At 62.9% G+C, this 57,671-nt stretch carries 46 protein-coding genes (1 of these 46 running past the window's edge); 18 read left to right on the top strand and 28 right to left on the bottom strand.

All coding sequences use genetic code 11. The features are described from left to right. Positions 1-731 carry the 3' portion of a NupC/NupG family nucleoside CNT transporter gene (locus J2T07_RS18815; RefSeq protein WP_306852308.1) on the top strand. Its footprint begins 574 nt before the window's first position, so only the last 731 of its 1,305 coding nucleotides appear in the window; the start codon falls outside the window, past its left edge; its stop codon occupies positions 729-731. Between the two features lie 235 nt (positions 732-966). Here J2T07_RS18815 and J2T07_RS18810 read toward each other — a convergent pair whose 3' ends face one another. Continuing rightward, the gene (locus tag J2T07_RS18810; RefSeq protein ID WP_306852305.1) at positions 967-3,600 is read right to left on the bottom strand and encodes a M1 family metallopeptidase; all 2,634 of its coding nucleotides are present in this window, start codon (positions 3,598-3,600) and stop codon (positions 967-969) included. 101 nt (positions 3,601-3,701) lie between these two features. Further along, positions 3,702-4,961 (bottom strand): tetratricopeptide repeat protein, encoded by a 1,260-nt coding sequence (locus J2T07_RS18805; RefSeq protein WP_306852302.1) that lies wholly within the window; start codon positions 4,959-4,961, stop codon positions 3,702-3,704. A gap of 222 nt (positions 4,962-5,183) precedes the next feature. Between J2T07_RS18805 and J2T07_RS18800 the strand changes: the two genes are divergently transcribed. After that, the gene (locus tag J2T07_RS18800) at positions 5,184-6,191 is read left to right on the top strand and encodes a zinc-binding alcohol dehydrogenase family protein (RefSeq protein WP_306852298.1); all 1,008 of its coding nucleotides are present in this window, start codon (positions 5,184-5,186) and stop codon (positions 6,189-6,191) included. 96 nt (positions 6,192-6,287) lie between these two features. After that, a complete protein-coding gene (locus tag J2T07_RS18795; protein WP_306852295.1) occupies positions 6,288-6,641 on the top strand; it encodes a response regulator in 354 nt (117 codons plus the stop codon). Positions 6,642-6,648: 7 nt separating this feature from the next. On the opposite strand, the gene J2T07_RS18790 is transcribed toward J2T07_RS18795, so the two are convergent. After that, positions 6,649-7,041 (bottom strand): nuclear transport factor 2 family protein, encoded by a 393-nt coding sequence (locus J2T07_RS18790; protein WP_306852293.1) that lies wholly within the window; start codon positions 7,039-7,041, stop codon positions 6,649-6,651. A 142-nt stretch (positions 7,042-7,183) separates the two neighbouring features. Between J2T07_RS18790 and cycA the strand changes: the two genes are divergently transcribed. Further along, a complete protein-coding gene (gene cycA, locus J2T07_RS18785) occupies positions 7,184-8,563 on the top strand; it encodes a D-serine/D-alanine/glycine transporter (protein ID WP_430539380.1) in 1,380 nt (459 codons plus the stop codon). Between the two features lie 191 nt (positions 8,564-8,754). Here cycA and J2T07_RS18780 read toward each other — a convergent pair whose 3' ends face one another. Next, a complete protein-coding gene (locus tag J2T07_RS18780; RefSeq protein WP_306852289.1) occupies positions 8,755-10,092 on the bottom strand; it encodes a lysozyme inhibitor LprI family protein in 1,338 nt (445 codons plus the stop codon). Between the two features lie 247 nt (positions 10,093-10,339). Here J2T07_RS18780 and J2T07_RS18775 point away from each other — a divergent pair, with 247 nt between their 5' ends. Beyond that, positions 10,340-11,161 carry a restriction endonuclease gene (locus tag J2T07_RS18775; RefSeq protein ID WP_306852286.1) on the top strand — a complete coding sequence of 274 codons (822 nt, stop codon included), beginning with the start codon at positions 10,340-10,342 and terminating at the stop codon, positions 11,159-11,161. 13 nt (positions 11,162-11,174) lie between these two features. On the opposite strand, the gene J2T07_RS18770 is transcribed toward J2T07_RS18775, so the two are convergent. The 3 genes from J2T07_RS18770 to J2T07_RS18760 all read right to left on the bottom strand — a co-directional run bounded on the left by J2T07_RS18770 (position 11,175) and on the right by J2T07_RS18760 (position 13,923). Further along, a complete protein-coding gene (locus J2T07_RS18770) occupies positions 11,175-11,921 on the bottom strand; it encodes an SDR family oxidoreductase (protein ID WP_306852284.1) in 747 nt (248 codons plus the stop codon). Between the two features lie 125 nt (positions 11,922-12,046). After that, positions 12,047-12,970: a helix-turn-helix domain-containing protein gene (locus tag J2T07_RS18765; protein WP_306852282.1), complete on the bottom strand. Its 924-nt coding sequence runs from the start codon at positions 12,968-12,970 to the stop codon at positions 12,047-12,049. Further along, a complete protein-coding gene (locus tag J2T07_RS18760) occupies positions 12,967-13,923 on the bottom strand; it encodes an AraC family transcriptional regulator (protein ID WP_306852280.1) in 957 nt (318 codons plus the stop codon). The genes J2T07_RS18765 and J2T07_RS18760 overlap by 4 nt, the downstream gene beginning before the upstream one ends. 169 nt (positions 13,924-14,092) lie before the next feature. On the opposite strand from J2T07_RS18760, the gene J2T07_RS18755 reads away from it, so the two are divergent. Both J2T07_RS18755 and J2T07_RS18750 read left to right on the top strand, forming a co-directional pair. Then, positions 14,093-14,827, top strand: a complete 735-nt coding sequence (locus J2T07_RS18755; protein ID WP_306852278.1) for an SDR family oxidoreductase — start codon at positions 14,093-14,095, stop codon at positions 14,825-14,827. A gap of 87 nt (positions 14,828-14,914) precedes the next feature. Beyond that, the gene (locus tag J2T07_RS18750; RefSeq protein WP_306852276.1) at positions 14,915-16,006 is read left to right on the top strand and encodes a hypothetical protein; all 1,092 of its coding nucleotides are present in this window, start codon (positions 14,915-14,917) and stop codon (positions 16,004-16,006) included. 118 nt (positions 16,007-16,124) lie between these two features. Here the strand turns inward: J2T07_RS18750 and J2T07_RS19195 are convergent, their stop codons facing one another. Further along, entirely contained in the window at positions 16,125-16,493 is a 369-nt protein-coding gene (locus tag J2T07_RS19195; RefSeq protein WP_430539383.1) for a DUF4879 domain-containing protein, read from the bottom strand. A 292-nt stretch (positions 16,494-16,785) separates the two neighbouring features. On the opposite strand from J2T07_RS19195, the gene J2T07_RS18745 reads away from it, so the two are divergent. Then, the gene (locus tag J2T07_RS18745; protein ID WP_306852274.1) at positions 16,786-17,214 is read left to right on the top strand and encodes a hypothetical protein; all 429 of its coding nucleotides are present in this window, start codon (positions 16,786-16,788) and stop codon (positions 17,212-17,214) included. A gap of 49 nt (positions 17,215-17,263) precedes the next feature. On the opposite strand, the gene J2T07_RS18740 is transcribed toward J2T07_RS18745, so the two are convergent. From J2T07_RS18740 to J2T07_RS18730, 3 genes are all read right to left on the bottom strand, one after another. Beyond that, complete coding sequence (locus tag J2T07_RS18740; RefSeq protein WP_306852271.1) at positions 17,264-22,813, bottom strand: autotransporter domain-containing protein; 5,550 nt, start codon at positions 22,811-22,813, stop codon at positions 17,264-17,266. Positions 22,814-22,917: 104 nt separating this feature from the next. After that, on the bottom strand, positions 22,918-24,309 hold the full coding sequence (gene yjjJ, locus J2T07_RS18735; RefSeq protein ID WP_306852269.1) for a type II toxin-antitoxin system HipA family toxin YjjJ: 1,392 nt from the start codon (positions 24,307-24,309) through the stop codon (positions 22,918-22,920). Positions 24,310-24,404: 95 nt separating this feature from the next. After that, positions 24,405-25,301: an AraC family transcriptional regulator gene (locus J2T07_RS18730; RefSeq protein ID WP_306852266.1), complete on the bottom strand. Its 897-nt coding sequence runs from the start codon at positions 25,299-25,301 to the stop codon at positions 24,405-24,407. A 99-nt stretch (positions 25,302-25,400) separates the two neighbouring features. On the opposite strand from J2T07_RS18730, the gene J2T07_RS18725 reads away from it, so the two are divergent. Beyond that, positions 25,401-26,144, top strand: a complete 744-nt coding sequence (locus J2T07_RS18725; protein WP_306852264.1) for an SDR family oxidoreductase — start codon at positions 25,401-25,403, stop codon at positions 26,142-26,144. Here J2T07_RS18725 and J2T07_RS18720 read toward each other — a convergent pair. Beyond that, positions 26,131-26,526: a winged helix-turn-helix transcriptional regulator gene (locus J2T07_RS18720; protein ID WP_306852261.1), complete on the bottom strand. Its 396-nt coding sequence runs from the start codon at positions 26,524-26,526 to the stop codon at positions 26,131-26,133. The genes J2T07_RS18725 and J2T07_RS18720 overlap by 14 nt on opposite strands. A 50-nt stretch (positions 26,527-26,576) precedes the next feature. On the opposite strand from J2T07_RS18720, the gene J2T07_RS18715 reads away from it, so the two are divergent. Together J2T07_RS18715 and J2T07_RS18710 are read left to right on the top strand one after the other, a co-directional pair. Beyond that, positions 26,577-27,176: a hypothetical protein gene (locus J2T07_RS18715; RefSeq protein WP_306852259.1), complete on the top strand. Its 600-nt coding sequence runs from the start codon at positions 26,577-26,579 to the stop codon at positions 27,174-27,176. A 39-nt stretch (positions 27,177-27,215) separates the two neighbouring features. Beyond that, positions 27,216-28,271 (top strand): ArsO family NAD(P)H-dependent flavin-containing monooxygenase, encoded by a 1,056-nt coding sequence (locus tag J2T07_RS18710; protein WP_306852257.1) that lies wholly within the window; start codon positions 27,216-27,218, stop codon positions 28,269-28,271. A 461-nt stretch (positions 28,272-28,732) separates the two neighbouring features. On the opposite strand, the gene J2T07_RS18705 is transcribed toward J2T07_RS18710, so the two are convergent. The 8 genes from J2T07_RS18705 to J2T07_RS18670 form a co-directional block, all read right to left on the bottom strand. Beyond that, a complete protein-coding gene (locus J2T07_RS18705) occupies positions 28,733-31,387 on the bottom strand; it encodes a T6SS phospholipase effector Tle1-like catalytic domain-containing protein (RefSeq protein ID WP_306852255.1) in 2,655 nt (884 codons plus the stop codon). Between the two features lie 16 nt (positions 31,388-31,403). After that, on the bottom strand, positions 31,404-31,976 hold the full coding sequence (locus tag J2T07_RS18700; protein ID WP_306852253.1) for a hypothetical protein: 573 nt from the start codon (positions 31,974-31,976) through the stop codon (positions 31,404-31,406). A 100-nt stretch (positions 31,977-32,076) separates the two neighbouring features. Then, positions 32,077-32,715, bottom strand: coding sequence for a hypothetical protein (locus J2T07_RS18695; protein WP_306852251.1), 639 nt, complete (start codon positions 32,713-32,715; stop codon positions 32,077-32,079). Positions 32,716-32,737: 22 nt separating this feature from the next. Next, positions 32,738-33,907 carry a hypothetical protein gene (locus J2T07_RS18690; protein WP_306852250.1) on the bottom strand — a complete coding sequence of 390 codons (1,170 nt, stop codon included), beginning with the start codon at positions 33,905-33,907 and terminating at the stop codon, positions 32,738-32,740. A gap of 17 nt (positions 33,908-33,924) precedes the next feature. Next, entirely contained in the window at positions 33,925-35,574 is a 1,650-nt protein-coding gene (locus J2T07_RS18685) for a type IV secretory system conjugative DNA transfer family protein (RefSeq protein ID WP_306852433.1), read from the bottom strand. Positions 35,575-35,711: 137 nt separating this feature from the next. Further along, on the bottom strand, positions 35,712-36,029 hold the full coding sequence (locus tag J2T07_RS18680; RefSeq protein ID WP_306852248.1) for a hypothetical protein: 318 nt from the start codon (positions 36,027-36,029) through the stop codon (positions 35,712-35,714). Between the two features lie 679 nt (positions 36,030-36,708). After that, positions 36,709-38,217 carry an ATP-binding protein gene (locus J2T07_RS18675; protein ID WP_306852246.1) on the bottom strand — a complete coding sequence of 503 codons (1,509 nt, stop codon included), beginning with the start codon at positions 38,215-38,217 and terminating at the stop codon, positions 36,709-36,711. Next, entirely contained in the window at positions 38,214-38,969 is a 756-nt protein-coding gene (locus tag J2T07_RS18670; protein ID WP_306852244.1) for a response regulator, read from the bottom strand. The genes J2T07_RS18675 and J2T07_RS18670 overlap by 4 nt, the downstream gene beginning before the upstream one ends. 135 nt (positions 38,970-39,104) lie before the next feature. Between J2T07_RS18670 and J2T07_RS18665 the strand changes: the two genes are divergently transcribed. The 3 genes from J2T07_RS18665 (at position 39,105) to J2T07_RS18655 (ending at position 43,106) form a co-directional block, all read left to right on the top strand. After that, positions 39,105-39,956 (top strand): MipA/OmpV family protein, encoded by an 852-nt coding sequence (locus tag J2T07_RS18665; RefSeq protein WP_306852242.1) that lies wholly within the window; start codon positions 39,105-39,107, stop codon positions 39,954-39,956. Between the two features lie 460 nt (positions 39,957-40,416). Then, entirely contained in the window at positions 40,417-41,106 is a 690-nt protein-coding gene (locus J2T07_RS18660) for a hypothetical protein (RefSeq protein WP_306852239.1), read from the top strand. 968 nt (positions 41,107-42,074) lie between these two features. Further along, positions 42,075-43,106 carry an MrcB family domain-containing protein gene (locus J2T07_RS18655; RefSeq protein WP_306852237.1) on the top strand — a complete coding sequence of 344 codons (1,032 nt, stop codon included), beginning with the start codon at positions 42,075-42,077 and terminating at the stop codon, positions 43,104-43,106. Between the two features lie 72 nt (positions 43,107-43,178). On the opposite strand, the gene J2T07_RS19190 is transcribed toward J2T07_RS18655, so the two are convergent. The 8 genes from J2T07_RS19190 to J2T07_RS18620 all read right to left on the bottom strand — a co-directional run bounded on the left by J2T07_RS19190 (position 43,179) and on the right by J2T07_RS18620 (position 51,853). Next, positions 43,179-43,679: an HNH endonuclease gene (locus tag J2T07_RS19190; RefSeq protein WP_430539382.1), complete on the bottom strand. Its 501-nt coding sequence runs from the start codon at positions 43,677-43,679 to the stop codon at positions 43,179-43,181. 73 nt (positions 43,680-43,752) lie between these two features. Then, the gene (locus J2T07_RS18650) at positions 43,753-45,111 is read right to left on the bottom strand and encodes an AAA family ATPase (RefSeq protein WP_306852235.1); all 1,359 of its coding nucleotides are present in this window, start codon (positions 45,109-45,111) and stop codon (positions 43,753-43,755) included. Positions 45,112-45,281: 170 nt separating this feature from the next. Continuing rightward, positions 45,282-46,055 (bottom strand): hypothetical protein, encoded by a 774-nt coding sequence (locus J2T07_RS18645; RefSeq protein ID WP_306852233.1) that lies wholly within the window; start codon positions 46,053-46,055, stop codon positions 45,282-45,284. 49 nt (positions 46,056-46,104) lie between these two features. Beyond that, positions 46,105-47,046, bottom strand: coding sequence for a ParB/RepB/Spo0J family partition protein (locus J2T07_RS18640; protein ID WP_306852231.1), 942 nt, complete (start codon positions 47,044-47,046; stop codon positions 46,105-46,107). A gap of 4 nt (positions 47,047-47,050) precedes the next feature. Continuing rightward, positions 47,051-47,881 carry a DNA adenine methylase gene (locus tag J2T07_RS18635; protein WP_306852227.1) on the bottom strand — a complete coding sequence of 277 codons (831 nt, stop codon included), beginning with the start codon at positions 47,879-47,881 and terminating at the stop codon, positions 47,051-47,053. A gap of 27 nt (positions 47,882-47,908) precedes the next feature. Beyond that, positions 47,909-48,676, bottom strand: coding sequence for an NrdJb (locus tag J2T07_RS18630; protein ID WP_306852224.1), 768 nt, complete (start codon positions 48,674-48,676; stop codon positions 47,909-47,911). Positions 48,677-48,733: 57 nt separating this feature from the next. Then, positions 48,734-49,684: a hypothetical protein gene (locus J2T07_RS18625; protein WP_306852220.1), complete on the bottom strand. Its 951-nt coding sequence runs from the start codon at positions 49,682-49,684 to the stop codon at positions 48,734-48,736. A 21-nt stretch (positions 49,685-49,705) separates the two neighbouring features. Further along, entirely contained in the window at positions 49,706-51,853 is a 2,148-nt protein-coding gene (locus tag J2T07_RS18620; RefSeq protein ID WP_306852216.1) for an adenosylcobalamin-dependent ribonucleoside-diphosphate reductase, read from the bottom strand. Positions 51,854-52,216: 363 nt separating this feature from the next. On the opposite strand from J2T07_RS18620, the gene J2T07_RS18615 reads away from it, so the two are divergent. The 4 genes from J2T07_RS18615 (at position 52,217) to J2T07_RS18600 (ending at position 57,509) form a co-directional block, all read left to right on the top strand. After that, a complete protein-coding gene (locus J2T07_RS18615; RefSeq protein ID WP_306852214.1) occupies positions 52,217-53,614 on the top strand; it encodes a Do family serine endopeptidase in 1,398 nt (465 codons plus the stop codon). Between the two features lie 250 nt (positions 53,615-53,864). Then, complete coding sequence (locus tag J2T07_RS18610; protein ID WP_306852211.1) at positions 53,865-55,361, top strand: LysM peptidoglycan-binding domain-containing protein; 1,497 nt, start codon at positions 53,865-53,867, stop codon at positions 55,359-55,361. 3 nt (positions 55,362-55,364) lie between these two features. Continuing rightward, positions 55,365-56,063 carry an HAD family hydrolase gene (locus J2T07_RS18605; protein ID WP_306852209.1) on the top strand — a complete coding sequence of 233 codons (699 nt, stop codon included), beginning with the start codon at positions 55,365-55,367 and terminating at the stop codon, positions 56,061-56,063. A gap of 69 nt (positions 56,064-56,132) precedes the next feature. After that, complete coding sequence (locus J2T07_RS18600) at positions 56,133-57,509, top strand: leucyl aminopeptidase family protein (RefSeq protein WP_306852205.1); 1,377 nt, start codon at positions 56,133-56,135, stop codon at positions 57,507-57,509. Positions 57,510-57,671: the final 162 nt, after the last annotated feature.

The raw sequence follows: 57,671 nt of genomic DNA, 5'->3' as shown, positions 1-57,671 counted from the left end.
TGGCCATGCTCGGCGGCGACGACCCGGCGCAGCGCATGTTCTACGCGAAGCATCTGCTCACCGCGAGCGTCATGGCCGCCCCGGCCACCATGGTGCTGGCGAAGATCCTGGTCCCCGAGACGCAGGAGCCGCTCACCCGCGGCACGGTGAAGATCGACGTCGAGAAGACCACGGCAAACGTCATCGATGCCGCGGCCACGGGTGCGGGCGACGGCCTGAAGCTGGCCATGAACGTCGGCGCCATGCTGCTCGCGTTCATCGCGCTGATCGCCTTGATCAACGGCCCGGTGCAGTGGGTCGGCACCATCGGCGGTGAGCACAGCCTCAACGCATGGCTCTCCGCCAGCACCGGCCATCCGGTGGTGCTGAGCCTCGAGACCATCTTCGGCTGGGTCCTTTCGCCGGTGGCGTGGCTGATCGGCGTGCCCTGGAAGGACGCGACCCTCGTCGGCAGCTTCATCGGCCAGAAAGTGGTGATCAACGAGTTCGTGGCGTACGCGGACCTCGCCCGGCATCTGCCCGACCTGCTGCCGGAAAGCCGCCTGATCGCGACCTATGCGTTGTGCGGCTTCGCCAATTTCTCCTCGATCGCGATCCAGATCGGTGGCATCGGCGGCCTTGCGCCCAACCGTCGCGGCGATCTCGCCCGCCTCGGCCTGCGCGCCGTGCTGGGCGGCTCCATCGCCACCTTCATGACGGCGACCATCGCCGGCGTGCTCGAGCGCTTCTGAGCCAGCCGGGAGTCCTGCTGGAGATGACTCCCTGGTGGGGGAACCAGGCCAGGCAGGACCAGACTGAGTAGGACCAGACCGGGCAGGACCAGACCCTGTGGGAGCCGACCTTGTCGGCGATCCCGCGGCAGCGGGCCAGGTTGAGGCAAGCACCCATCGCCGCTGAAGCGGCTCCCACCAAAAAAAAAGCCCGCCGGTCTCGCGACCGGCGGGCCCATCACTCAAGCTGTGTCGATCAACCGTTCTTCTTCAGCCACGCGTCGATCGCCGGCAGGCGTTCCTTGCGGACCATGGCACGGTAGCGGATGTTCGCGATGCTGGTTTCCGCGTCGCGGCGCGAGGTCGGCGCGATGTACTTGTCGGCGAAGGCCTTGATCTTGTCGATCGTGGCCAGGTCGAGCGAGCCACCGGCGAGCATCGGGTAGTAACGCGCCGAGGACGTCGAGTCGACGAAATGATCGACCGTCTCCTTGTGCGCCACGGCGAAATCGAAGGCCAACTCCGGATGCGCGCGCGAGACCGCCGAGATCATGCCGGCGCTGTTGGTGGCACCGGGCTCGTCGGTGAGCGCGAGCTCGAGTGCGCGCTTGGCGAGTGCCTCGTCCTCCGTCGTGCCGAGCAAGGCGTACAGGCGATCCTTCACCAGCGGCGTCTTCTCCGCCTTGGCTTCCGCGTGCAGCTTGTCCCACGTGGCGGCGTCCGCATGCGCGGCGACCACGGCGAGGATCGACTTGCGCAACTCGGCCGGCATCGTGTTCGTCTCGTAGCGGCGGCGTGCCTCGGCGATGACCTTCGCGTCGCCCAGATGGGCCAGCGTACCGATGAGGTGCGCACGCAGCACCGCCACCGGCGCTTCCTCGCCCGGCTTCGCCTCCCAGCCCACCTGCTCGAACTTCGGCGCGAGGCGGGAGATCGCGTACTTGCGCAGCGCGGCCTGGCGCTTCACGTCACCCTGGTAGTAATCATCGAGCGTGGAGAAGTCGCTGGCGATGCCATCCCACAGCAGCGGCGTGGCATCCAGCGGCGCGGCCTTGATCAGGTCGAGCACGTCGGAAGCAGGCTGCAGGCCACCCATGCCGAGCGCCCAGACGTCGGCGGTGAGGCCGAGCTGGTCGATCGGATCGAGCTTGGCGAACGCGCCCTGCAACGACTTGATCTGCGCCGGCGCGTAGAGGGTGCGGTAGTAGCCGGTCTGGCCCGCGTTGACCAGGACCGGCGTGCAGCCGGCCACGGTGAGCGTGCCCGTACCGTCCGAAAGCAGCGTGGACGAGGGGGTGCCACCGACCGTCTTCGCGATCACCGGCACGTGCCACGCAAGCGCCTTCTTCTCCGGGCGGTCGCGGGTGAACTCGCCCTGCGTCAGCTTCAGCGTGGTGGAGCCGTTCGCGCACGACACCGATTCCACGCGTACCAACGGGATGCCCGGCTGCAACGTGAAGTCGTGGGCGATGGTGCTCACCGGCTTGCCCGCCGCCGCGTCGATTTCCTTCCAGAGATCGTCGGACACCGTGTTCGAGTACGCGTGCGCCTTGATGTACGCCTGCACGCCCTTCTGCCATGTATCCGCGCCCACATAGGCCTCGAGCATACGGATCACCGATTCGCCCTTGGAATAGGTGATCGAATCGAAGGCCTGGCTGGCCTGCTCCACCGTCGCCACGTGCTGCACCACCGGGTGGGTGGTGGCCACCGCGTCGCGCGACATCGCGGCTTCGCGGATGAACACTGCTTCGAGGTTGGTATGCCATTCCGGGTGCAGGCGCTCGGTGGTGCGCGAGGCCAGCCACGAGGCGAAGCCTTCGTTTAGCCAGAGATCGTCCCACCAGCGCATGGTCACCAGGTCGCCGAACCACTGGTGCGCCATTTCGTGGGCGGCGGTGTTGAACACTTCCTGCTTGTCGGACTGCGTGGAGATGGACGGATCGAGCAGCAGCGCGTACTCGAAGGTATAGATGGCGCCCCAGTTTTCCATCGCCGAGAAGAACTGGCTCGAACCCGGCGAGGCGATATTGTCGAGCTTGGGCAGCGGATACGGCACGCCGAAATACGCGTTGTATTCCTGCAGCACGGCCTTGCCCGAGTCGAGCGTGAATTGCGCCTGCGAGGTGAGCCCCTTCTGCGTGATGACGCCGATCTCGACGCCGTCGCTCTTCGTGGTGGCGCGATCGAATTCACCCAGGCCGAAGAACAACAGGTAGGTGGACATCTTCGGCGAAGGCTGGAACGAGACCTTGGTCAGGCCGTTACCCAGGTCCTTCTTCGACGCGGCGGGCATGTTGCTCACCGCCATCTGGTTGCTCGGCACCGTCGCCGAAAGCGTGAAGGTCGCCTTGTAGGCCGGCTCGTCCCACGAGGGAACGAAGCGGCGCGCATCGGAATTTTCGAACTGCGTGTACAGCGCGCGCTTCTTGCCGTCGGCCTTGGTGTCGTAGTCGATCGCGAACAGGCCATTGGCCTGCGTGCCGATCTTGCCGGTGTAGTCCATCGACAGCGTATAGCTGCCCGCGGGAACGGCATGGTCGAAGGTGAAGGTGACGGTCTGCGCATCCGCGTCGATCGCGACCTTGGGCGCCGTGAACTTCGCCTTGCCCTTCGCCGGGACGAGGGTCACGTGGGCGAAGGTCATGTCCACCGCGTTGAGCGTGATGGACGCGGTGGGCTCCAGCACGTCGATGCCGATGGCGACCTTGCCGTCGAAGGCGAGCTTGTCCGCATGCGGTACGACGGAAACGTCGTAATGCGTCGGGCGCACGCTCCGGGGCAGCTGGGTGGTGGCGAGCTGGCTGCTGTCGTCGACCGGGGCGGCGACGGCTACGGCGGATAGACCGGCGAGCGCGAAAGCGATCGCGCTGACGAGAGGAGTACGCATTCGGAGGCCCTTGGGTTCGATCGATCCCGCGATGGTCGTCCCGGCCCGGCGAGAAAGGAAGCGCCGGAAGTCACGCCCGCAGGATGTTGCGGCGCGGGAACCTACCAGACCCGCCACCAGGATCGCCGTTCCAGCTTGCGCAGCGCCTTCAGGTGCCCGCGAGCGGCCGCCTTGCGGAACCAGGCCCGGGCGATCGCCTGGTTGCGCGGTACCCCGTCGCCGCGCCCGTGCAGCACGCCCAGTTCGAACTGGGCATCGGCATGGCCGGCCCCGGCCGCGCAACGCAGCAGGCGCAGCACTTCCTCGATGTTTCGGGGAACGCCGCGGCCGGCATCGATCATCCGCGACAGCGCGTACTGGGCGGCCACATGCCCGCGCTCCGCCGCCAGTGCGAGCCAGCGGACGGCTTCGCGATCGTTGCGCGCCACGCCGTCGCCGGAAGCCAACCGCTGGCCGAGCAGGAATTGTCCCGCCGCGTCCTGGGGGCCGAGCTGGGCCAGCCGTTCCGGCGAAGGCGCCGCCACGGCATCCCCGTCGGCCGGAGCAGGTTCGGCATCCAGCGTGGCGAGGTGGCGGCGGGCTTCGCCGTCGCCTTGTTCGGCGGCGCGGCCGAGCCAATAGCGCGCCTGCTCGCGGTCCTCGGGTTGCGCGCTGGCGTCGAGGTACAGCTTGCCCAGGGTGAACTGCGCGATACCGCTGCCCAGTTCCGCCGCGCGCCGGTAGTGGTGCGCACCCATGGCCGGGTCGCGAGCCACGCCGATACCGTCGCAATACATGTGCGCGAGGCTGCACAGCGCGTCGCTATAGCCACGCGCACCTGGGGCGCCACGTTCCACGGCCCGGCTGTAGAAGGCGAAGGCGAGTTCGGCGTCCCGGGGGACGCCACGGCCGAAATAATGAGAGACGCCCAGGTTCACGCATGCCTGCACATGGCTCTGGTCCGCCGCGCGGCCCCACCAGCGCAGCGCCTCCCGGCGATCCAGGGCGACGCCGTGGCCGCGCGCGTAAAGCGTGCCCAGGGCACTCTGCGCATCGGCCGAGCCGGCTTCCGCCGCGCGCCGGTACCAGCCGGCCGCTTCGAACGGATCGCGCGGAACACCGAGGCCTTCCGCATAATGCGCGGCGAGGCGGCATTGGCTTTCGAGATGGCCTTGCTCCGCGGCGCGACGAAACCAGTGCGCCGCGCGCAGGCGGTCCTGGGCGACGTGGTCGCCCTCGGCAAACATCCGCGCCACCACGAACTGCGCCTGCGCATCGCCCAGCTGCGCTTCCCGCTCCATGCGGCCGAACTTCTGCAGGGCATCCATCTCGGCGACGAAACGACGGTCGCCGAGCACGCTGCCCGTTTTCCCCTCCGACATACCGTTCCCCCTGAAACGCTGTCGATCGTGGGGCGCATCATAGGGGCAGAAGTGGAACCTGGGTATCGGTCATTTTGGCGGGGTCCGCCAAGGGTGTCCGTGCCGCCGCAGGCCCTGAAGCAACCGATCTTCAACGCAACGATGAAACTGATGGCGCGGTTCATGGGTTTTTCACCCGGGCTGGAAGGAGGACGATGGCGCATTCCCAACGGAGAGCCCCCTGTGAAAGCGATCGTCTACACCCAGCACGGCCTGCCCATCGACGACCCGAATGCCCTGGTCGAGATGGAGTTGCCCCAACCCGTGCCTGGCCCGCGCGACCTCCTGGTCGCCGTCCGCGCGGTGTCCGTGAACCCGGTCGACACCAAGGTCAGGAACAATATGCCGACGGCGGCGCCACGCATCCTCGGTTTCGACGCCGTGGGCACCGTGGCCGCGATGGGCGCCGAGGTCACCCTGTTCAAGGAAGGCGACGAAGTGTTCTACGCCGGCTCCTTGCTTCGCCCGGGCAGCAACGCACCCTTCCAGGTCGTCGACGAACGCATCGTCGGCCGCAAGCCACGCAGCCTCGGCGACGCCGATGCGGCCGCCCTGCCGCTGACCGCGATCACCGCATGGGAGATGCTGTTCGATCGCCTGAAGATCGTCGAAGGTGGCAACCACGGCGAGTCGATCCTCATCATCGGCGCCGGTGGCGGCGTGGGTTCCATCCTCGTGCAACTGGCCCGCCGCCTGACCGGGCTCACGGTCATCGGCACCGCCTCGCGCGAGGAAACGGCGAACTGGGTGCGAGAACTCGGCGCGCATCACGTGATCGATCACGGCAAGCCGTTCGCCCCGCAACTGGAGGCGCTCGGCATCGGACAGGTCGACCACCTGGTGAGCCTCACCCACACCGACGCGTACTACGAGCAGATCGTCGACATCGTGAAGCCGCAAGGCCAGTTCGGACTCATCGACGATCCCGCGTCGCTCGATGCGACCAAGCTCAAGCGCAAGTCCATTTCGCTGCACTGGGAGTCGATGTTCACCCGTTCGACCTACCAGACGCCGGACATGGGCGAGCAACACGACCTGCTCGACCGCGTGGCGGAACTGGTCGATAGCGGCGTGTTGCGCACGACGCTCGGCGAGCACTTCGGCGCGATCACGGCGGAGAACCTTCGCCGCGCGCACAAGCTCATCGAAAGCCACAAGGCGAAAGGCAAGATCGTGCTCGAAGGCTTCTGAGCGAGCCAGACCTGGCGTCGCCGATCCTTGACACCGCATTCACGCCACGCGGAGCTATCTGCATCGCAGACAATCCTCCCCCGCAAGCGGAACGCCATGGCCACTGCACGTCCCCTCGTCGTCCTTCTCGTGGAGGACGACGATCTCATCCGCGAACTCACTGCGATGATCCTCGAAGGAGAGGGTCATCGCGTGCATACGGTACCCGATGGCGACACCGCCGAACGATGGTTGCAGACGGAAAAAGCCGATGTCCTGTTCACCGACCTGCGCATGCCGGGCTCGCTGTCCGGCCAGGACCTGGCCATGCGCCATGCGGACATGCCTGTCGTGGTGACCTCGGGGGAGATGAAGGAGCAGCACCCATGGCTTGGCCAGACCATGGCCTACCTGGCCAAGCCCTACGATCGCAAGGCCTTGCTGGCGGCGGTCGAACGCGTGGTGGCTTGAGTCCCGATCAGGCGTTGTCGATAACCTGGGCGATCTTCCCGCCTGCGAAGCGGAATGCCGACGTACCACGCATTTCGATGACGGTGCCCGCGCCGGGACCGTCGGGAATATCGTCGGCGATCTCGCCATGGAACTGGATGTCCGCGACCACCGTGTCGCCGGCTTCGCCAACCTCGCGCAGCTCGGTCACGAACTGCTGGCGCGAAGCGAACATGGTCGCACCCACCCGTGCCAGCTTCTCGAAATCCGCCTTGCCATCGGTCGCCACGCTCAACTCACCGCCGCTGTAGTGCTCGAAGCGCACGTCGTCGGACAGCGTGGCAAGCATGCCCTCGATATCGAAGCGGTTGTACGCGTCGAGGTAAGCCTCGATCAGCGCGATATGGGCAGGGTCGATCATGCAGGGCGGCTCCGGGGCGGGATAAGTGTCGCGTTCTGGCTGGATAGTACAGGGCGCAGCGAGCCCCAAAGCATCGAACCCCGCCTTGCCGTCACCCCACCCCTGCCCGTATGGTGCCCGCTTCCGTCCCAAGCCGAGCCGAATGCCGATGAGCCATGCGCCTGAGCAGTCACCCGAGCACCTCAGGCGTAGCCTGTCGAACCGCCACCTGCAGCTGATCGCCATCGGCGGTGCCATCGGCACCGGGTTGTTCATGGGATCGGGCAAGACGATCAGCCTCGCCGGCCCGTCCATCCTTTTCGTCTACCTCATCATCGGCGTGATGCTGTTCTTCGTCATGCGCGCGATGGGCGAACTGCTGCTCTCCAACCTCGGCTACAAGTCCTTCATCGACTTCTCCACCGACCTGCTCGGCCCGTGGGCCGGATTCTTCTGCGGCTGGACCTACTGGTTCTGCTGGATCATCACGGCGATCGCCGATGTCATCGCCATCGCCTCGTACGCGCAATTCTGGTTCCCCGGCCTCGCGCCATGGATACCCGCGGTGCTCTGCGTACTCCTTCTGCTGGCGTTGAACCTCACCACGGTAAGGCTCTTCGGCGAACTGGAGTTCTGGTTCGCGTTGATCAAGATCATCGCCATCTGCGCGCTCATCGTCACCGGCTTCGGCATGGTCGCCTGGAGCTTCCGCTCGCCCGATGGCCACGTGGCCTCGCTGACCAACCTGTGGAGCGACGGCGGCATGTTCCCGATGGGCATCGGTGGATTCTTCGCCGGGTTCCAGATCGCCGTGTTCGCCTTCGTCGGCATCGAGCTGGTGGGCACCACCGCGGCCGAGACGGCCGACCCGGAACGCAACCTGCCCAAGGCGATCAACTCGATCCCCGTGCGCATCATCCTGTTCTACGTGCTCGCCCTGGTGGTGATCATGGCGGTGACGCCATGGCGGCAGGTGCTGCCGGGCAAGAGCCCCTTCGTGGAACTGTTCGTGCTGGCGGGCATCCCCGCCGCCGCCAGCCTGATCAACTTCGTCGTGCTCACCTCGGCCACCTCGTCGGCCAACAGTGGCATCTTCTCCACCAGCCGCATGCTCTACGGCCTGGCCGAGGAAGACCATGCGCCGTCGACCTTCAAGCACCTGTCGAAGGCGGCCGTGCCTTCGCGCGGCCTGCTCTTCTCGTGCATCTGCCTGCTCGGCGGTGCCATGCTGGTATACGTGATCCCGAACCTGGTCACGGCGTTCACCCTGGTGACGACGCTCGCCGCGATCCTCTTCATGTTCGTCTGGTCGCTGATCCTCATCGCCTACATCGCCTACCGGAAGAACCGGCCGGAACTGCACGCGGTGTCCAGCTACAAGATGCCCGGCGGCGTGGTCATGTGCTGGGTATGCCTGGCCTTCTTCGCCTTCGTGCTGGTCTTGCTGGCGCTCGAAAGCGATACGCGGCAAGCCTTGATCGCCAGCCCGGTGTGGTTCGCCATCCTGGGCATCGGCTACGCGCTGCGCCGTCGCAAGGCCTGACCGACAGAAGCATCGGTTTCCAGCGGGGTCCGCTCTGCTGCCCTATGAGGCGGTTCTTGTGGGAGCCGCTCTTGTGGGAGCCGCTTCAGCGGCGATGGGTGCTTGCCGTAACCTGGCCCGCTGCCGCGGGGTGCCGACAAGGTCGGCTCCCACCGAGAACCGTTTCCACCGGGGCGGCGGTCGATATGCGATCAATGCTGCTCCGGAGGCGGAGGCGGCACGATAGACGACAGCAACAACGGCCCGCGTTTCACCGTGATGTAGGCCGAGGCCACCGGTTCCAGCTTGCCGTTTTTCAGGCGCCACGCGGACACCAGCCAGTCGTCGTTGATGCGCCAACCGATATGACCGTGGCCGATGAAGCCCAGCAAGGACTCGCCGCGGAAGGTGATCGGGAAGAACGTCGCCTCGGGACCGTAGCCGGTCATCTGGCCGGATGCGATGTCGGTGCCGAAGGCCGGCAAGTCGGGATAGCTCGATGTATCTCCCTTGGGGGCGATGCCGGAAGGCGCCCGCGCGGCGGCGACCGCCGCGTCGTACGCCGGCTTCTCCGCACCTTTGAGCGGCCGGTCGAGCGTGCCCTGCATCGGGCTGCGCTCGTAGCGGGTGACGGCGACCATGGCCGCCGTGGTGAAGTCGTCGCAAGGCGATTGTTTGGGCGCGCAGGCACTACCGGCGGGCGCCAGCGCATGATCGAAACGCAGGGTGAGCTGGGCATCCGGCCCGAACGCACGGCCTTCCCAGCGGCCGACCTCGATGTTCATTTCATCCGGCGACGGATTGGACAGCACGGTCGCGATGACATCGCCGCCGACGCGGGCCATCCCATGCAGCGACATGCAGTCCGATGCCCATGCCCCAGGCGCCTCGACCGTGATGGCTTTCTTGCCCTCGATCCGGAATGGTGCCTCCGTCCAGCAGTGGGCCGTCCCACCGACGGAGAACAAGGAACTGACCGGCGAGCCCGGCAGCTTCCGATAACCGGACGACGCGTCGAGCCCGGCCAGGGCTTCATGCAAGCCCGCGTCCGGTTCGTAAGGAAAGGCCTTGGCGTCTTCTACCGGCACGTCGGTGGCGATGGCGATATCCACGCCCGCCTTCGCCAGGTCGCCGAGCACGTCGTGTGAGCCGGAAGGCAGGCGCGACAACGAAGCCTGAACCATGTCCAGCGGCTTCGGCGCCTTGCTGTCGAGGCCACGCAAGAAGGCGATGCGCGAAGGATACGACGCCACGTCGGCGGACAAGGGCTTGCCCGGATGATCGCCGAGGAAGCCGGCAATCGCCTCGTCACGCTGGGCCAGCCAATGGCGCTGGTCGAGTTTCAGCGCATCCGCCTTCCCGGGGTGGTTCGCCAGGGCGACGCGGAAGGCGTCGGCGAGTTGTCCATCGAGGGCGGAGACCTTCGGCGAGGCGCAGATGGCCTTCTCGACCGCCGTGGACGCCTTGGCGCAATCGAAACCGGCCGCGTGGGACCCCAGTGGAAGCGCCAGGAGCAGCGCCGCGGAAACCGTTCGAATCGTCATCGTCATGGGCAGACCTTCCATTGCGCCGGGTGCCGGCTAGCGGAAAGCATTCTACGAGCTGCCCATGATTCGTATGGATTTAGATCGAGATGTAGTCTTTCGCCTACAGGAATCCGTCCGAGGTTTCGATATATTCGGCCGGTTCCGACCAGCCAGCCGGGGGGCCGCGCCGCGTCGGGAAAGGGAGAACCATGGCAGTGCCGACATGCATCCAGCGAGACCGGCGACCGCTTCACGTGCCGGGGGCCGTCCGATGAGCGGCTTCAAACCGGTCAGCCATCGCCACGACGATGCCTTGAGCCGTGTCTCATGGGAGACCTTCGAGCGGTTGGTCGCCGACCACTACCGCGGCGCCGGTTTCCGGGTGGAGCACGTGGGCACGGGCGGCGGGACGAACCGCACCGACGGCGGCATCGACCTCAAGCTGTTCCGCGACCAGGAAATCGTCCTGGTGCAATGCAAGCACTGGAACTGCTGGAAGGTGCCGCACAACGATGTGCACCAGCTCATCGGCGTGATGCACACGGCGGGCGCCACGGGCGCCATCGTCGTCACGTCCGGCGAATTCACCGCGGCCGCGATCGAGGCCGCGGCGAAGTTCCGGCACATCCGCCTGATCGACGGCAAGACGATACGGGTCATGCTCGGCCCGGTGGAGGAGCCGGCCATGCCACATGCGTCGCTGGAGGACATGCCGGCCTGGATTCGCGAGACACGGCGAGCCCGCACATCCCGCACGAACCGCTCGCCGGTCATCGCCGCTGTCGGCGCCGTCGTCACGATGGCGGTGGCGATGGCGGTGCTGTACAGCTATTACATCCGCGAGATCCACGTGGCCCAGGTCGAGGCACTGCGGGCGACGGTGGCGCGAACCGCCAATGAGATGGCACAGGCGCGCCGTGCCCCGGCCACGCTCCCCGCGCTCACCTCGCAACGGCCCATGAGCACGATCAACGAACGGCCGGCGATCGTCCACGACACCCCGATGAACAAGGCCGATATCGCGGCATGGGAAGCGAAGAACGCCGAGTCGATGCGCATCATCGAGAAGACGACGCCTTCGCTTCCGCCGTGATCCCGGCCCGGCCTCACCAAGGCTGATCGGTGGGCAGCACGAACAGCTCGGCGACATTCATATAGTCCGGCGCCTGCAGGGCGAACAGCACCGTGTCGGCGATGTCGGACGCCTTCAGGAACGCCATCTGCTCGCGCAGGCCTTCCATCTGTCCACGCTGCTCCTGGTCGGAGATGTGTTCGAACAGTTCCGTGTCCACGGCCCCCGGCTGGATGCTGGTGACGCGGATGTTGTGCTTCTTGCCGATCTCCATCCGCAGCCCCTCCGAGAACGCGCTGACCGCGTGTTTCGTGGCGCAGTACACGGCCAGCCCCGGATACACCTTGCGGCCGGCGATGGACGACGTGTTGACGATGTGTCCCGAGCGCTGGGCACGCATGTAAGGCAGCACGGCGGCCGTGCTGTTGAGCAGGCCTTTCACATTCACGTCCACCATGCGATGCCACTCGCCGGTCTTCAGCGCGTCGACTTCCGAGATCGGCATGAGGCCCGCGTTGTTGAAAACGATGTCGATCGTGCCGAACGTATCGGCCAGCCGCTTGACGCCATCCTGGACGGATGATTCATCCACCACGTCCATCTCGAGCGCGATGGCTTCGCCGCCAGCGTCACGGATCTGCTGGACGATGGCGTGCAAGCGGTCGGTACGTCGGGCGGCAAGGCCCACCTTCACGCCATGCGAAGCCAGCTTGATGGCGGTGGCGGCGCCGATGCCGCTCGAAGCGCCGGTAACGAGGGCGATCTTGCCTTTGAGTGTCATGAGAGGTCTCCTTCGATTCACGTGCCACCGATGCGGACGGCAACGGTTCGAGCACGGGACAAAGCGTGCGCCTTGCCCGGAAGCGGCTCTCTCGTGGGATTGCCCGGCCTGTCGGGATCTTGCGCTCAGGTGCCTTCGCGGTAATCGCTGGGCGACACGCCCACCTCGCGGCGGAACACCTGCGCGAAGTGGCTTGCGCTGGTGTAGCCCACATCCAGGGCGATCTCGATCACCGGCCGCGATGTCTCGCGCAACAGCCGGCGAGCGCGTTCCATGCGCAGGCGGATGAAGTAGCGCGACGGAGGAAAGCCGGTGCTTCGCTTGAATGCCCGGCAGAAATGGAACTCACTCAAGCCCACCGCGTGCGCAAGGGGCGCCAGCTCGAACTCGCGGTCGAGCCGCGCTTCCAGGTGTTCGGTGGCCTGGCGCAGCTTGAAGGCGGGCAAGCCGCCGCGTGGCCGCGCCGGAGGGTGCGAAGGGGCTCCGTAATGCCGCAGCAGGTGCACGCACAGTGCCTGCGCGAGGCCTTGCACGAATATCGCACTGGCCTCGCGCGCCGACATCAATTCCCGCCACAACGGTTCCAGCAAACTGGAAAGCAAGGTGTCGCGGCCGCCCGACACCTCCCGCAACACGACGTCGCCCGCGCCATCGAAGACCTCGCCCGCCACACGTGCGAGCAATGACTGACCAAGGTAGAGATGCATGACCTCGAAGGGCTCTTCACCTTCCGACGTCCAGCGTAGTTCGTAAGGCGCCGGCGCGTGCGCGAGGAAGAAGTCGCCGCGCGTCACCCGGCTCGAACGCCATGGACCGCCCAGTTCGCGTTCCTCGACCGTCGCCGCGCCCGACAGCACCCAGACGATCAGCGGCTCGGGTACCGCCGGTATGAGCAGGCGATCCTGGTGAGGATCGCGGCGGAAGACCTGCACGAGTAAATCGTTCCAGGCACGGCCTCGACTGGTCACGACACGCGTGCCGGGGACGCGGTCTTCGAGCGCCTCCGCCGTGCTGCGCGTGCCGTCGCCCAGCGACATGCCAGGGCTCACGACACCAGCGCGTGCCGGGCGGGCGACACGTGGCGAACAGAAGGCGCGAGGTCGAGCAGGTCCTTCAGTTGCCGTGTCTCGTCCACCGGGCTTCGCCCGAACAGGCGCTTGAACTCGCGACTGAACTGCGAAGCGCTCTCGTAACCGACACGCTCCGACGCCGTGGCCGCGCTGAGGCCACGGCGAACCATCAGCAGGCGCGCATGATGCAGCCGCATCGCCTTGATGTACTGGATGGGCGAGGTGGTGGTCACCGCCTTGAAGTGCGTGTGGAAGGTCGGCACGCTCATGTTCGCCTCGCTGGCGAGGGTGGCGACATCGAGCGGGCGCGCGTACTCCGCGTGGATGCGGCGCAAGGCCTTGGCGATCCGCCCGAAGTGACCGCCCTGCGTCAGCGCCGCTCGTAACCCGCCACCCTGCTCGCCGGTCAATACGCGATAGGTGATCTCGCGCACGATGCCAGGTGCCAGCAGACGCGCTTCCACGGGATCGGAAAGCACTTCGAGCAGCCGCAACGCGGCATCGCCGAGACGGTCGTCCAGGGGCGTGGCGAACAGGGTGGCCGGCCGCACCTCCGCTTGCGGGCGGAGATCGTCCACGGCCAGCGCCAATTCGGCGGTCGTAGCAAGATCGATGCGAATGGTGACGCCCAGCATCGGTTCCTCCGCGCTGGCCTCCGTCTCGATCTCGAAGGGCAGCGGCACCGCCAGCGCGAGGTAGTGCTGCGCATCGTAGACGTAGGTCTGCCCGCCATGGAAACCACGCTTGCGGCCTTGCGCCACGATGACGATGCTCGGCTCGTACAAGGCCGGCGTACGCACCAGGGGCCGGCTGGAACGCATGAAGGCGACGCCGTCCACGGCGGATAGCGTATAGCCCTCCGAGGGCGCCAACCGGGTGATCAGGTCGACCATGCGGGCGCGACGGACTTCGATGGAACCGGGCTGGGACATGACGAGGCGGCAAGGTCGGTGGCAATAGGAATGGGATATACGCTCGCGCCATAAGCCAGTCAATCTTTTGGAATCCATAGGAATAGGCAAGAACGGGCAAGTATCCGGTCTTAGCGCCGGGTGCCCTCCTGCCTAGCATGGCTCCATCGCAAACCACGGAGCCACCGCCATGAACACGCAAGCATCCAAGGTCATCCTCATCACCGGCGCCAGCAGCGGTATCGGCGAAGCGACCGCCCGCCACCTGGCCCGCCAGGGTCACCGCATCTTGCTGGGCGCGCGCCGGATCGAGCGCCTGCAAGCGCTCGCGGAAGAACTCGCCAGGGAACCTGGCCGCATCGCCTACCGTGCCCTGGACGTTACCCGCTTCGACCAGATGCAAGCCTTCGCCGATTTCGCCGAATCGACCTTCGGCCCCGTCGACGTCATCGTCAACAACGCCGGCGTCATGCCGCTCTCGCCGCTCAACGCCCTGAAGCTGGGCGAGTGGAACCGCATGATCGACGTGAACGTGCGTGGCGTGCTGCACGGCATCGCCGCTGTGCTGCCGGGCATGGAAGCGCGTCGCCGCGGGCACGTGATCAACGTCTCGTCCATCGGCGGCCATGCCGTCTCGCCGACGGCTGCCGTGTATTGCGCCACGAAATACGCCGTCCGCGCCATCTCCGATGGCCTGCGCCAGGAAACCGACTGCATCCGCGTCACGGTGGTGTCACCCGGCGTCGTCGAGTCCGAACTCGCCGATACGATCTCCGATGAAGCCGCCCGCGACGCGATGAAAGCCTATCGCCGCATCGCCATCCAGCCCGACGCCATCGCACGCGCGATCGGCTATGCGATCGAACAGCCGGACGAGGTGGACGTGAACGAGCTCATCGTGCGGCCGACGGCGAGCCCTCATTGAGGGCTCGTTCTCCTGTCGGGCTAAAGGTTCGGCGCCTGTCGCCGTTATACGGTCGACGGTGCCCGTTCGAACTCTCATGGAGAAGCCATGTACAAGGCCGTACTGATCGATTGCTCGTCTTGTCCAGCCAGCCGCGTGGATAAGCCCTTCCCGGGCAAGTTCCTCGTCAACGCACTTGCCGAGACCATTCGCACGTCCAGGACTTCCGCCTGGACAAACGCGGATGATCTGAGTGGTCACGAAATGCTCCGCTTCTTCGTCGACTCCCCCTACGAACAGGCGGTCGCCGTTGTCTGGGTGGATCCCGAAGCGGATTACGACGAGGCCAACAAGCAGGCCAAGGCTTACGCGAAGGATCACCCCGGCTTTCCGCAAATCATCGAGTCCAACGACGTACGCCATTTCCTCTGGGCTTCCGAGAAGGACGACGATCTCGAGGTGGCGCGATATTTGCGAGGCAACACGAAGATCCGTGCAAGCTGGTTCACCGAGGTAAATGGGCTTCGTTGTCTTGCGGATGCCCAGGGCTTCGCCGTGATGGCCGACGGAAACGGCGCCTCCCGGGCAGCGAGGGCCGCACAAGCGCATGCCCTCGCCATCGCCTACCAGAACGCACTCTACGATATCGCCAACTCGATCAGCATGGCGGCCAAAACGCCCGGACCACGTGCGGAGGCCACGTTAAGCAACGTGTCCTGTTTCATGGCTGCGCATTATTTCGGCCATCCCGTCCTACCTAACACAAGGGAACTGCGTGATTTCTACGGCCTCCTGAGGGACAAGCAGAGCATTGCCGAGCAGTTTCAGGAAGCAGTGTCACAGGTGGAGCGCCTTGCCCAGGTAGTCCGCGAAAGCAGGCGGGATTCGGAACGACAGGAGCGGATCGCCGCACAGGACAGGAAGGAATTACAAAAAGAACTACAGGAAACTCGGGACAGGAAGCTGGCGGGTCGACTGAACCGGCTGAACGTCTGGGTCGCACTTGCCGGTCTCGCCGTGACGGCTGCCGGAGTGACGCAGATCACTCCGGAGGGACTCGGTAAATGGTGGGACGCATGGACTGGCACCAAGGCAGTCGAAACGACAACAGCGACTCCAGCACCTTTGCCCGAGCGGGGCGGTCACACAACGAAGATCGACGCGAGTAAAGAGAAGCCACACGAAAGAGGAGGTTCGTAATCTTCGCGTCGGCGTTGGCGCAGTGCCGTCTGGTCGAATCTGAAACGGGCAGACGTGAGGATGAACCCCATTGAGGGCTCCTCTTCATGGCTGCTACAAAGTCAGCACATGCACGGGCTCAGCGAATGCTGAACGATGTCGTGGAAGTGCTTTTCGGCCACGCCCACTCCGTGACACGGATGGCGAACGTACCATTTCCCTTACCGGTGGCATCCCATACGCGCTCTTCGCCCTGCGCCGACTGGCCGTTTCTACAAGTGGCCCAGCCACTACCGTTTCGGCAGACGAGACGTGACGAGACCTCTCGAAGCTGGGCCCCGTTCATGGTCGCGTATGCCTGACCGCGCCCTGCCTCGCGCGTGGTCACAAGAACGGGATTTCCTCCATGGTGTCTCGAAACAGAATTCCCTCCGGCGATAAATTCGTTACCACCCAGGGCAGATTTCACCTGGATGACCTGCACACTAGCCGCACAGGGCAGAGCCATCGCACCGGACAACGCAACACAGAACATTCGCTTCACGTGTTTCTTCCAAAAACCACAGCCGATTGCTGCGCGTGCACTCTATTAGTCCAAGCCGCTAAACAAATTCAGAGATCGTCCTGTTCAAGCAGGAAGCGTCGCCATATTTTTGGTAAGCCCGCCCCCACAGGATCACAACACGACGCCTTGGCTTGCCGTCATGTAGGCCAAGGCCGCGTCGTTCTCTACATACCCCTCGAAGGCATCGCCTTTGCTTCCCTTGGAGGCCGCATCAGCGGCGTCAAGGAGACAACGCGTGTACACGATGATGCCTGCGTCCGTTCCACCCAGCCCGTCACTCGAACCATCCGCGAACCGGACGGAGAAAAATAATGCAGTTACGAAAGCAGAGGCCACGACACCGGATGGGATCGAGCGTATCGACTTCGCGCACATGACGCTGAAGACAGTGGAAGCGACCGTGAATGATCTATATTTCAGCGGCCGCATTACATTTGATGAGCTGTCCGCGATCATGCAAGTCGTGATCCTACCTGTCGATGGGATAGCCGGCTCAGACGAATGGAACGCAACGCCAGCGCATATCAACCGTGACGATATCGATGCGTGGATCGATGCCGCGACCAAGCGGGGTTCACACCAGGAGGCTGCGACGTATCGACGAGCGAGGGCGCTTATCGATGCGCTCGATGGACAACCGCTGCGGTTGTCGGTGACGGCTTGATCGTTCACGGCAAGAAGGCGGCGCCACGCAGGCGCCGCCTTCCCTCACCTCAGAACGCCCAGCTGAGGCTCAACCGCGCCGACTGGTCCTTCGCATCGCTCGCGAACTGCCCGCTATACGTCGCATCGATAGTGACGCTCGGCGCGGGGCGGAAACGCAGGCCCGCCGTGACCACTCCCGCATCGTCGGCGATGGGAACGCCCTGGATGTCGAAGCTCGTGCCGTTACCGGCGAAGCGCATGCGTGCGGTGGAGTCGACGTCGCCCCAGGCATGGCGCCAGCCCAGACTGGCGAAGACCGCCGTGCCGGTGTCGCCCAGCTTCGCCTCGCCGCGCAGGCCGAGCGTGCCGAAGGTCTGGTGTGAGCGGTCGGCGTCGACATCGAGGGCGCCGATCGAACCGCGCTCGTGGATGGTCGGCGTGCGCAGCTGTTGATAAGCCACATTGACGAACGGTGCCCACGAGCCGCGCGTACCGTCGATGACGTAGGCGCCTTCGACATAGCCTTGCGCGGTGTGCGCATCGTCATCGCTGCCGATACGGGCGGAGAGATCGTCGAGGGTGGCGGTGCGATGCGTGCGGATCTTCTGCTGACCGTACAAGGCGCCCGCCTGCCACTGGAACGCATCCTCACGCCCACCGGCGTACAACCCGGCGGTGCGCGTGCGTATATCGGCGGAAGCGTCGCGCGCGGGCGTCGAGGCCGATATCTGCCCCGTGCCGAGCGCGAAGCCGACGCGGGTGGCCGAACCCACGACGGTGTCCGCACCCACCAGCAAGCCGCCGCCGCTCGCGCTCATGCGCGCGGCATTGCCATCGCCGTCGTGATGGCCCCAATGCCCCCAGGCGGATGCCCAGGCTGAGACACCCTCGCCTTCGCGGGCGGCGTCGGCATCGAGCAGATGGTTGTTGATGGCTTCGCGCTGATAGCGCTGGTCGTCCGCGATGGCCGTGCGCGTGCTGGCGTGGATCTCGCCGGAAAGGCTGTCGAACGCGGCACGTGCGCTGGCGGCGTCGAGCCGGAGGATCGCGTCGTAGAGGGACGCACCGGCACCGAGCGCTTCCGTCGCGCCCGCCGTGGCGCGCTGGTTGCGCGTCATCGCCACATCCGGGAAAGCCACGGCATTCCGGCGGAGCGTGAGGTTCACGGCGTTCGCCGTATACGACAGCGATGGCGTCAGGAAGGCGAGGTCCGTGGAGACGGCACCGAACGTACCGCTCACGCCATCGGCGGCGGAGAGGATCGTATACGTGGTCGACGTGCCCCAGTTGCCACCCGTGCCCAGGCTCACCACCGACCCGCCCGCGAGGCTGGCGTGACCGGCGACATCAATGCGATCGCCCTGCCCCGCATCCGTGACGTCCACGGTGTAGCGCGTGCCGGCGGCCATGGTGAAGTCACCCGTGAACGAGAGCGTCGCAGGTACGCCTTCGCCGCCGGGCGACACTTCGGCACCCGACTGCAATACGACACTGCCGCCGGTGCCCGTACCGGCAAGGACGGTACCGCTGGCCATCGACAGGTTACCGCCGAGCTTGCCGTCCAACCGCAGCGTACCGCCGGTGACGTCGGTGTTGCCGGTGAATGCGCCGCTGTCGCCGGTAAGGTGCAACGCACCCGCGCCGAGCTTGCGGAACGCACCCTCGCCGGACAATGCCCCTGCATACGTCACATCGTCCGAGCGATCCAACAGCAAGGTGCCATGGTCGACGATGTCGCCGACGACCGAACCGTGCGTGCCGCCGTCGCCGACGTGCAACGTACCGGCGTCGATCGTCGTGATGCCGGTATAGGTGTTGTCGCCGGTCAGCAGGAGTTCGCCCGCGCCGGTCTTGGTGAAGCCGCCCGCCGTGGTTCCGTCGGCGATGACACCGCCCAGGGTGGCCGTATCCGTTCCGCCGACGTCGATCGACGCGGTGCCCGCCACGGTCACGGCATTCGCCACGGCGAGGCCGTTCGCCGCGAATGCCAACGTGCTGCCGGATGCCAGCGACAAGGTACCGGAACCGATGGCGCCGCTATCGCCGAGACGCAGGGTTCCCGCACTGACGAGCGTGCCACCCGTATAGGCATTGGCATGGTCGAGTGCGAGCGTGCCCGCACCCTGTTTCTCCAGCACACCCGCACCCGTGATGTCGCCGTTCCACGTGAACGTGTTCGAGGCATCGGCGATGTCGACAGCACCACCGCCGGTCAACGCGAGATCGCGACCGGTCGCTGCATAGGTCGTGCCCGTGACGCGCAGGGCACCGCCGTTCAAGGCGATGCCGTTCGCGGCATCACCCAGGTTGCGGTCGTCACCGACCGACAGCGTGCCGCCGTTGACGATCGTATCGCCGCTATACGTGTTGATGCCGCCGAGCACGAGCGTACCCGCGTCGTTCTTCGCCAAACCCTGCGTGCCCTCCAGTACGGAGTCGATGGTGGCGACGTAGCCGGCACTCGTGGCACTGCCGTCACCCACGCGGATGACGGGCGTGCCACTGGACGACGTGAGCAGGATCGGATCTCCGCTCAGGCGATAGCCGTCGCTGAGGAACTGCATGCCCGTCGCACTCACCTGTCCCGATCCACCGTCGACGGCGACCGCGCCCGCGGCACCGCCGAACACGGCGAATCCCGGCTGCGGCGACATGGCACCCGTGATGCTGCCGTCCTGGTCGGTCCACGTCGGCGACGTGGTGGACCAGGTGCCATCACCACCGCCCATCTGCGTGGGACTGGCCAGCCCGTTGGCGTTCCAGAACTGCAAGGTGGTGTTGGTGACATCGAGGATATTGATCTGCTTAGCGCCGGTCAGCGTCTGCAATTGCAGCGCGTGACCCGCAGGCGTCGTGCCGAACGACAAGCCGCCATTGGTCGTCGTCAACGCGCCGGAGTACGCGAAGATGTTGTAGACGCCAGGGCCCATGCCACCGGCATCGGTCACGTCCAGCGTGACGCCGTTCAAGGCGAGGTCGCCGTTCACCACCACCTTGTCACCGTTACCGGCCGCGCCGAGTTCGACATCCATCTGGGTGCCCAGGGCCATCGTCAGGTCGCCGTTGACGGTGAGCGTGCCAATGGAATTGCCCGGTGAAAGCACCGAGCCGGTGTTCATGGTCACGTCGCCATTGATACGTCCATGTCCGCCGAGGGTGGCGCCATTGGCCACGCTCACGTTGCCCACCAGCACGGCGTTGCTGCCCGCCACGCTGCCGACCACCAGCTTGCCGGCCTGTACCTGGGTGCTGCCGAGGAAGGGCGTCGCGTCGCCGTCGAACAAGAGCGTTCCGCTGCCCTGCTGGATCAGCTGGCCGCTTCCACCCAGCGCACCGGTGAAGCTGACGGTACCCGTACGGTTGTAGGTCAGCACGCCATTGTTGGCCACGTCGCCACTGAGCGTACCGTTGGCGCCCCCGTTGCCTATGGTGAGGGAGCCTCCGGCATCGATGTCCGTCACCAGGCCGGCGTCGATCGAGCCGGTCACCACGACGCCCGATGGCACGGCGAACGTCACGCGCTGGGCGACGAGGGCCCCCGCCACCGTGAGCGGGCTCGAGCTGGCAAGGCTGAAGTCACCGGCTGCCACGTCGCCGAGCACGCTGATCGCATTGCCGGCGGACGACAGGTCGATGTCGCCCGCGGTATTCGCGGTAAGCGTGGTCGCCGCGATCGAGCCCGCCGTCTGGACGACACTACCCAGGCCGCTGTTCAGCGACAAGGAAACGGGAGCGGTGATGTCGCCGGTCAAGGTCATGCCGCTTTCGCCGGCAAGATCGACCGAGACGGCAGCGTTCACGGTGCCGACGGAGAGGTTGCTACTGCTGGACAGGCTGATGCTGCGAGCTTGCGCGGTGACGCCGCCGAACGAATTCCCGGCGTTGGTCAGCGTCACATCGCCGTTCGCGGTGAAGGTGCTCGCGCCCGATATGACGAAGGCTCCCGATTGCGTGATGCCACCCGCGGCCGTGGACAGACTGAGCGTCGTGGCACGGATGCTGTTGGCGGCAAGGGTGCCTGAGGCCACCGTCAGGTTCGACAACGTCTGGGTGTTGCCGACGGCACCCTGCAGGGTCACGGCGCCCTGCGTGAGAATCGTCAGCGCTCGCGGGCCATCGATGCTGCCCTGCACACCGATGTTCGCGGCGGTCGAGTTCAAGGTGCTGTCGCCTGCCAACGTGATGGGCGACACGTAGGTTTGCGATCCCGTGGATTGCACGATGCCGTTGAGGGTCGTGCCACCGGTATGGCCGAGCGTCAGCGAACCGTCGACATCGACGCCGTGCAGGCTCAGCCGGTTTCCGCCATTGCTGGTGACGTTGCCTGTACCGACGATCGACGCGATGTCGAGCACGCCGTTGCTCGGCGTCAGCGTGATCGACGCGTTGCCGGGCGTGACGCCGTCGAGCTTCACGGCATCGATCGATACGCCGCCTGCCGCGTCCACCTGCGCGCTACCGCCATCGGCCACCTCGAGTGCGCCGTGTGCGATCGATCCCGGCTGGAAGGTCAGCAGGTTGTCGGTGCCATTGAAGAGGACCGCCGTCGCATAACCACCGCCTGACGTGATACCACCCGAGATCGTGCCGATGTTCTGGATGCGCGCGCCCTGCTGGGTCACCACGCCGATGCCGGCGGCACCGTTGCCCGTGGCGTTTCCGCCCGCGACGAGTCCGATGTTGTCAAGCTGGAACCGGACGTTCTGGGCACGGATGCCGGCACCGGAAGCACCGTCGAGACCGCTCGCCTGTGCGCTGCCGCCAGCGCCGCCTACTCCACCGCGGATCGTGCCGCCGTTGGATACCACAGCGTCTGCACCGAAGAGCAACGCACCGTCGCCACCGCCACCGCCGCTACCGCCGAACGCGATGCCCGTGGCCTGCGATCCGCCGGCGCCGCCAGCGCCGCCCACGAGCGACGAACCCGCGACGACCTGGAGCTCATTACCGTCACCCAGGATAACGGCGCCCGTGCCGCCACCACCGCCGCCACCACCACCCGCCGCGCTGTTGGCAGTGGGAGCGCCACCCGTACCGCCCGCGCCGCCGGTGACGGGGGAACTCAACAGCACCGAGTAATTGGCGTTCGTATAGACACCCGCGCCGCCGCCACCGCCACCGCCAGGAACGTGAATATCGGGGGTGCCGTCTCCGCCGCGACCTCCCACGATGGGCTGCGTGGTGGAAAGGGTACCGACCGCGCCCCCAGCACCACCGGCGACGAAGACCGAGCCGTTATCGTTACCCGTGGCGCCCGCCCCACCCACTCCGCCGCTGGCGAGGTCACCGGCGAGAGGGAGGATGCCGGAACCGCCCGTATTCCATCGCGCGAAACCACCCTGACCATTACCCGCTCCACCCGCGCTCGCCCTGTCGATGATGGCCGCACCTCCTTGGGCGCTGCATGTCGTCGTGTCGGTCGGCTGGCAGACCTGGGCCATGGCCGGAACGCCCACGACCCATAGGCCGGTAGCCAGCATCGCGCCCCATAGCGGGCGCAGCCGCGGCGGGGCCGAACCGCCACCCTCCGTCCGGCCGGCACGCGACGACGAAAGCTCGGAAGCGACCTGCACGACACGCAGCGTTCCGTTCCATACGAGATGGTAAATGCGGTTCATCTGGATTCCCCTGTGACGCCAGCACCCCCTGCGGGGCTGGCGCGATGGCGCATCTTACCGTCGTTTGGGGTGGCCGGCAGGCAGGAAGCGCGGGGCGGCAGGGCCTACGGGGTGAAACGCTGGCGCAGGCGCGACACCACGGCGTGGTTGGCTTCCGCCAAGTCGCGGAATCCGCCGCTTATTTCCGCGTGTGTAGCCACGCGTTGCCAGTAAAGCTCTGCCCACTCCGCCGCGAGTTGCCAATACGGCAGGTCGGCCGGCGTGGGAACGGCTGGCTTGTAGTCGCGTGGCAACAGCGCTCCGCTCGAGCCAGGCCTGTATAGCATCGGCAACATGTCGTAATTGGGGGTGAGCTGAAACGGAAGTTGACCGTCGATGAAGAAGCTCAGATTGCCGAAGTGCATGTCGGTATTGCCGATCAGGCGACCGAACCACCAGCGTTGCCGAACGAGGTCCAGGGCACTCTCGCCTAGCCAACCGCCTTGCACCATGCGGGCGGTCGCGCGGGGCCAGTCATCGCGCTCACCGTCGTGAGCATCACTCCACGCCGCCAACGTCACGCAGCCTCGTCGGCCGTATGTGCCCACGCGATCGAAGCGGGATACCTCGAGACACAGGCGGCCCTGTGACCAGACGAGCTCGGTTCGGGCGCTGGGATTGCCATGCCCGGCCAGCAACTCACCGGCGATGTGTTCGGAGATCAACAAGTCGGCCCAACGACGCGCGGCGGGATGGTCATCCACCGGTTCGCTGAACTTCACGATGACGTGGCGAACGGTACCGTCCTCATCTTCTACGGTTGCAGTGAACTTCGGCTGTTCACCCGCTGCCGATGAACCCACGGGCTCGCCGGCAAGCGCCGCCCTCGCCAGTTCCGCGTAATGCACGTACCGGGAAGCGGAAGTGATTGGCTGAGGTTCCCATTGCAGTGCACGCTCAAGCGCAGCGTCCCCCAGGACGAAGTCGCCCGGCCCGTCTCCGCCACGAAGCAAGAGCGCCGCGAGCACCGCGTCGTCGTTCCAGCGCAGGATGTCAGACGGCAAATCGAGTTCACTCGACCACCGTTGTGCGAACTGGCGCCCCAGGAAGCCTTGCGGCCGCTGGTCGTCGAGGAACCATGGCACTCCGGGAAACAGCCCGTCGGCGAATTCATCGCGGAGCCAGTCGACAGAATGGGCTACGGTCACCAGGCTGCCGGCGCCATAGAGTGCGGTCAGGTGACCGAAGGCGACGGGTTGCCCTCGCGTGTCCAGGCGGAACAGTGGCCATTGGGTGCCGAGTCCACGCACGTCGCGCAAGGCGGCGTAGCGGGTGCGGCGTGCGCGGCCGATACGAGCTATGTGCACCCCGGCCTCGGCGAGTAAACGCGAGACCGTAGGCTGCGAGACACCCAGTGCTTCGCCCAGCTCGCGGGCACTCGCAGGCCCCCGCTGCCTCAGGGCATCAATCAGACGGCTGGCCTGCGGATGGATGTTCATGGATCTGAATAGATACATGAATAGATACTTTCACGCAATAGATAATTATTTCATGCACTTAATCTATTTATTCTCAATCAAGTGAATAGATATTTGAGTACTTTCCTACGGCATCAAGCACCGCGCGCAAACCGCGTAGGCGGCACCCCCACATATCGAGTGAACGCCACACTGAACGTGCTCGCCGAGCTATAGCCCACGCGCTCGGCCACCTCCGCGACATTGCCTTCCTTGTTACGCAGCAGGGTCTTCGCCAGGGCCATGCGCCACGCGAGCAGGTATTCCATCGGGGCGACACCCACCGCGCGATTGAAACGTTCGAAGAACGCCGAGCGCGAGAGTGCCGCCTCTTTCGCCAGCTGTGCCACCGTCCATGAACGCGTCGGGCTCTCGTGCATCCGCCGGATGGCGGTGGCGAGGCGCGTGTCGGCCAGGCCGCGAAGGAGACCGGGCGATGCGGACGTGCCCGCCGTGGATCGCAAGGCTTCGATGAAAAGCACTTCGAGCAGCCGCGCCAGGATCACGTCGCGGGCGGGTCGTTGCGCACGGGACTCTTCGCCCAGAAGCCGCACGAGCGTCGTCAGTCTCCATTCGCCACGCACGAGCACGAGTTCCGGCAGGAGCGAGACCAGCAACGCCGCATCCGGCGAGCCAAAGACGCAATGGCCGACCAGCATGCGCACCTCGGCAGGCACGTCCGTATCGCCCAGCCTGTATTCGCCGTCGTCCCGTTGAACGGGCACGGCTTGTGCTGTCCCCGGTTCCGGCGGATCGAGGCTCGTCACCGTGAAGCCTTGTGCCGAGGGGATCAACACGAAGTCGCCGTCCTGAAGGACGATCGCTTCGCGACCGTCGATCACCAGGCGGCACGACCCGTCCAGGATCACGCAATAGAAAGGCTGCCCGTGTTCCGCGCGGCGCACATGCCAACGGCCTGCCCCGCTGCTCACCTTCGAGAGCCGGGCGTCCGGCTGTAGCAGCGAGACGACTTCGGCGAGGGGATCGATCACGATCGGACTCCTGCAAACGTTTCCTGGACTTTACATCGTATCCAGTCCAGCAATGGAGGCCTATCGTTCCAGCCCTGCACACCCCCACAGGAGTCCTCCATGAAAACCGTCCTCATCACGGGATGCTCGTCCGGCTTCGGCCTGGAGATCGCCCGCTACTTCCTCGATCGCGACTGGAAGGTCATCGCCACCATGCGCACGCCGCGCGAGAATGTCCTGCCGCGTTCCGAGCACCTGCGCGTGATCGCCCTCGATGTCACGGACCCGGAAAGCATCCGTAAGGCCGTGGAAGCGGCCGGACCGATCGACGTACTGGTCAACAATGCCGGCATCGGCATGTTGAATGCGCTCGAAGGCACGCCGATGGAAACCACGCGGGAAATCTTCGAGACCAATACGTTCGGGACCATCGCCATGACGCAGGCGGTCGTGCCGCAGTTCCGGCAGCGGCAGTCCGGCGTGGTGGTGAACGTCACTTCGACCGTCACCCTGAGGCCGCTACCCCTGCTGTCCGTCTACACCGCGAGCAAGGTGGCGGTGAACGCGTTCACGGAATCGCTGGCCCTGGAGCTGGAGCCGTTCAACGTACGCGTGCGGCTGGTGCTGCCGGGACGCGCACCGGATACGCGCTTCGCCGAAAACGGGCAGACCCGCATGCAGCATGGCTTTCCCGAACCCTATGCCGGCTTCGCGCAGCGCATTTTCGAGGGATGGGCGGAGTCGACCGAGATCACCCGATCCGTGGACGTGGCGGAAGCCGTATGGCGGGCGGCAACCGATCCGTCGAGCCCGATGCGCATCCCCGCGGGAGCCGACGCCGTGCGATGGGCTAACGAGGCGTGATGGCCGTGCCGCATGCCATGGCATCGGATCGCGGAAGCGCCGACCGGCGACGCAGGTGGCCCTCGCCCCATAGGCGCACGGATTCGATGATCGGCAGCAGCGTCTGCCCGTAGGGCGTCAGTTGGTAGATCACCGGCGCGGGGACCGCGCCGGTGGGCGTCCGCACGACGATGCCATCGGCCTCGAGTTCGCGCAGCTGCTCGGCCAGCACCTTGTGCGAGATCGGCGCGGCGCGCCGTTCCAGCCCGGCGAAGTGCAACTCGCCATGCGCGAGCCAATACAGGATCGTCAGCTTCCACTTGCCGCCGATGGCCGCAAACGCCGCCGACAGCGGACAGCCTTCGATCGGCGCACGGTTACCTGCAGGTGCCTTCTTGTTCATGGTCCCCTCGCGCTCGCATCCTTCCCGCATCGCGCCGACCGGGAAAGACCATGCAAAACACCCTGCGAATCCGCTTCGGCAGTGCGTTGCTCATGCTGGCATGGCTGACTATGTACGCGTTGGCGATGCCGGCGCAAGCCGGTTCCGGCGCCGCCCCGCCAGACGGACAGCACGATTTCGACTGGGAAATCGGCACATGGAAGACCGACCTGCGCCGCCTGGCCAAGCCATTGTCGGGGTCGAGCGAGTGGGTGGAGTACAGCGGGACCAGCGTCATCCGGAAGGTGCTCGACGGCCGGGCGAATCTGGTCGAGTTGCGTGTGGAAGGGCCAGCCGGACGTATCGAAGGCGTGAGCCTGCGCCTTTACAACCCGCAGGTCAGGCAGTGGAGCTTGAATTACGCGAGCGTGCGCAATGGAACCATGACGCAGCCGGTGTACGGGCGTTTCCATGAGGGGCGCGGGGAGTTCTTCGGACAGGACAGCCTCGATGGGCGGGCGATCCTGGTGCGCTTCGTCATATCGAAGGTGTCGGATGATTCGGCGCGGTTCGAGCAGGCGTATTCGGCGGATGGCGGACGTACGTGGGAGACGAATTGGGTGGCGGTGGATACGCGCGTCGCCTCCATCCCAACGCCCGGGAAGCCGTGATAATGTCCGGAGGCCTCCACCACCGCGAGATGCAGCGAAGTGAATCCCCGACCGATCGACGTGGCTGTCATCGGCGGCGGCCAGACCGGGCTCACGCTGGGATACTTCCTGAAGCGACGGCGCTTGGACTTCGTCATCTTCGACGACGCCGACGCACCCGGCGGTGCGTGGCGACGCGCATGGCCTTCGTTACGCCTGTTCTCGCCGGCCGCCTATAGCTCGATCGCCGGGTGGCCCATGCCCTCTCGCAGCGGGGTCAACCCGAGCCGCGATGATGTGATCGGCTATCTCACCGAATACGAATCCCGTTACGCGTTGCCCCTATGTCGTCCCTGCCCCGTGCAGGCACTGATTCGCGAAGGCGATCGTTACCGTGTGGTCACAGACAAGGATACGTGGAGCGCTCGCGCCGTGATCCTCGCGACGGGCACCTGGCGCCACCCCTATGTGCCTGACTACCCGGGACGCGAACGCTTCGCAGGGACGCAAGTGCACTCCGCGCACTACACGGGGACGGAACCATTCCGCCATCAACGGGTGCTCGTCGTCGGGGGCGGCAATTCGGGGGCACAGATCCTCGCCGAGCTATCGCTCGTCGCGACGACCACGTGGGTCACGCCGGAAGAACCCCGCTTCCTTCCCGACGAGGTGGACGGCCGCGCGCTGTTCGAGCAAGCCACGGCACGCTGGCGGGCCCAGCAGGCGGGAGAGACCATCCCGCCGGGCCAGAGCCTGGGCGATATCGTCATGGTGCCGCCCGTGAAGGAGGCCCGCGCTCGCGGCGACCTCGTAGCAAGGAGGCCGTTCGTAGCGATCGACGAAGCCGGCGTCGTCTGGCCGGATGGAAAGCACGAGAGCTTCGACGCGATTATCTGGTGTACGGGATTCCGGCCGGCGACCGACTTGCTCGAGCCGATGGGCATCGTGTCCAGCGATGGCCGCGTACGTGTCGAGGGCGGCCGCGCACTGGACGTGCCTGGTTTATGGCTGGCGGGATACGGTGATTGGACGGGGCCTGCGTCGGCCACGCTGATGGGGATTACCCGTTATGCGCGAGACACGGTGGATGAGGTTGTTGCGTATCTTTCGGCTTAGAGCGCTTCACTCAGATAACCAAGGCTTGCTTGCTCGCCTGCCATGTAATCCACGCGAAGGCGCCGCCTCGCCAACAGTCGAGACGGCGCCTGTTCATGAACCCGAATCTTCGTCAGCGGATTCACCAGCGCTTACGGCTGTCGCCTTGGCCTGATCAGACACCGGCAAGGAACTTACATTACTGGGCGTGTTCGGGAGATCGGGTTTCCGCTTCGGCTGCACCGTCGGCGGGCGGCGTGGCCTTGATCCCAGCTCCTTGTGCGTCTGGTCGTTGACGATCGCCAGGTCACGCAACAGTTGCTGGTCGTACAGAGGATCGGGGGTGGGTAGCTTTTGGACTGGGATAAGCGAGGACGGAGGTGCGCCTTCGTCGTTCTCGTGGTCGTCTTCCTTTCGCATACGATCTCCATGGTTACGGGTGTTTCAGAGACGAACGCCGACCTGCGTTCGTCTCCCTGCTCTTACATCCTCATGACGGGCCCGCTCACGGACTGCGCCTGGTTCTCGGCTTGGGTGCGTTCCAGGGATCGCTGCTGGGTCTGTGCCAGTTCCTGCTGATGCCCCTGGAATTGCTGCATGGCTTCGGGCCACTTCGCGCCGCTCTGTTCCAACGGTGTGTTGGCTTCCGCCGTCGGCACTTTCGTGGTCAGGTCGAAGACGTGGTCCTTTCGCCCTGCCGGGGTCTGCGAGGCCCATAGCGCTTTACCATCGGTCGATAGGGCGATCCGGTCGACGTGACTGAGACCGTCGGCGCGGGCCTGTACGGTCAAGGCCGACGCGATGTTGTCGGTGTATTGATCCGGCGAGCGGTTGAGGCTCTTGTCCAGTTCGACCACGTGTCCCCGGATTTCCTTGAAGAGGGCATGGTCGGGATGGTTGGGATCGTCCAGACGTGTCGGCACCGCGGGTGCGACGGATGGATGATCGAGGGCGGCGGTGTCCACGCCCTTCTTCAGGCCTTGGGCTACGCGCTCCGAAGCATCCAGTTCCTCGCGAAGGTTCTCGTCCGCGGAGCGGGTTCCAAGGAGCGTGTCACGGGACCACTCGCGGTCACGGCCGTGCGTGTAGGTGTGCCCGTCCGATGCGAGGATCTGATCGGCTGGCCTCGCCACGGCATGCACGACAGCCTCGGGCATGGGCCCATGGCGACTCCACCCTTCCCGCTCGTAGGCTAGCTGATAGCGTTGCGCGACACCGAGCGGCGACTCCGCGACGTTTTGCTGGATCGTCCTTTCGGCAAGTCGATCCAGTTCCGCCGCACGTTGGGGATTGGCCACCTCCACATGGGAGCGGGTCATGCCATGTTCGAGCCTTTGGTCCGTGACCTGCCGGGTCCACTGGTGCGTTTGCGCCTGGTGCGTCCAGGGCGCTTCGCGGAGGCTGGGCGTGTCGTTTGGCGACGCGGGCTGGACGAAGGGATCGCGTGCCGGATAATCGTTGCCCAAAGCCAGCTCGACCGCCGTGTTGCTGGCCTGGTACGACAACTGGCTGGACAGGGCGGCATCCGCGACCAGTCGCTGTCCGCGCGGATGATCCGGCAGGGGCGGAACGTCGATCGTCCATCCCTGCCGGTCGTCGTGGTGCCAGGTATTGCCATGCGAATCGCTTTGATTGCGGATGCGGTACTGATCGTAGGCATCGGCAATCTTGTCGCCCGCGACGAAGCCGGCGACGCCGCCGATGGCACCGGTGACGAACATGCCCGGGCCGGATTCGATGCCCAGGGCGGCACCGGCTGACATGAGGGATTGGGCGCCGGCGATGCCGGCGAGGTTGCGGCCGCCGAAGTGAAACAGGGCAGACTGGGCCGCGGGAACGTTCCCGCTGTTCAATTGGGTCTTCGTCTTGTCAAGCGTCACAACAGTGTCTGCCGCCATTGCCGCGCCCGCGGTCCATGTGACAGCCCTAGGTGCAAAAGGCACCGACTTACCGGCGGCTCGCATCTCATCCAGAGTCGCGGCGGGGTATGCGGCGCGGCTAGATCTCGTCCCGGCATGCCCCGTCTCGACGGACTTCCAATCAAGACCGTGGTTGCCGGTCATATCGGTGGCATGGGATGGAGGTAGTCCCGCGCTCGCCACGCGACGCGGCACCAGTTCCGTGTTGGTTCCGCTCGGCTCACCACGCACGCTTTCACGTGGATCCAATCTAAAGACGACGCTTCCTTCCGTGGACCGATGAATTACGTTGAGTCGTCGATCTGTCGGCTCGAACTCCTTCTGGAGGTACGGCTCGTCGCGGAGCGCATTGCAGTAATCGCGCATGAGATTTCCGCAGCGGATCGACAGTCCATCACGCAGATACCCACCTCCGACGTCCGAATGGGATCCGGGTACCATCACGTTCAAAAATCGGCCGTCTGCGGAAAGACCAGGGGGAATGATCTGGTCCGATGGAAACAATGCTCGGAGTTCATCGGCTGCTGTGATCTGAAATCCCGACACTACGGACGGTGGCAGGCGTCGATCGAATTGCATGGGCACCCCCGTTGCGACGGGGTCAAACAGGCCCACGGTCTGGACCGTTTTCCCGGGCTCAACAAGATGCTTTGCATAGCTGAAGGTTCCGTCGGGAGACGTAATTTCACTATCCAGATCAGGGATGCCCTTTTCGTGGAGCAACCTGGCAAAGCCAGGAACTTGGCTTGCACCTCGACTAAAGCCGATGCTATGCACCCGAATCACCGACGCGGGGTCATCTCGCAGCCACTGATTCGTCTGACGCACAAGTTCTTCGTACGCGTTCGCGATATTCGATTCATAACTAGACCCGGAAATCGAATCATGGGCGGACGTCAAGATGTCACCCTTAGTACCGGGGCCTACGACGTAATGCGACAAGACCTGGGCTCGCCCGAACCTATTAATCTCTTCAAGCTCGTCGTCGATCCTGGCAACATTGGTTCCATGTGCCGGATCCGAATACTTATTGTTTCCCGTTCCATCAAACGCGACAAGAAACATCTTTTCATGAAGCCTGTCCGCGTGAACGAGAATGGGAGCCCTGAGCCGACTTAGTTGGTCGGCAGCATCCTTGTACTGGGCAAGTACATCAGGCGTGGCAAAATCGTGGCCGACTCCGTCATTAGGAGCGCCATCAATGGAATAACGAGTCATCACGAGCTCTCCTAGCTCAGTATGTGCAAGTCCATGCAAGGATCAGGTCATCACGAAAGTGACTATGACTATTGCCCGGAATCTGTTCTTGTTCCGTAGCAACAAGTGCTCTCATGAAAATGTTCAAGGTACGGTCGTTAACTTCGACCATGATGTGCGGACTGACGGGATGAACAGACTTAGCCTTCAGCCATTCTTCCTTCACCTGATCCCGGCCGACCAGGTGAAGAATCACCCTGTCCGCAAACAACTTATCTAGATCGACAGATGCTGCGTGACGATCGCCATCCGATGATGTCCATTCAATTTGAACGGCACCAGGGAAAGTTCTCCCGTCGGTCGGGATGATTCCGTGCCTACCGCTCCATTTCTCTCGCCAGTTCTCGAACGGTGGCGCACCGGATGGCTTGTCAAGGATCTCGCCCGCATAACCGTATCGGCGAGTGCCGAACTGGTGTCCGTTATAGAGAATGCTGCACTCCAGTGTGTTGAAACAAACCGCATTGAAAGAGTGCGAATGGAAGCGCAGTGGCCATGGATCCTTTCCGTACAGGGGTCCAGCGAGCTCAAGATTCGGCGTAAATTTCATACGTGACCTTCCATATCATCTAACGTCATGTTGAGGACCGTTCGAACAGCTTGCCTGTGCTGTTGCATACAGCGATAGCCATTCGAAGCACAGGTCACCACTAGCTATCTTGTAGAGCACCAAATGCCTCGGGCAAATTGACTGATCCGCACAAGTCATAGGTACGACTCCAGGCAAGGATCAAATCATCTCTAAAGTGGCTTCTGTCGTTTCCGGGTATTTGTTCAATTTCCGTAGCGACCATCGCCCTCATGTAGAGGCTTATAGTCCTATCGTTCACTTCAGCGAGAATGTGTGGACTAACCGGATCAATCGATGTCGCGCTAAGCCACGCCTCATTGACCTCATTGCGAGTAACCTCATGAAGAACAATCCGGTCCTTGAACACCTCACCCAAGTCAAGCGACATAGCGTAATCACGTCCGTCAAGCGATGTCCATTCGATATCGAGAGGTGTCGAGAAGGTCCGCCCCTCAACGAGGGACGCCGCGTGATGGGCTATCCACCGATCTCTCCATGGTCCAAGTGGCGCGGGTCCGGAAGGTTTATCGTAGTACATGCCGTCATAGCCGACTTCCCGGGTACCAAACTGGCGCCGGCAGTAAATGATGCTGCAGGCACGCGTGTTGAAACATACAGCGCCGAAGCTGTGTGTATGAAAGCGCAGCGGCCACGGATCTTTTCCGTACAGCGGCCCGGCGAGTTCGCGGTCCGTCGTGTGCGATATCTGCTTTTCCATAGCAACTACTTCCTTGTCGATATTACTTGTAGTCAAGCCGATAGTTAGCACGACGGAATCCGACGACGCCGGCTGCCAGAGAGCCTAGAAGCACTGCCAGGTATGGCATGCCCCTGAAGTTAATACCAAGGCATATGTTTATAGCCAAGCAAAGAATGACAGCAAGCGCTAAGAAACTCTTGCCGGGCCCCGCCTCAATCGATTCGAGCGCCCATCGGAGGCCTTCGACGGTGCTCAGACGGACGTACCCGTCGGTGGAGCGATGGACGACATTGAGCTGCCGGCTTAAGGGCACATGTTCCTTGCCTAAGAACGGCTCATGACAGAGTGAATTGCAATAGTCCCGCATGAGATTTCCGCAACGAATTGATATTCCGTCACGGAGATAGCCACCACCGATATCGGAATGTGCGCCCGGAACGCGAAGGTTAAGGAAGCGGCCATCTTCCGATTGACCGGGCGGGATCAGCTGGTCAGAGGCGAACGAGACCCGAAACTCATCCGCCGCCGTAATCTGGAGGCCCGAGACGACCGAGGGCGGCAACCGACGATCGGCTTCCGCCGGAATGGTGACCGCGACGGGGTCCAGAAGAGCCACCGTCTGGACGATCCGACATGAATCCACGAGATTTCGAGCGTAGGTAATGGTTCCTTCACCGGCTGCGACCTTGCTAGTCAAGTCTGGAATTCCGAGGTCGTGCAACAACTTCGCGAAACCGGGAATGTGACCTGCGCCTTGACCGAATCCCAGGCTATGCACCCGTATCACAGTATCGGGATCATCCCTGATCCATCTATTTGCCTGATTAACGAGTGCGTTGTAAGCCGCCCTTATGGTCGATTCATAGCTCGACCCACGAACGATGTCACGGCCTCCTCTCAGCCATCTTCTACGAGTCACCGCGGCTTCAACGTAGTACGGCACGATATGATCAAGCACGAGGCTTTTGGCACGATTCATCTGATCGTGGATCTTCCCAACGTTGCTGGCGTACTCCGGGCCCAAGAACTCGTGGTTTTCCGCTCCGTCAAACGCGATGACGAATAGCCTCTCATGTGTACCGATTGTGGGTATAGGAAAAATCGCCAGGAATTGGTCCAGCGAGTTCTTCGCATCGTTGTACTTGGCAAGGTCGAGTGGAGTCGCAGGACGGTGGCCCAACATCGCACGATTTTTGTAATTGATATCCATCTTAGACAAAGATCACCTCATCCATTCGACAACGCACCAATTTCAACCTTAGGCAACAACTTCGCCCTGAACCGCTTATCCTTGTAATACCTGATCTTCTCGCACTTCACCGGATGCGCGATGCCTTCGTAGAGAATCACCTCCTTATCGGTTCCCATCGCCTTGAGCTCCTGCGGCAGCATCAGCGCCCGGCGTTCGTCGGACCGACTGCGTGACACGTCCCTGCCCTTCGACACGCTCTCCTTGGACACCGTCGTATAGCCGAGCATGTCCGAATAGTCGTTCGCGTCCTGTTGTTCGCGCGGCGCGAAGATGATCTGCAAGGCATGGTTGGTGATGATCGTCCGCGAGATGTCCTTCCCGTACGTCGCATCCAGCTGCGCCATGCTCTGGATGATGGGCAACAGGCGCAGGTTGTACCCGGCCATGTACGACACCGAACTCGCCAGGATGTCGACCTTGCCGATGGCGGTGAACTCGTCCATCAGCAGAAGGCACTGATGTTTGAGTTCGGGATTGGTCTGCGGCAGTTCCCGCGTGTTGACGTTGATCAGCTGGCTGAAGAACAGATTGACGATCAGGCGGCTCTCGGCCAGCTTGTTCGGCTGGATACCGATGTAGATGGTCATCTTCTTCTTGCGCACGTCCGTGAGCAGGAAGTCGTTGCAGCTCGTGGCCGCGTCCAGCACCGGGTTGATCCATGCATTCAGCGGCTCCCTGAAGCTGCCCATGATCGATGCGAAGGTCTCGTCCGCCTGTGACAGCAGGTTGGCGAAGGCGGCCTTGGCATCCGTACTGAGGAAGTCTTGGCTCGACAGACGCTCCAGGTACTCGCGCAAGCTACCGCCGTCGCTGGTCGAAAGCCGGAAGATCCCACCCAGCGTGGGGAAGTGCAGTTCGCCGAAGGGGCTATCGTCCTTCGCGGCGGCATCCAGGTTCTCGAACAGATAGAGGGCAAAGGCCGTGAACGCATTCCGCGCCTGACTGATCCAGAACTTCTGGTCGCCGTTGCCGTCTGGGTACAGCATGGCCGCGATGGACTGGATATCGGATATGCGAAAGGCGGGATCGGCCGAGACGTAGTGCAAGGGGTTCCAGCGATGGGTCCGCCGATCCTCCGCGAACGGGTTGAACAGGTAGATATCCTGCCCCTGTGACTTGCGCCATCCGCTGGTCAGGTCGAAGTTCTCCTGCTTGATGTCCAGGACCACGACGGACCCCTGATATTCAAGGAGATTGGGAATGACCACACCGACGCCCTTGCCCGATCGGGTCGGTGCGGCGAGGATCACGAACTGCTGTCCGCTGAGCCGAATCAGCTTCTTGCCGAATTTACCTACGACGATGCCGTCAGGCGAATCGTTGAACAGACCTTCCTTCTCGAGATCACGACGCGTGGCGAAGCGGGCATCGCCGTGGAGGTTGCGCGACTTCGATTTCAGCAACAGGACGACACACGCGATCCACGCCAGCGCAGGTAAGCCGAAGCCGACGATGCCACCGAACTTGATCTTCCACACGTAGGGCGCGAACTGCGGGTACGCCATCGCGTTGTAGTAGCCCCACCAGAGCCGCCACGTGATCGGGGCATCGACGCCGATCAGCAGGAGGGTCAGGTAACCCGAGAGGTAGAGGCCACCGCAGAGGGCGGCCAGCAGGATGACCATCGCGAGGATGATCTTGTTCGATCCAGTCACTTAATGGCGCTCCGTGCCAGTGGGAAGGGGGCGGAGTTTAGCCAACTTTTGGTGGCATGGATCAACGTGAGGAAAGTTCTCACGCGATAGGCAAATCGTGCCCTTCACTACTCCGCTTCCATGCATGCGGAAGCGGCGTTGAAGTGGTTCGCGTCCCTGGCCTGTTCCCACGACATGCGCGCATGCGCGTGTGCCGTGCACTGCACACCCATGTGCATTAACCCGCCGATGGCTTCGAGCGATAGCGCCAACCGCGCGCAGTCCACACTGTCCGATTCATGCACGAGATCCGCGAGGAAGCCGGTAAGACCACGGGCGTACTGCAACCACTCGGTCGCGTCATTGAGCAGGTCGTGCGCCGACGCTTCGGGGTCGATGTAGTGGCGCGCGCGTCCATCCGCGCGGGGGGTGTCGTAACCAGGCATGAGCATTCCTTGGAAGTATTCGCCGCCGCCGTCCAGGTGCGGCACGCCACGCACAGCGCAACGTGCCGCGGATCGAACGGACTCGCGGGTTCAGCGGCTGCCCGAGGCCGGGCGCCGGGTGGCGTGATTGATGAAGTGGACGCGGCGTCAGCCGGTTTCAGTAGCTCGCACGGGCGCTTGCCCCATAGGTGCGGCCAAGAAACGTCTCAGATGAGGGGCTGAATCCGCAGTTCGTCAACCGCGTCTGCGAGGTCGGCAGACCGCCCGGTGACCGGTGGGGATGTCGCCGGGGGGATTCGGCGGGCGAGCGGGTGCCGTATGATCGGTGGTAGCCACAGATCGACTCCTAGTAAGTTATTTGTGGTCAGCAGGTCAGGGGTGTTGGTAGCACCCTTGGCCTGCGCTTTCATCGTACTTGCCGATGGTTGTCCGCCAGATGCAGTCACAGCGCGCGGGCAACGGCACGACCCTAACAAAACATCTTATGGTTGTCTGTAGGCGCACGTGCGTCACGGGCGAATTGCCCAGTTCACCTAGCGGTGGGCGCGGGGCTCGCACGGACTGCATGAGGAATTGCGCACGAGCCTTTCCTCATTCGGACCAAGTTCCGGCTTTCTCATTGCTATCGCTGAGCCGATCCAGTTACTCCGGCGAGATAACGATGATGCAGCAAAGCACCTCACCCCACCTGCGCGCTCGGCTTGGGCAGATCCACCTGCACGAGCAGTCCATGCGGCGCGACGGGTAACAGACGGATGCTGCCGCCATGGCCGCGCATGACGTCGCGCGCAATCGCCAGGCCCAGGCCCGTGCCGCCGGTAGTCCGGTTGCGCGATCCCTCCAGGCGTTGAAAGGGGGCGAAGGCACGCTCGACCTGTTCAGGCGCGATGCCCGGCCCATCATCGCTGATGGCGATACCGATGGAATCCGTGTGGTCACTCAGCTCGACCGTGACGTGCCTGGCGTACTTACAGCCATTCTCAATGAGGTTGGCGAGTGCACGGCGCATGGCCACCGGTTGGCAGGGAAGCTGCGCGTGGTCAGGCCCGCGATAGTCGACCCACCCTCCCGCATCGCAAGCGTTGTCGCATAGGCTGATCAGCAAGGCAGCTATGTCCACCGGGCTATGCGCCTCGGACGTGGCCTCCCCACCGGCGAATGCCAGGGTGCTGTTGATCATGGCGTCCATCTCGGCGATGTCGGCAAGGAGCTGCCGCTGTTGCGGTTCGTCATCGACGTATTCCGCAAAGATCCGTAGGCGCGTGAGCGGCGTGCGCAGGTCGTGCGCGATCGCCGCCAGCATGTGGGTCCGCTCGTCGACGAACTGCTTCAGCCGAAGCTGCATCTCATTGAACGTCCGTGCGATCGAGGCGTACTCCGGGATGGACATATCACCGATGAGGGTAGGCTTGCGCTCCCTTCCCAGGCGCTCGGCGGCCTCGCTCAGCCGCGTCAATGGCCGAACCAGCCGGCGTGCCATCCATAGCGACAGGATGCCGACGAATAGCAGCGTGACGATGATGATCGCAATGTTCCTGAAGCGGCGCGTGGCCGCTTTCTCGTCCAGATTCTGCGAGATCACCAGCCAGCGCGAGCCGCCCAGATCGATGGCGATACGGAAACTTCGCAGTATCGCGATATCCGGCTGCATGCGATTGCGCGCGACGTTGACGAGGCGCGTCGGCAGACTGGCAGCCAGAACCACCAGGGTGCCGGTCTCCAGGTCGATGTCGGTGGACGTGATTTCCGCACTTGCCCGGATATCGGCTGGATCGACTCCGATTTGCGGCGCGATACCTCGCACGATCGACGTCAGAAGCTCGGATGATGTGCCAGGCGCCGGCTCCGAGACATGCGGGTTCGTCAGCGAGAGCGTTCCACCGGCAAGCGTGGTGGCTACGATCTTCGTTGCCGCCGGAGACGCCGGCTCGATACGAAACCTCAACCACCCCGACGACGCGAGCGAGTCAAGCTTCTTCTGTTGTTCTTCGATCCGCGTGTTGCGCGCCACCCGAACGGCCTCCACCGTGCGATCGGATAACCATTGACCGTCGATGAGAATGAAGCTCGGTGGCGGCACCAGCCGCTTAAGCATGTTCTGGAACAACTCGATAGACACCTGCGACAGCAGGATCACGATGACGATGCGCGACGTCAGCCCAAACTTTGGACGCCAGCGAAACGTCATTCCGTCTGGCCGTCCACTTCGGAGCTGACATCGGCGGCGAAAAAATAGCCGCCATTGCGAACCGTCTTGATCAGCACCGGATCGAGGGGACTGGTCTCGATCTTTCGCCGAAGCCGACTGATCTGCACATCGATACTGCGGTCGAACGGATTGCTGTTGCGTCCGCGCGCCAGGTCCATAAGACGATCACGACTCAGTATCTGCTGCGGATGTTCCACGAAAGCCAGCAGAAGATCGAACTCCCCGCTGGTCAGATCGGTAAGCATGCCTGTGGGTGACTTCAGGCTGCGATGGCTGACATTGATTGTCCAGTCGGCGAAACGATAGACAGGCCGCTTCCTCTGCGCCTGATCCGCCTTGACGTAGGTCCGACGCAGCACGGCGCGGATACGGGCGATCAGTTCCCGCGGATTGAAGGGCTTGACGATGTAGTCGTCGGCGCCCAGTTCCAGGCCGACCACGCGATCGGTCTCCCCGTCCATGGCCGTCAGGAGGATGACCGGGATCGGCCGCTCCGGGTTCTGCAACTGCCGGCACAGGGAGAATCCGCTCTCGCCAGGCAGCATCACATCCAGCACGATGAGGTCGGCGGCCTCGCGGCTCAGAGCGTCGAACATCTGAACGCCATCCCCAGCCACGGTGACATACATGCCGTGATCACCGAGGAACCGGGCCAACATCGCACGGATGCGCTGATCGTCATCGACGATCAACACGTGCGGCTGGTGAGTGACTGATGCGCTGGCCTTCATGGCCGGACGATAACCCAGTCCGGCAGCCCGCGACACGGCTGAAACATACTGAAACGATTTGCAAGGCCCAAGTCATCGTCCACGGCGGGCGGCCACCTAGAGTCCAGGCCTCCGTTATCCCCAAGGATGCTGACCATGAAGAACCTGATCCCACTCCTGCGCGCGGCCCCGGGGGCATGCGCCATGGGAATAGCTTTATTCGTGACGACTACTCCGGCATGGGCGCAAACAGCCCCGCAGTCCACGCAGGAGGGCGATTGGAATGTGGTCGCCGGGCTCGGTGTCCTGCGCACGCCGATCTTCCCCGGCGCGTCCAAAAGCCAGATTCGTCCCGCTCCTTATTTGTCGATCGATTATGGCGACCGCTTCTTCGTGCGCGGCCCCGTTGTCGGAGTGAACCTGTTCCGCTTCGGCCAGAACGATCGCTTTCGGCTGGGGGTGATGACACGCATCACGCCGGAAGCCGAATGGGACGAATCCGACGATCGTGCACTGCACGGTCTGGGCAAGATCAGTGGCGGCATCGATGCGGGCGTGTTCGGCAGCTACCGGACCGAATCATGGTTCGCTGAACTGGCGGCCACGCGTGGCGCCGTCCTCAGAAAGGAGCACGGTGAAAGCAGCACGCGTGGCAGCGGAACGGCCGTCCAGCTTGGGTTCGGCTATACCATGCGCCTTGCGTCCCATCTCCGCTGGATGACACAGGTAAGCACACAGTGGGCGGACGCGACCCGTACGCGCACCTATTTCGGAGTCTCGCAGGCGCAATCCCTGGCCACGGAGTTGCAGCCCTACCGGCCCAGCGCCGGGATCACCAGCTACGGGGTGACGACGACGCTGAACTACGCCTTCGGCAAGCGTTGGACTCTCACCGGCTTGGTCAAGTACGAGCGGTTGACAGGCGACGCCAAGAGCAGCCCCATCGTCACTGCCAACGGCAGGACGAATCAGGTCTCCACAGGCGTGTTCCTCGGGTATCAATTCTGATGTTGGGCCGGAAGTGCGGAGGCATCGGACGGCCCAGCTGGGTGCGGTTGAAATGGTTGTACGGCGGGCTTGGGAGACCGCCGCGCAAGCCTGGTTCGCACAGCCCGGTCGACGGGTGGGGCGAGCTGGCTGCTTTCGTGCTGCTGGTGAGGCTGACCCTCGATCATCGTGCGACGGAGCCGGTACGCATTGTTTGTGAAGAGCGCATTCTTCGGGATGCGCGGCGGCTTGCGTCTATGGGGTTCTTTGAGGTCTTTGCTGTGCGTTCCGCTCCCCTGCGCGCCATGCTTGAGGGTGAGGGGGTGATTAGGCGAAGTTGATGGTGTCCGAGAATTCGATGTGGGCGTCGTGGATGGTGAAGCGCGTGCCTTCGACTTTACATTTTCCATGGCTATGAAAGTCGCTATATTTGCAACCGGTCACGGTCTCCAGGGGGCGACCGACCAATTCGGAGCTTCACATGGAGAGCGAGACTTCGCTTAGTTTCTTCGAACTGACCCGCCGGCTGAATGCCATGCCGGAATTTGAAGCTGCTACGCCAGCGTCGCAGCGACGTGCGAAGCTGGGATTCGCCGTGTCAATTGTCGCATTCTGCGTCGCGTTCTTGATAACACGAATCGGTATTCCAGCATCGGTCCAAATCGTGGTGCTGTATGCATTGCTAGCCTCTGAAATCGCTGGCATCTGCATCAATATATGGAACTCACGGAGCGAGTTCTATGACTTACGTGAACCACTGAATAACTTTGCTCGTCAGCTGGATCACGACTTGCCTCATCATTATGAGTTAGTCGACTGGCTCGCACGCCAACCCACTCGCCTTCTGGAGCGCCACGCGTCGATGGCCCAGTTCCGGCGTGAACGCTTCAATCAGAAACTTCCGTTGGTGGCTGGCAACATACCCACTCTCGGAATCCTTCCCGTCGTAGTGGCAATTTACCTTCAGGCCCGCGAGTATGCAGCGAGCCGCCATCTGAGTTGGATAGACTTTTTGGCGGGCCTCGCCATTGCTTTGATATATGTTTTGACATGGATGGTAGCTCTTATGAAGAGCCGTCTCGAGGCCATGGATATGTACCTGAGGATTGCACTGGATCAGAAGCGATCTAGCCCGTCGACTGGTCGTAGCCCAGTGCTTCCCGTTCGATGAAGGGAAGCGCATATGTTTCAGTTAAGAACGTTGAAAATAGGATCATCCAAATTCCGCTAACGCCTATCTGCCCATGAACGACCTCTCCAGCAAGGTAAGCAGGATGCCTTGGTTGTCCTTTGATCTGCCGTACACTTTCATGCTGCCTTCGCTCCCGCCCTTTAATAATATGCGACGTGTCGCGTGGCAAGACCGCTAGTTGAGATCAGAAGTGAATTGAGGCACTCGCTTATTTCCCGAACCCAACTAACGCCTTTTCGAACATGCCTACGAGCTACCCCTGTTCACCCTCAGTGAGACCATGCATATGCCGGCGAAGCCGCGTGGCGTGCAGGATGGATGAGCCCTCAACCACCCATCTTGCAAAGCCCCGACACCGAGAAGCTTAGGACGAAGGCTCAATTTTCTTCCGCCAGATGTCATAGAGTTCCTGCAACCTTTCTCCCGTTCTTTCGGTCGGAGAGGTCAGCGGTCTTTTCACTTGGCCGCCATCGAAGCTGCGCTTGAACACGGCACAACTACCTGACCAGGTGCGAGGTCTGGATAGCGAATTGATAGTCGTATCCTGCCGCCTGGACTTCCTACGGATGTGCCCAACTGATGGCCGCGGAACAGAACCCCGGCTCGTTGTCGTTAGATCCGCAATAGCGCCTCGGGCAGGCGGGGGGGGGCATCGGGCTCGGGACGGAACTTGGCTTTCGCTCGCGGGGAGTCATGACCACCATTGCAGTTCGTAGACCTTCACGGATTCAAGAACCAGCCCCCAACGATGAATCGGTCCAGAATGCGAAGTCGCCGATGCCGGCCAGCTAGCGATGAGCGTAGAGCGACCCACGCGGGGCGGCGCAATATCCCGGCTAGTCAACTCGCCCTTACGGTTAAAACCCGCGTAAGCATCACAACTGTAGGAACGCTTTGAATTCAACGCGAGTATTGAGATACTTCTCACTGTAAGTGGAGGGGGTCTCATGGCTGACGATCGAATCGCGACCAAAGCGACGGGTACGACTTTGTCTACGGCGAATGGGTACAGCTCATTAGCCGCGGGGCTTCAGCGTGTTATGGATGAATATGCGGATGCTGTCAGGCGCGGATTCGCCGGACATCCCCTTGCAAACTTTATAAGAAATGATCTAAAGCGGTTGGTCCTGTCACAACTCGATGCACCAAAAGATAGCTTTGTCGTGAAAGGAAGCTGCGGCCAAGGAACTTGGGCAAGGGGTCCTTGGGTCGGTATTTTCGATCCAATTATCACGACGTCAGCCCAATCAGGCTATTACGGATGCTTCCTTTTCCGCGAAGACATGAAAGGCGTGTACCTCACCCTCACACAGGCGGTGACCGAAGCTAAGCTTGCTTATCGAGCTGATGCGAGAACAGCGCTCAAAGCTCGAGCCGCACATTTTCGGGCGATGCTCGGTAGCGATTTCGGTCGCTTCAGTGTCACCGATATTGATCTAGCTCCGTCGAGTAGAAACAACGATACTTCTTTCTACGAAGCCGGAACCATCTGCGCCACGTTCTATTCGAGTGGAAGCATTCCGGATAACACAACAATCGCGGCTGACCTTCGAGCACTACTTGTTCTATATGAGCGATTAGCCTCTAGCGATGTTGTAGTTACGGCGGTCCCGGATGAGTATCAATCGCTAACATCTGAAACTGAGTTCGAGGATGCCTCTCGGCGGCGCCTGCATGAGCGAATTGAACGCAATCAACGGTTAGTCAATAGGGTTAAAGAAGCTCACGGAAGCACCTGCGAAGCATGCGGCTTGAACTTTAAGGAGTTCTACGGCGAACTCGGCGAAGGTTACATAGAGGCTCACCATCTCCGACCAATGTCCACGCTCGCAAAGGCTAGAGTCGAGATGGATCCCATGCGAGATTTCGCGGTCCTTTGCGCCAACTGCCATAGGATGATCCATCGCTCGGAACATATTTCAGACCTGAACATGTTCAAGGCTGCGCACGTTTTCCAGAAGGGTCAGAAGAAGCCATAACTTCTACCGCCAAGTAGTCCGCAGCGAGCATCTTGCGATGCACCATCACTACTCATTTTTTTCAGGCCCTAGCTACGATTCCGAGAAGAATTTCTCTTGCATTTTCACCAATTCGATATCTGAGATCAGTTCGTCGCATCTACCAAATCGGATGAAAAAGCGATTCAATTCGCAGACATAGATGGTCCAGCTCCCTTTAGGGGTAAGGGGTAGGTATATCCGACCCGACTTAAATATGTGCTCCTCGTATGTGTCGTAGTGAGGGTGAACCACGCGAAACGCATCGGTCTTAGTTGGATAGCGCACCCTCTTCTTCGCAAGTACCAGCTCGGACTGGGTCGTCGCCTTATTGCTTTTATACTCGTTGCAGTCTGCGCAGACGACGCATAGATTGCGAGGCTCGAACATAAATCTGGGATGTTCCGACTTCGGAACAATATGTTCAATAGGCGCAGCAACAGCGGAGCGCGAGCTTACCTGATTACCGCAATATGCGCACTTTAAGCGTTGCGCTTCACGGTAGTACTCCCTCACATGCCTCCGAACATGCAACAGCGCTTCCGACTCCCACATACCCGCGTAGTAATCACTGGAAGTACCGAAGCCAGCGATGGCATCAAGCATATCGGAGTCGAACTTAACAGGTTCACGAATTAGGGCCATAGTGCCTGATCACACCTACAATCGACTCAACTAGTTCTACAATCGGTTCGCCTGGATCTACGCGCGCCGCGAGATCTCTCAGATGAACCACTTGTCTGCGTTGATCACTCGTCACTCGATTTGTCGATCTGATTTGCGCAAGCAAATTGAAGGCCAATCTCGCCAAGTACTCGTTCTTCGCGCCCGGAGCGTCGAAAAGCTCGGCGAGCTGAACATCGGCGCTCTTATTTGCATACAGTGCCGCAACATCAAGTGCGCGACGCGACAAAGAAAGAACAAAGCAGCCATGTGCAGGCAACCGCGATACTAGCTGAGGAGAATGGGTAGCGATCACGAACTGGCAACCGCGAAAGACGCTAACGGCTGAGACAAGAAGGTCCATAAATCGCTCTTGCCACTCCGGATGGAGACTAATTTCAGGCTCGTCGATCAGCACTATGGAACCGTTAGAAAGATGCCCTGCCACGCCCAAGATAATGGCGAGCAAGCATTGCTCGCCGGAACTAGCCCGTCTCAAGGAAAGAGGGCCATGCCCGATCTTCATGAGCTCGAGGTCCATCATACGGATCAAGCCGCAATCCAGAAGAATTCTAATGCCATTCGCTAGATCGTCTCCATCGAAAGACCGATCGCTCGTCAGCCGGCCCGTGCGGAAATCAAGGCCGACGGACACTACCGACTTTTTCTCCAGGAATGATCGGAACTGGTGAGCGGCGCGAACCACCGCGCGGCGGCTACCAGAACTCCTTAGCTCGAAATCCGAAAGGACACGCGGGTCGATTTCACCCAATAGATGAACCAAGCGCAATGCGTCTTCGGACAGGGGCATCTTGAATTCATAGTCTCGAGATGATCCGAGAGCCCGAAAGGCTGGCTTAAATACCATATGCACAAATGGCTCGCACCCCACAGTATCGAAGGTATGAGCGATCGCGTGCAAGCCGGACTTATTATCGAGTTGACGCAGCAGTCCGCGGGAAGCATTGGAAAGTAGCGTCATAACTCCTGACGGTGCGAGCCCGTCTCGACGAACTCCCAAATATGTATAGTTCGAGATCCGGCCATTCGGTCGCCCCTCCCACCGCCGAACATTCGCTGGAAATCTGTCGAAAACGCCAGTAGACACGGCAATAACCTTCGGCAAATCGCCGAGAACCAAATCGGGGAAACTGTCAGGATCGAAGCGAAACGTCCGCTGCCGACAAATGTCCGCCAGAAGACGGCTCTTCCCTAGACCGTTGCGCCCGACAACCAAAGTAAACACGTTTTGGTGAGCCGGCACGACATCCGGAAGGAGGCGAAGTGGCCCGCCCTCCCATTCAACTTCATACAGATGGGACATAAACCATTGCCTATGGGCAAATGAAATATTGCTGAAGATGAAACGTGCAGCATGACCCTCAGACCGGGATCGCTCTCTTCAACATACGCGTTTGACTTTTCCCCTTTAAGCCCTAATACAACTGAACTATGAGTAGCCCACATGAGCACCTATGTTTCTGAGATGCACCTTCATAGTACCTGGCGAAGAGCAGAGACGATCGTCCATAAGTGCTGACCTATCGTCGCGCGAATTCGTGCGCTGTTTCTCGCCCGAGCAGTCTTATGTACTGCCATGACGCGATCGGGATTTGTGCTGGAGAGGGCCTTCTGAAAAATCACGTCGGTCTGTATTGGCGTCACTATTTCACTAAACGCATTCGCAAGCCCTCCCTGCGTGAGCTTCGCAATGCGTTGAGATGAGTATGAAACGGCGGCGCCCCCTTTATTTCTAAAAGTGATCCGGCCGCGCTTAACTCCATCCTTCAAATGCTTTGCGGCCAATACTTCAAGAACTTGACAACTATCGCGAAATCCATCCAGCCACTCGCCACGTTCGATTTTCTCAAAGCACGGTCGAATGAGTTTCGCTACCGTGGGTTTCAAGGTATCTAATGACGGCAACTGCACCGCCACAGTGAGATCTTGTGGTGGTAAGAGCTCAACAATTCGCCCATCCCCAAACGAAAATAAGCCCACATTCCGCTGCTTGAGCCCAACCATGACGTCATGTGTAACACCTGGAGGCTCAGCAACGAGAAATCCAATATAGGTACTCTCCGAACGCGATTTTGCATAAGCCAACCAAGCGTCTACAGTGTCAAAGCTAACTGCAATAGCGGCCTCGACCAAAAGTGTGGAGCGACCACGTCGGCATCGCATTGTTGGCGTCGATGGATACTCAAATCCAATCGGCTCCACAGTCGCGGAATAGCCTTTCCCCCTAAAGTACCTAAGGGCGGCCATAGCTGCATCCTCGAGCTCAGTTCCGACCGTTCGGAATGAGGGCGCCATCCTACTTAACCTTCGCCAGCACCTTCGACAGCTGTCGAAGTGACGATAGCAACGGCGGCGCCAGTACGAGTCGACGCTTCACGAAACTCTCGATCTTTTCCTGAAGTCTCGAAGATAGAATCTCCGCTGCATGCTGCTCGTCCTGATCAGCAGCCGTATCCTCAAAAGTAGTATCTATCGAATAAGTCTTAACGTTCTTCAGCTTCAAGACCGCAGCTCTGGCAACATCGAGCGCTACATCACCCCTTTCGACCGCACGTGCAATTTTTGCGAGTTTCCGAGGCGCAACGGTGTTGTCGATTACACCTGTTCTAAATTTTTCAATTATGGCCGTTCTTAGGGAGTCTTCTTCCTTGTCATTGTGAAGAATGTCTCGCTTTCGAAGCGCCAATGCTCCCGCTCGCGCCTCAAGCACGTGATCAACGGTAATTTTTTGATCAGCTCTTGGCTTCTGAAGTTCGAGCATCAGCATTTGCCTGTAGCTTTCCGGGAGAGCAAGAAGCTTCTTGAACCGGCGGACCTCTCCGACTTTGAGGGACGCAAGCTCAGCCAATTCCCTTTCCGAAGGAGCTTTACCGTATCGTTTAGCATAAAGCTGCTCGAGAACCTTTAGCTTCTCTGCAGTGGGAAGCGGATCCCATTCGTCCCTACGATGATGAATTGCGAACATCATCATCAAATTTGTCATCTTGTCCGGTTTTGATACCAGGATGGCCGGTACGCTAGTCAACGCCAGCTTTATTGCGCATCGCCAGCGTCGTTCGCCGTCAAGAATTTTGAATCCTTTCCCATCAGGATATAGCGTCAAAGGAACTAGAATTCCTTGGCGGCGAATACTCTCTGCTAACGCGTCCAACTCCTCTTGACGGAAGATTAACCGGGGATTCTCCGGATTCGGCAAAATACGCCGAGGATCAATTAGTCGAACAGATTCAGCAGCCACGCGATCACTCCTTGATATTGGTGATGATCACCTCGACGGCTTTGCGCCTGTGCTCCGCAAAACCCGCCACATTTCGTTGTGCCGTAACGCGCCGCGCCCCCCATTGCTGGACGATAGGCTTTATCTCAGCACTAAGTGCGTATGAAACGACGAAGCTAGCGCCTCTGGAATCGATAAGCTCTAAGCAATTTTGTAGGCGCTCTACATCTTCGATTCCAAAAGAGTGTTTGTCGTACTGTCGAAAGATACGCCGATTTGCCACCGCGTAGGGGGGGTCCAAGTATACAAAGTCTCCAGACTTGACGTTCTTCTTCAAGAACGTATCAAAGTCCAGCGATGTTAATTGCGCTCGTGCTATGGCTCGTGCGCAGTCTCGGAACTTTTCGATAGTTGGCACGGCGCCAGCTTTTGCTGCACCGTAGGGAACGTTAAATTTACCGTCACTATTTGTACGATAAATCCCGTTGAAACAGTGGCGATTGAGATATATAAAACGCGCGGCGCGCTCCGCAGAAGTGAGCACCTTGGGATCGAGTGCACGTATAACGTAATATTTTTCTTCGGTAGAAGAAATAGCTGTTACGCGACGATGTAGAGCGTCTGGATCATTCGCAAGCTCTTCGTAACACTCAATGAGCTGCTCATTGATGTCGTTAAGGCACGCCCTCTTCGGGTCAAGATGGAAAAAAAGTGCAGCAGACCCTGTGAACGGCTCGAGATATCTCTTGAATGAAGTGTTCCAATACTCCGCTAGCCGAGGAACAAGGCGCTGCTTACTCCCTGCCCACCTCAGAAGTGGCCCAGACTTGATCTTCCTTACATCCGGTTTCGTCATTCCATTTCATCCCTGGCTGTTGCGGCATCACCCGCACTTCGAATACCCACAATTCAAACAAGTCTGGCACCCATCCATCAACACCAGCGCCTGCGTATTGCACTTCACGCACAGCGTGGCGCCAGGCGGGAAGCCGGAGGCTTCGGGGGAGGCTGAGGCGGACTGGCTTTCGCCGGCGGAGCCGGCTCCCACAGGAGCGACGGACTTGGTGGCGGGCTTGGCGTTCGCGTTTTCGTAGGCGGCGCGCTTTTCCGCGATGAGCTGGCGGGTGGCGTCGCTCATTTCGGGGTCGTGGATCAGGCCGATCGACTTCATGTGCTGTTCGATCACGCCACCGATCTCGGCCACGATGCTGGGCATGTAGATGCCGCCGGCCTTGAAGTAGCCGCCGCGCGGGTCGAAGACGGCCTTGAGCTCTTCGACGATGAAGGTCACATCGCCACCCTTGCGGAAGACGGCGGACAGGATTCGGGTGAGCGCCACGATCCACTGGAAGTGGTCCATGTTCTTCGAGTTGATGAAGAGCTCGAAGGGACGGCGCTGCTCGTGCGGGGTACCGGCGTTCAGGACGATGTCGTTGATCGTCACGTACAGCGCGTGCTCGAAGAGCGGCGACTTGATCTTGTACGTGTTGCCGACGAGGGTCTCCGGTCGCTCCAGGCTTTCGTGCATCTGGATGACTTCGGCCACCGGCGCGGCTTCTTTCACCGGCGACGGGGCGGGGGCCGGGCTGGCCTTGTCCTCGGGCTTAACGACGTTGTAGCCCTTGATCTTCTTTTCGATCTTGATCGCCATGACTTTTCTCTCTTGGATATCCGGCCCGGCGCGTACGCCGGGCCGGATGGGTACTACTTACTTACGACGGCCACGGCCGGCGCTCTTGCGCGCCGACGTCCGGCCGGTCTTGCTGGCAGTGGACCTCTTTACCGCCTTGGAGGCGGCTTTCTTACCGACAGCCTTGCGGGCGGTCGTCTTGCCGGCGGCCTTGCGGACCGTCTTCTTGGTGGCAGTGCGGCCAGCGCTCTTGCGAGCGACCTTGCCTACTGACTTCTTTACAGCCTTGCGAGCGCCAGTCGCCTTCTTCGCGACCTTGCGGGTCGCCTTCTTCACCGACGCCTTCTTGGCGGCGACCTTGCGGCCGACCTTCTTGACTGCCTTGGCTGCCTTGCGGCCAGCCGACTTCTTCACGGCGGCCTTCTTGGCGACCTTGCGGCCTGCCGACTTCTTGACGGCTGCCTTCTTCGTCGCTTTCTTGGCGGCAACCTTCTTCGCCGGTGCCTTCTTGGCAGCCGACTTCTTCACCGTGGCCTTCTTCGCCGCCGACTTCTTGGCGACCGACTTCTTCGCGGCAGCCTTCTTGCCGACGGCCTTCTTGGCCGACGCCTTCTTCGGTGCAGCCTTCTTGGCAGCCGCCGCCTTCTTGGCCGGAGCCTTCTTCGCGGCAGCCTTCTTCGTGGCCTTCTTGGCAGCCTTCTTCTTCGCCGGAGCGGGCGCTTCGACGACGACCGGCTCGGCCTTCTTGGCCGGCTTGCGGGCGACCTTCTTCTTCAGCTTCACGATGGGCGTGGCTTCCGAGGCGGCCTTGCTCGTCTCGTCGGTTACCGGGGTATCCCGGATCGGCGACGGCACGAGGTCGATCACCTTCTTGGCGACCGGCTTGCGCTTGACGACTTTCTTGGCGACGACCGGTGCAGCTGGCGTCACGGCAGCGGCGACTTCCGTCTCCGCTGCCGGCGTGCTGTCGGTATCGATGGTGTCGACCGAGGGCAGTTCACCCTCGACGATCTGGTTTTCACTCGACATACGTATTCCCTCTCCGCGGGGTCAGAACTTGCCGTAATAGCCTTCCTTCAAGGCATCGAAGAGGTTCGCGGCGGTGTGCATTTCACCGTCGTACTCGACCTCGTCGTTGCCTTTCAGTTCGACAACGCTACCGTCTTCCAATTCGAAGCGATAGAGGGTGTTCTCGAGGTCGGCTTCCTTGACCAGCACACCCTGGAACGCGGCGGGGTTGAACCGGAAGGTGGTGCAGCCCTTCAGACCCTGCTTGTACGCGTAGAAATAGATGTCCTTGAAGTCTTCGTACGGGTAGTCCGTGGGCACGTTGGCGGTCTTGGAAATGGAGGAGTCGATCCACTTCTGCGAGGCCGCCTGGATGTCCACGTGCTCCTTCGGGCTGATGTCGTCGGCCGAGACGAAGTAATCCGGCAGGCGGGTCTTCGGGTCGTCGGAGAACGGCAGGGCGTCGCCGTTGATGAAGGCGCGGTAGGCCAGCAGCTCGTAGCTGAAGACCTCGACCTTCTCCTTCGACTTCTTGCCCTCGCGGATCACGTTGCGCGAGTAATGGTGCGCGAAGCTGGGCTCGATGCCGTTGGAGGCATTGTTGGCCAGGCTCAGCGAGATCGTGCCGGTGGGCGCGATGGACGAGTGGTGGGTGAAGCGCGCACCGGTCTCGGCCAGGGCCTCGACCAGGTTCGGGGCGACCTCGGCCACGCGCTGCATGTAGCGCGAGTACTTCGCGTGCAGCACGCTGCCCTTGATGGTCTGGCCGACCTTCCAGCCGTCCTTCACCATCTCCGGGCGCTTGCGCAGCATGTCGCCGGTGACTTCGTAGTCGCGGGCCAGGACGGGCGCCGGGCCCTTTTCCTTGGCCAGATCCAGCGCCACTTCCCAGCCGGCCACGGCCATCTCGCGGGAGACTTCTTCCGTGAAGGCCACGGCGTCGGACGCGCCGTAGCGCATCTTCAGCATGGTGAGGGTGGAACCCAGGCCGAGGAAGCCCATGCCGTGGCGGCGCTTGGACATGATCTCCTCGCGCTGCTGCGGCAACGGCAGGCCGTTGATCTCCACCACGTTGTCGAGCATGCGGGTGAACACGCGCACCACTTCGCGGTACTCGTCCCAGTCGAAGCGGGCCTTCGGACCGAACGGGTCGCGCACGAAGGTGGTGAGGTTCACCGAGCCCAGCAGGCACGAGCCGTACGGCGGCAGGGGCTGCTCGCCGCAGGGATTGGTGGCGCGGATGTGCTCGCACCACCAGTTGTTGTTCATCTCGTTGACGCGGTCGATGAGGATGAAACCCGGCTCGGCGTAGTCGTACGTCGAGACCATGATCATGTCCCACAGGTGCCGCGCGCGGATGTGGCCGTAGATCTTGCAGGCCACCAGGCCGTCGTCGCGGGTGACGTAGTTTTCCTTGGTGGGCCACTCGCGCCAGACGACCTTGGCCGGATCGGTCAGGTCGATCTCATGCTGTTCCTTCACGTGCACGGGGAAGACCGTGGGCCAGTCCTGGTCGTTCTCCACCGCGTCCATGAAGCCGTCGGTGATCAGCAGCGACAGGTTGAACTGGCGCAGGCGGCCATCCTCGCGCTTGGCGCGGATGAATTCCTTGGCGTCCGGGTGGGCGATGTCGAACGTGCCCATCTGCGCGCCGCGGCGGCCGCCGGCGGACGAGACGGTGAAGCACATCTTGTCGTAGATATCCATGAACGACAGCGGGCCCGAGGTATGGGCACCGGCGCCGGACACGTAGGCGCCGCGCGGACGCAGCGTCGAGAATTCATAGCCGATGCCGCAGCCGGCCTTCAGCGTGAGGCCCGCCTCGTGCACCTTCTCCAGGATGTCGTCCATCGAATCGAGGATGGTGCCCGACACGGTGCAGTTGATCGTCGAGGTGGCGGGCTTGTGCTCCAGCGCACCGGCGTTGGACGTGATGCGGCCAGCGGGGATCGCACCGCGGCGCAGGGCCCAGAGGAATCGCTCGTACCAGTGGTGGCGCAGTTCGTCGGTGGCTTCCACGTCCGACAGGGCGCGGGCGACGCGCTTGTAGGTTTCGTCCACCGAGCCGTCGACGGGCTCGCCCGACTTGGCCTTCAGGCGGTACTTCTTGTCCCAGATATCGTACGAGGCGGGCTGAAGCGGAATCGCCGCGGTCTCAAGCCCCATGGCTTGCGCACGTGCAGTGCTCATGTATGTCGTCCTCGAGTCTTGGCCCTTGTAGGCCTTCTTATAGGTATGCGGTGGCGCAACCCGTCGGTGCCCCTCCCCCCCGGAGGCCTCACCGACCATCCTTACTGCCCTCGCCGGCTCCGAAAAGCCTTTGCCGACGCTGGTTTGAAGCTTGTACCTGATGATCCGCAGCACCAGCACTTGGTGGATGACGAACTTCGGAACACAAGATGTTGTGGTTGCGGCCGAAGTGAACCTTAAACCCGGAGGGTGGCGATGTAAAGTGTCGGCGAAGGCAATCTCAAGGATTGAAACCCGAGGGCGCGGTTGTGGTCGAATGCCCCCAAGAACGTGCCCGGAGCACACCAGACAAGGAGCTTTTCAATGCCTGCCAGCAGTTACCGGCGAACCACTTTGTTCACCCTCGGCGCCGCCCTCGCCTTGAGCCTGGCCTCGCCCGCCCTCGCCTTGAGCCTGGCCTCGCCCGCGTTCGCCTCCCTGCCGCCGTCCGTCGATGGTCAGCCGATGCCTTCGCTGGCACCGATGCTGGCCAAGGTCACGCCCGCGGTGGTGAACATCTCGACGAAGACGCGCGTGCGCGCTCGCGATCCCTATTTCGACGATCCGCTGTTTCGCCAGTTGTTCGGTAACCAGGGATTCCAGCGCGAGCGCGTGGAGCAGAGCCTGGGCTCGGGCGTCGTCATCGACGCGGCCAAGGGCTACGTGCTGACCAATAACCATGTCGTGGGGGGCGCGGACGATATCACGGTGACCCTGCAGGATGGCCGCGACTTCAAGGCGAAGCTGCTCGGCAGCGATCCGGACACCGACGTGGCGGTGCTGCAGATTCCCGCCGACCGCTTGCAGGCCCTGCCCATCGCCGACTCCTCGCAGTTGCGCGTGGGCGATTTCGTGGTGGCCGTGGGCGACCCGTTCGGGCTCGGGCAGACGGCCACCTCGGGCATGGTCTCGGCGCTGGGCCGTTCGGGCCTGGGCAAGGGTTTCCAGAACTTCATCCAGACCGATGCCTCGATCAATCCCGGTAATTCCGGTGGCGCGCTGGTGAACCTGCGCGGCGAACTGGTCGGCATCAACTCGATGATCTTCACGCCCTCGGGCGGCAACGTGGGCATCGGCTTCGCCATCCCCACCGACCTCGCCACCGGCGTGATGAAGCAATTGCTGGCCTACGGCAAGGTGCGCCGCGGCAACCTCGGCATCGAGGTGCAGGACATCACGCCGCGCATCGCCCAGGCGCTGAACCTGAAGGACACCAATGGCGCGGTGGTCACGCGGATCAACGATGGCTCGCCGGCCGAGGGCGCGGGCGTGCAGGTCGGCGACGTGCTGACCGCGGTCGACGGCAAGCCGGTGCGCGCGGCGCAGGATGTGCGCAATGCGGAGGGCCTGCTGCCCCTGGGCGCGAAGGTGAAACTCACGGTGAAGCGAGACGGCGCCACGCAGGACGTGCAGGCGACCATCGCGGCGGTGAAGCTCGCCACGCTGGACGGTGCGAAGGTCGACGCGCGGCTGGCCGGAGTCACGCTGAGCGATCTCACGCCGGAGCAGAAGGCGCAGGGCTTGTATGGCGTGGCGTTGAGCGGCGTGCGGCGCGGCTCGGCGGCGGCGGCGGCCGGTCTCCAGGACGGTGATATCGTGATCGGGATCGCGCAGCGGCGGGTCGCGGGGGTGAAGAGCCTGCCGACCACGGGGTCGTTGGGTGGGCGGCAGTTGCTGCTGACCGTGGTGCGGGACGATGCGGTGTATTACGTGGTGTTGTGAGGACATCGCCGCTGAAGCGGCTCCCACAAAGGCAGCCGCAACCGGGTGGGAGCCGACCCTGTCAGCGATGGTGGGAGCCGCTTCAGCGGCGATCGCGGAAACCCGCCAACGCAGCGATCCGCCCTACAGCCTACGTTCCGTTTACCAGCGGCAGGATGCTGAACGACATCAATGGTGCGCGCGGGCCCGCGATGGCCCACAATTGCAGCCTTGCTGCCTACCCCGTCCCATCCCGAGGTTCTTGCCGTCCATGTCTCTTCGTTTCGCGCGACTGTTCACCGCCACGCTGATCGGCCTTAGCGCCTCCGCCACCGTTCTTGCCGCGGGACCGCAACTGGTCTGGCGCGGAGACATCACCACGGCGCGAGGCGTGGTCACCGACGTCGCCAAGGCGTGGGAAAAGGCCGGCAAGGGCAAGATCGAACTGCAGCCCTTCAACACCGCCTCCGGCATCGACGCGGTGGTCAAGGGCTCCGCCGACCTCGCCGGTTCCGCCCGCCCGGGCGTCGGCGGCGCCGAGCAGTCGCTCACCTTCACCCCGGTCGCATGGGATGCGCTGGTGATGGTCACCTACCCGTCCAACCCGGTGAGCAACATCACGCTCAAGCAGCTCCACGAGATCTACATGGGGCACATCACCAACTGGAAGGAACTCGGCGGCAACGATGCCCCGATCAACCTCTACGCGGTGGCCAGCCCGGGCGACGGCGTGGAATTCAGCCTGCGCAAGCTGCTCTTCGGCCGCGGCAATCAGCCGGTGGCCGCGCCGCGCCTCTACGTGAACGTGGCCAAGCTCGAAGAGGGTGTCACCCTCGACAAGCAGGGCCTCGGCGCCACCACGCTCGCCGGTGCATCGTCGAACAAGAAGGTGAAGATCCTCTCCATCGACGGCATCGCGCCCTCGATGTCGACGGTCGGCAGCGGCACCTATCCGCTGTACACCGAGCTCTACCTGGTCAGCAACGACTCCAGCCCGAAGGCCGCCGAAGTGAAGGAGTTCATCACCTTCCTCACCTCCAGCCAGGGCAGTTCGCTGCTGCGCTCGCATAGCCTCATCCCGTACGCCGATGGCATGGCCCTCGCCTCGAAGGATGCCGCGCGCCGTGCCGCCATCGCTTCCACCGTCGGCACCCGTGCCAACGTGGGCCAGGCGATGACCACGCCGACCGTCGCCGCGGCCGCCGCGCCTGCCGCCGTCGTCGCGAAGGACACCGCGCTGGCCAAGGCACAGGTCGCCGGCAAGGGCGCCAAGGCCGCGAAGGAAACCAAGGCATCGGTCGCCACCACGGCCGAGCCGTCGCCGTTCGCCAAGGTGGTCGCCAGCGTCGGCACCACGGCGCGCATGGGCTTCGCGGGCGTGCGCTCGGATGCCTTCACCGTCTCGGACAACGCCAAGGTAGGCGGCAAGTTCGCCAAGGTGCTGGCCGATGCGGTCATGGCGAAGGGCAAGCCGGTGGCGAGCCCCCTCGCCGCCGCGCCTGCGGACGCCGCGGAGAAGTCCACGGCCATCGCCACGCCGAAGGTCGCCGAGGCCAAGCCGGCCGCGAAGGCCGCGAAGCCGGTGGCGAAGGCCACGGAAGCGAAGAAGCCGACCGCCGCGTCGCGCACCTACAAGGTGGCGCCGGGCGACACGCTCTACTCCATCGCCAGGAAGAACGCGGTCGACGTGAACAAGCTGCGCGCCATGAACGGCCTGAAGGACAACAACGTCCGCCTCGGCCAGGTGCTCAAAGTGGGCGCCCGCTGAGCAGTGCCCGTCCGCGCCGTATCGCTCGACCTCGATGACACCCTGTGGCCGGTGCTTCCGGCCCTGATCGAGGCCGAGCACTGCGTCGACCGCTGGCTCAGGCAGCACCATCCCGATGTCGCTCACGCATGGCCGATCGAGGCCATGCGTGAACTCCGCGAGAAGATCGCGCGGGAACACACCCATCTCTCCCACGATTTCAGCGAGCAGCGCCGGCTGACCATCCGCCACGCCTTCGCCGCCTGCGGCATCGACGACGCGCCCGTCGACGAGCTGTGGCGCATCTACTTCGCCGCCCGCAACAACGTGGAGCTGTATCCCGACACCCTGCCCGCGCTCGAGCGCATCGCCGGGCACGTGCCACTGGTGAGCATCTCCAACGGCAATGCCGACCTCGAAGTGATCGGCCTGCACCACTTTTTCCATACCCGTCTCAACGCCAGCGGCGTGGGTGTGGCCAAGCCGCATCCGCACATATTTCTTGCGGCCGCGGAAGCGCTCGGCGTCTCGCCCGCCGACATGCTTCACGTAGGTGACGATCCGTTGCTCGACGTGATGGGTGCGCGCGAAGCCGGCATGCGCACGGTATGGCTCAACCGCACGGGCGAGCGCTGGTCGCATGGCCCCGCGCCGGATCTCGAATTTCCCGATATGACATCCCTTGCGGACTGGATTGAAGCGTCGGCGTTGACGGACGGCTAGAATAGACGTCCACCGATAGCAACAATCCATTGACGCGGTTGCCAACGACCGCGAGGCACGGGAGTCCTGATGTCGCCGCTGATCGAACGCAAGTCCGGAAAACGTACCGCCATCCCCATCGAGATGGTCGATGTCGCCGGCATGCTCGCCACCGAAGCACGCCTGGACGATGCGCAACGCCAATGGCTGGTGACGACCGCGTTCCGCCCGATGCCAGGCGCGCTCACCGTGCTGCCGGACGCCCGCGGCGGCATCACGCGCGTGCTGGTCGGCGTGGATCGCGGCAATCCGCTGGCCGCCCTCGGCGCCCTGCCCTATCGCCTGCCGCAGGGCACGTATGAACTCGCGCCGGAAGGCGTGATCGACGACCGCGACCTCGTCGCCCTCGGCTGGGCACTCGGCGCTTATCGCTTCGACCGTTACCGCGCCAGCGATCGTCCGCCCGCGCAGCTGGTGGTCGATGCCGCCACGCTGCGTACGTTGCAGCCGGTGATCGACGCCACCTGGCAGGTGCGTGACCTCGTGAACACACCCACCGAGGACATGGGCCCCGAGCATCTCGCCCAGGCCATCCATGCGCACGCCGCCGAGCACAAGGCGAAGGTGCGCGAATGGGTGGGCGACGAACTGCTCGAAGCCAACTTCCCCACCATCCATGCGGTGGGTCGCGCGAGCCACCGCCCGCCGCGCCTCATCGAGCTTACGTGGGGCAAGAATTCCAACCCGAAGCTCGTGCTGATCGGCAAGGGCGTGTGCTTCGACACCGGCGGCCTGGACATCAAGCCGTCCGACGGCATGCGCTGGATGAAGAAGGACATGGGTGGCGCCGCGCATGCCATCGCGCTGGCCGGCCTGGTGATGAAGGCGAAGCTGCCCGTGCGGCTCACCCTGCTGGTTCCCGCGGTGGAAAACGCCATCGCCGGCAACGCCATGCGCCCGGGTGAAGTCATCCGCACGCGCGGGGGTCACACCGTGGAGGTGGACAATACCGACGCCGAGGGGCGCCTGGTGCTATGCGACGCCATCGCCTACGCCGCCGAGCAGGCGCCCGACCTGATCGTCGATTTCGCGACGCTCACCGGCGCGGCCCGCGTGGCGCTGGGTCCGGAATTGCCGGCGCTGTTCACCAACCGCGACCAGCTCGCCGACCACGTGATCGGCGCCGCCGAATTCACGCAGGACCCGCTGTGGCGCCTGCCGCTGTGGCGTCCGTACCGGCGCATGCTCGAATCGTACGTGGCCGACTTCGCCAACGCGGGGCCGTCGCGCCACGCGGGCGCGATCACGGCCGCGCTCTACCTCGAGCGTTTCCTGCCGGACAGCCAGAACTGGATGCACCTGGATACGTATTCGTGGAACGACGGCGACCGCCCCTCCCATCCGCGTGGTGGCGAGGCGCAGGGCCTGCGTGCGTTCTTCCGCTTCCTGTCCGAACGCTATTCCTGATCCCCGCGGAAGTGGCTGGGGGGTGGGGTGGGGGGGGGGCCCCCCCCCCCCCCCCCCCCCCCAAATAAAATTAGAAAAACCAAAACCCAAAAAACCCGCCCGGCGAAAAAAAAAACCCCAAGACAAACACACCCCCCCCCCCCCCCCGCCCCCCCAACCAGT

The organism is Luteibacter jiangsuensis (genome assembly GCF_030812295.1).
Lineage (GTDB): Bacteria > Pseudomonadota > Gammaproteobacteria > Xanthomonadales > Rhodanobacteraceae > Luteibacter > Luteibacter jiangsuensis_A.
The sequence above is the reverse complement of the archived record's forward strand: the minus strand, read 5'-3'. Positions and strand labels throughout refer to the sequence as shown.

Coding starts and splice junctions, on each gene's coding strand:
- J2T07_RS18810 (WP_306852305.1), bottom strand. CDS start 3,600: ATGCGTACTCCTCTCGTCAGCGCGATCGCTTTCGCGCTCGCCGGTCTA.
- J2T07_RS18805 (WP_306852302.1), bottom strand. CDS start 4,961: ATGTCGGAGGGGAAAACGGGCAGCGTGCTCGGCGACCGTCGTTTCGTC.
- J2T07_RS18795 (WP_306852295.1), top strand. CDS start 6,288: ATGGCCACTGCACGTCCCCTCGTCGTCCTTCTCGTGGAGGACGACGAT.
- J2T07_RS18790 (WP_306852293.1), bottom strand. CDS start 7,041: ATGATCGACCCTGCCCATATCGCGCTGATCGAGGCTTACCTCGACGCG.
- cycA (WP_430539380.1), top strand. CDS start 7,184: ATGCCGATGAGCCATGCGCCTGAGCAGTCACCCGAGCACCTCAGGCGT.
- J2T07_RS18780 (WP_306852289.1), bottom strand. CDS start 10,092: ATGACGATGACGATTCGAACGGTTTCCGCGGCGCTGCTCCTGGCGCTT.
- J2T07_RS18775 (WP_306852286.1), top strand. CDS start 10,340: ATGAGCGGCTTCAAACCGGTCAGCCATCGCCACGACGATGCCTTGAGC.
- J2T07_RS18770 (WP_306852284.1), bottom strand. CDS start 11,921: ATGACACTCAAAGGCAAGATCGCCCTCGTTACCGGCGCTTCGAGCGGC.
- J2T07_RS18760 (WP_306852280.1), bottom strand. CDS start 13,923: ATGTCCCAGCCCGGTTCCATCGAAGTCCGTCGCGCCCGCATGGTCGAC.
- J2T07_RS18755 (WP_306852278.1), top strand. CDS start 14,093: ATGAACACGCAAGCATCCAAGGTCATCCTCATCACCGGCGCCAGCAGC.
- J2T07_RS18750 (WP_306852276.1), top strand. CDS start 14,915: ATGTACAAGGCCGTACTGATCGATTGCTCGTCTTGTCCAGCCAGCCGC.
- J2T07_RS19195 (WP_430539383.1), bottom strand. CDS start 16,493: ATGGCTCTGCCCTGTGCGGCTAGTGTGCAGGTCATCCAGGTGAAATCT.
- J2T07_RS18740 (WP_306852271.1), bottom strand. CDS start 22,813: ATGAACCGCATTTACCATCTCGTATGGAACGGAACGCTGCGTGTCGTG.
- yjjJ (WP_306852269.1), bottom strand. CDS start 24,309: ATGTATCTATTCAGATCCATGAACATCCATCCGCAGGCCAGCCGTCTG.
- J2T07_RS18725 (WP_306852264.1), top strand. CDS start 25,401: ATGAAAACCGTCCTCATCACGGGATGCTCGTCCGGCTTCGGCCTGGAG.
- J2T07_RS18720 (WP_306852261.1), bottom strand. CDS start 26,526: ATGAACAAGAAGGCACCTGCAGGTAACCGTGCGCCGATCGAAGGCTGT.
- J2T07_RS18715 (WP_306852259.1), top strand. CDS start 26,577: ATGCAAAACACCCTGCGAATCCGCTTCGGCAGTGCGTTGCTCATGCTG.
- J2T07_RS18705 (WP_306852255.1), bottom strand. CDS start 31,387: ATGACTCGTTATTCCATTGATGGCGCTCCTAATGACGGAGTCGGCCAC.
- J2T07_RS18700 (WP_306852253.1), bottom strand. CDS start 31,976: ATGAAATTTACGCCGAATCTTGAGCTCGCTGGACCCCTGTACGGAAAG.
- J2T07_RS18695 (WP_306852251.1), bottom strand. CDS start 32,715: ATGGAAAAGCAGATATCGCACACGACGGACCGCGAACTCGCCGGGCCG.
- J2T07_RS18690 (WP_306852250.1), bottom strand. CDS start 33,907: ATGGATATCAATTACAAAAATCGTGCGATGTTGGGCCACCGTCCTGCG.
- J2T07_RS18685 (WP_306852433.1), bottom strand. CDS start 35,574: ATGGTCATCCTGCTGGCCGCCCTCTGCGGTGGCCTCTACCTCTCGGGT.
- J2T07_RS18680 (WP_306852248.1), bottom strand. CDS start 36,029: ATGCCTGGTTACGACACCCCCCGCGCGGATGGACGCGCGCGCCACTAC.
- J2T07_RS18675 (WP_306852246.1), bottom strand. CDS start 38,217: ATGACGTTTCGCTGGCGTCCAAAGTTTGGGCTGACGTCGCGCATCGTC.
- J2T07_RS18670 (WP_306852244.1), bottom strand. CDS start 38,969: ATGAAGGCCAGCGCATCAGTCACTCACCAGCCGCACGTGTTGATCGTC.
- J2T07_RS18665 (WP_306852242.1), top strand. CDS start 39,105: ATGAAGAACCTGATCCCACTCCTGCGCGCGGCCCCGGGGGCATGCGCC.
- J2T07_RS18660 (WP_306852239.1), top strand. CDS start 40,417: ATGGAGAGCGAGACTTCGCTTAGTTTCTTCGAACTGACCCGCCGGCTG.
- J2T07_RS18655 (WP_306852237.1), top strand. CDS start 42,075: ATGGCTGACGATCGAATCGCGACCAAAGCGACGGGTACGACTTTGTCT.
- J2T07_RS19190 (WP_430539382.1), bottom strand. CDS start 43,679: ATGTGGGAGTCGGAAGCGCTGTTGCATGTTCGGAGGCATGTGAGGGAG.
- J2T07_RS18650 (WP_306852235.1), bottom strand. CDS start 45,111: ATGTCCCATCTGTATGAAGTTGAATGGGAGGGCGGGCCACTTCGCCTC.
- J2T07_RS18645 (WP_306852233.1), bottom strand. CDS start 46,055: ATGGCCGCCCTTAGGTACTTTAGGGGGAAAGGCTATTCCGCGACTGTG.
- J2T07_RS18635 (WP_306852227.1), bottom strand. CDS start 47,881: ATGACGAAACCGGATGTAAGGAAGATCAAGTCTGGGCCACTTCTGAGG.
- J2T07_RS18630 (WP_306852224.1), bottom strand. CDS start 48,676: ATGGCGATCAAGATCGAAAAGAAGATCAAGGGCTACAACGTCGTTAAG.
- J2T07_RS18625 (WP_306852220.1), bottom strand. CDS start 49,684: ATGTCGAGTGAAAACCAGATCGTCGAGGGTGAACTGCCCTCGGTCGAC.
- J2T07_RS18620 (WP_306852216.1), bottom strand. CDS start 51,853: ATGAGCACTGCACGTGCGCAAGCCATGGGGCTTGAGACCGCGGCGATT.
- J2T07_RS18615 (WP_306852214.1), top strand. CDS start 52,217: ATGCCTGCCAGCAGTTACCGGCGAACCACTTTGTTCACCCTCGGCGCC.
- J2T07_RS18610 (WP_306852211.1), top strand. CDS start 53,865: ATGTCTCTTCGTTTCGCGCGACTGTTCACCGCCACGCTGATCGGCCTT.
- J2T07_RS18600 (WP_306852205.1), top strand. CDS start 56,133: ATGTCGCCGCTGATCGAACGCAAGTCCGGAAAACGTACCGCCATCCCC.